At 57.7% G+C, this 57,671-nt stretch carries 48 protein-coding genes (1 of these 48 running past the window's edge); 24 read left to right on the forward strand and 24 right to left on the reverse strand.

What is annotated here, in order from left to right:
- The first annotated feature begins 352 nt into the window (after nt 1-352).
- The 3 genes from MKZ87_RS21630 to MKZ87_RS21640 all read left to right on the forward strand — a co-directional run bounded on the left by MKZ87_RS21630 (nt 353) and on the right by MKZ87_RS21640 (nt 3,112).
- The gene (locus tag MKZ87_RS21630) at nt 353-685 is read left to right on the forward strand and encodes a phage holin family protein (RefSeq protein WP_266201954.1); all 333 of its coding nucleotides are present in this window, start codon (nt 353-355) and stop codon (nt 683-685) included.
- A gap of 328 nt (nt 686-1,013) precedes the next feature.
- Entirely contained in the window at nt 1,014-1,616 is a 603-nt protein-coding gene (locus MKZ87_RS21635; protein ID WP_266201955.1) for a terminase small subunit, read from the forward strand.
- A gap of 287 nt (nt 1,617-1,903) precedes the next feature.
- The gene (locus MKZ87_RS21640; protein WP_266201956.1) at nt 1,904-3,112 is read left to right on the forward strand and encodes a hypothetical protein; all 1,209 of its coding nucleotides are present in this window, start codon (nt 1,904-1,906) and stop codon (nt 3,110-3,112) included.
- A 226-nt stretch (nt 3,113-3,338) separates the two neighbouring features.
- Here MKZ87_RS21640 and MKZ87_RS21645 read toward each other — a convergent pair whose 3' ends face one another.
- From MKZ87_RS21645 to MKZ87_RS21670, 6 genes are all read right to left on the reverse strand, one after another.
- The gene (locus MKZ87_RS21645) at nt 3,339-3,560 is read right to left on the reverse strand and encodes a hypothetical protein (RefSeq protein WP_266201957.1); all 222 of its coding nucleotides are present in this window, start codon (nt 3,558-3,560) and stop codon (nt 3,339-3,341) included.
- Between the two features lie 2 nt (nt 3,561-3,562).
- The gene (locus MKZ87_RS21650) at nt 3,563-8,437 is read right to left on the reverse strand and encodes an RHS repeat-associated core domain-containing protein (protein ID WP_266201958.1); all 4,875 of its coding nucleotides are present in this window, start codon (nt 8,435-8,437) and stop codon (nt 3,563-3,565) included.
- A complete protein-coding gene (locus MKZ87_RS21655) occupies nt 8,437-9,174 on the reverse strand; it encodes a DUF4123 domain-containing protein (protein ID WP_266201959.1) in 738 nt (245 codons plus the stop codon). Before MKZ87_RS21655 ends, MKZ87_RS21650 begins: the two co-directional genes overlap by 1 nt.
- Complete coding sequence (gene tssI, locus MKZ87_RS21660; protein WP_266201960.1) at nt 9,164-11,206, reverse strand: type VI secretion system tip protein TssI/VgrG; 2,043 nt, start codon at nt 11,204-11,206, stop codon at nt 9,164-9,166. Before tssI ends, MKZ87_RS21655 begins: the two co-directional genes overlap by 11 nt.
- 135 nt (nt 11,207-11,341) lie before the next feature.
- A complete protein-coding gene (locus tag MKZ87_RS21665) occupies nt 11,342-11,857 on the reverse strand; it encodes an Hcp family type VI secretion system effector (protein WP_003226246.1) in 516 nt (171 codons plus the stop codon).
- Nucleotides 11,858-12,269: 412 nt separating this feature from the next.
- Nucleotides 12,270-12,650: a hypothetical protein gene (locus MKZ87_RS21670; protein WP_266201961.1), complete on the reverse strand. Its 381-nt coding sequence runs from the start codon at nt 12,648-12,650 to the stop codon at nt 12,270-12,272.
- Nucleotides 12,651-12,959: 309 nt separating this feature from the next.
- Here MKZ87_RS21670 and MKZ87_RS21675 point away from each other — a divergent pair, with 309 nt between their 5' ends.
- From MKZ87_RS21675 to MKZ87_RS21720, 10 genes are all read left to right on the forward strand, one after another.
- Entirely contained in the window at nt 12,960-13,577 is a 618-nt protein-coding gene (locus MKZ87_RS21675; RefSeq protein ID WP_266201962.1) for a response regulator, read from the forward strand.
- A gap of 58 nt (nt 13,578-13,635) precedes the next feature.
- Nucleotides 13,636-16,794 (forward strand): ATP-binding protein, encoded by a 3,159-nt coding sequence (locus tag MKZ87_RS21680; RefSeq protein WP_266201963.1) that lies wholly within the window; start codon nt 13,636-13,638, stop codon nt 16,792-16,794.
- Nucleotides 16,795-16,920: 126 nt separating this feature from the next.
- Nucleotides 16,921-17,769, forward strand: a complete 849-nt coding sequence (locus tag MKZ87_RS21685) for an EAL domain-containing protein (RefSeq protein ID WP_266201964.1) — start codon at nt 16,921-16,923, stop codon at nt 17,767-17,769.
- 300 nt (nt 17,770-18,069) lie between these two features.
- The gene (locus MKZ87_RS21690) at nt 18,070-18,594 is read left to right on the forward strand and encodes a CS1 type fimbrial major subunit (protein ID WP_266201965.1); all 525 of its coding nucleotides are present in this window, start codon (nt 18,070-18,072) and stop codon (nt 18,592-18,594) included.
- A 188-nt stretch (nt 18,595-18,782) separates the two neighbouring features.
- Nucleotides 18,783-19,763 (forward strand): hypothetical protein, encoded by a 981-nt coding sequence (locus MKZ87_RS21695; protein WP_266201966.1) that lies wholly within the window; start codon nt 18,783-18,785, stop codon nt 19,761-19,763.
- A 161-nt stretch (nt 19,764-19,924) separates the two neighbouring features.
- The gene (locus MKZ87_RS21700; protein WP_266201967.1) at nt 19,925-22,249 is read left to right on the forward strand and encodes a TcfC E-set like domain-containing protein; all 2,325 of its coding nucleotides are present in this window, start codon (nt 19,925-19,927) and stop codon (nt 22,247-22,249) included.
- Nucleotides 22,250-22,274: 25 nt separating this feature from the next.
- A complete protein-coding gene (locus tag MKZ87_RS21705) occupies nt 22,275-22,952 on the forward strand; it encodes a hypothetical protein (RefSeq protein ID WP_266201968.1) in 678 nt (225 codons plus the stop codon).
- Nucleotides 22,953-23,010: 58 nt separating this feature from the next.
- Entirely contained in the window at nt 23,011-23,508 is a 498-nt protein-coding gene (locus MKZ87_RS21710; RefSeq protein WP_266201969.1) for a hypothetical protein, read from the forward strand.
- A 9-nt stretch (nt 23,509-23,517) separates the two neighbouring features.
- A complete protein-coding gene (locus MKZ87_RS21715; protein WP_266201970.1) occupies nt 23,518-24,066 on the forward strand; it encodes a hypothetical protein in 549 nt (182 codons plus the stop codon).
- A 23-nt stretch (nt 24,067-24,089) separates the two neighbouring features.
- Complete coding sequence (locus tag MKZ87_RS21720) at nt 24,090-24,740, forward strand: hypothetical protein (RefSeq protein WP_266201971.1); 651 nt, start codon at nt 24,090-24,092, stop codon at nt 24,738-24,740.
- 396 nt (nt 24,741-25,136) lie between these two features.
- On the opposite strand, the gene MKZ87_RS21725 is transcribed toward MKZ87_RS21720, so the two are convergent.
- A complete protein-coding gene (locus tag MKZ87_RS21725) occupies nt 25,137-25,610 on the reverse strand; it encodes a methyltransferase family protein (RefSeq protein ID WP_266201972.1) in 474 nt (157 codons plus the stop codon).
- 21 nt (nt 25,611-25,631) lie between these two features.
- Nucleotides 25,632-26,525, reverse strand: coding sequence for an NAD(P)/FAD-dependent oxidoreductase (locus MKZ87_RS21730; RefSeq protein ID WP_266201973.1), 894 nt, complete (start codon nt 26,523-26,525; stop codon nt 25,632-25,634).
- Between the two features lie 111 nt (nt 26,526-26,636).
- Between MKZ87_RS21730 and MKZ87_RS21735 the strand changes: the two genes are divergently transcribed.
- Nucleotides 26,637-27,281, forward strand: a complete 645-nt coding sequence (locus tag MKZ87_RS21735; RefSeq protein ID WP_266201974.1) for a TetR/AcrR family transcriptional regulator — start codon at nt 26,637-26,639, stop codon at nt 27,279-27,281.
- Nucleotides 27,282-27,802: 521 nt separating this feature from the next.
- Here the strand turns inward: MKZ87_RS21735 and MKZ87_RS21745 are convergent.
- Both MKZ87_RS21745 and MKZ87_RS21750 read right to left on the reverse strand, forming a co-directional pair.
- The gene (locus MKZ87_RS21745; RefSeq protein WP_266201975.1) at nt 27,803-29,524 is read right to left on the reverse strand and encodes an ATP-binding protein; all 1,722 of its coding nucleotides are present in this window, start codon (nt 29,522-29,524) and stop codon (nt 27,803-27,805) included.
- On the reverse strand, nt 29,521-30,825 hold the full coding sequence (locus MKZ87_RS21750) for an SIR2 family protein (protein WP_266201976.1): 1,305 nt from the start codon (nt 30,823-30,825) through the stop codon (nt 29,521-29,523). The genes MKZ87_RS21745 and MKZ87_RS21750 overlap by 4 nt, the downstream gene beginning before the upstream one ends.
- Before the next feature lie 346 nt (nt 30,826-31,171).
- On the opposite strand from MKZ87_RS21750, the gene MKZ87_RS21755 reads away from it, so the two are divergent.
- Nucleotides 31,172-31,750, forward strand: coding sequence for a hypothetical protein (locus MKZ87_RS21755; protein WP_266201977.1), 579 nt, complete (start codon nt 31,172-31,174; stop codon nt 31,748-31,750).
- Between the two features lie 203 nt (nt 31,751-31,953).
- On the opposite strand, the gene MKZ87_RS21760 is transcribed toward MKZ87_RS21755, so the two are convergent.
- Nucleotides 31,954-32,172, reverse strand: a complete 219-nt coding sequence (locus tag MKZ87_RS21760; protein WP_186534068.1) for a hypothetical protein — start codon at nt 32,170-32,172, stop codon at nt 31,954-31,956.
- A gap of 793 nt (nt 32,173-32,965) precedes the next feature.
- Here MKZ87_RS21760 and MKZ87_RS21765 point away from each other — a divergent pair.
- Nucleotides 32,966-33,325, forward strand: a complete 360-nt coding sequence (locus tag MKZ87_RS21765) for a DUF6124 family protein (RefSeq protein WP_266201978.1) — start codon at nt 32,966-32,968, stop codon at nt 33,323-33,325.
- 152 nt (nt 33,326-33,477) lie between these two features.
- Nucleotides 33,478-33,687 (forward strand): hypothetical protein, encoded by a 210-nt coding sequence (locus tag MKZ87_RS21770; protein WP_227233001.1) that lies wholly within the window; start codon nt 33,478-33,480, stop codon nt 33,685-33,687.
- A 3-nt stretch (nt 33,688-33,690) separates the two neighbouring features.
- Here the strand turns inward: MKZ87_RS21770 and MKZ87_RS21775 are convergent, their stop codons facing one another.
- The 6 genes from MKZ87_RS21775 to MKZ87_RS21800 all read right to left on the reverse strand — a co-directional run bounded on the left by MKZ87_RS21775 (nt 33,691) and on the right by MKZ87_RS21800 (nt 38,974).
- The gene (locus MKZ87_RS21775) at nt 33,691-34,482 is read right to left on the reverse strand and encodes a transporter substrate-binding domain-containing protein (RefSeq protein ID WP_176247778.1); all 792 of its coding nucleotides are present in this window, start codon (nt 34,480-34,482) and stop codon (nt 33,691-33,693) included.
- Between the two features lie 59 nt (nt 34,483-34,541).
- Nucleotides 34,542-35,405 (reverse strand): copper homeostasis membrane protein CopD, encoded by an 864-nt coding sequence (copD, locus tag MKZ87_RS21780; RefSeq protein ID WP_085705159.1) that lies wholly within the window; start codon nt 35,403-35,405, stop codon nt 34,542-34,544.
- A gap of 3 nt (nt 35,406-35,408) precedes the next feature.
- Complete coding sequence (copC, locus tag MKZ87_RS21785; RefSeq protein WP_085705161.1) at nt 35,409-35,783, reverse strand: copper homeostasis periplasmic binding protein CopC; 375 nt, start codon at nt 35,781-35,783, stop codon at nt 35,409-35,411.
- Nucleotides 35,784-35,814: 31 nt separating this feature from the next.
- Nucleotides 35,815-36,672 (reverse strand): copper resistance protein B, encoded by an 858-nt coding sequence (locus MKZ87_RS21790; RefSeq protein WP_266201979.1) that lies wholly within the window; start codon nt 36,670-36,672, stop codon nt 35,815-35,817.
- An 11-nt stretch (nt 36,673-36,683) separates the two neighbouring features.
- Nucleotides 36,684-38,396, reverse strand: a complete 1,713-nt coding sequence (locus MKZ87_RS21795; RefSeq protein ID WP_266201980.1) for a copper resistance system multicopper oxidase — start codon at nt 38,394-38,396, stop codon at nt 36,684-36,686.
- 95 nt (nt 38,397-38,491) lie between these two features.
- Entirely contained in the window at nt 38,492-38,974 is a 483-nt protein-coding gene (locus tag MKZ87_RS21800) for a hypothetical protein (RefSeq protein WP_266201981.1), read from the reverse strand.
- A 165-nt stretch (nt 38,975-39,139) separates the two neighbouring features.
- On the opposite strand from MKZ87_RS21800, the gene MKZ87_RS21805 reads away from it, so the two are divergent.
- Nucleotides 39,140-39,799: a ribonuclease T2 gene (locus MKZ87_RS21805; RefSeq protein ID WP_266201982.1), complete on the forward strand. Its 660-nt coding sequence runs from the start codon at nt 39,140-39,142 to the stop codon at nt 39,797-39,799.
- Between the two features lie 52 nt (nt 39,800-39,851).
- Here MKZ87_RS21805 and MKZ87_RS21810 read toward each other — a convergent pair whose 3' ends face one another.
- Nucleotides 39,852-40,709, reverse strand: coding sequence for a LysR substrate-binding domain-containing protein (locus MKZ87_RS21810; RefSeq protein WP_227232995.1), 858 nt, complete (start codon nt 40,707-40,709; stop codon nt 39,852-39,854).
- Nucleotides 40,710-40,819: 110 nt separating this feature from the next.
- On the opposite strand from MKZ87_RS21810, the gene MKZ87_RS21815 reads away from it, so the two are divergent.
- The 3 genes from MKZ87_RS21815 to MKZ87_RS21825 all read left to right on the forward strand — a co-directional run bounded on the left by MKZ87_RS21815 (nt 40,820) and on the right by MKZ87_RS21825 (nt 44,072).
- On the forward strand, nt 40,820-41,527 hold the full coding sequence (locus tag MKZ87_RS21815) for a haloacid dehalogenase type II (protein ID WP_266201983.1): 708 nt from the start codon (nt 40,820-40,822) through the stop codon (nt 41,525-41,527).
- 12 nt (nt 41,528-41,539) lie between these two features.
- Nucleotides 41,540-42,313: an aldolase gene (locus tag MKZ87_RS21820; protein WP_085700456.1), complete on the forward strand. Its 774-nt coding sequence runs from the start codon at nt 41,540-41,542 to the stop codon at nt 42,311-42,313.
- 187 nt (nt 42,314-42,500) lie between these two features.
- The gene (locus tag MKZ87_RS21825) at nt 42,501-44,072 is read left to right on the forward strand and encodes a GGDEF domain-containing protein (RefSeq protein ID WP_085705171.1); all 1,572 of its coding nucleotides are present in this window, start codon (nt 42,501-42,503) and stop codon (nt 44,070-44,072) included.
- Nucleotides 44,073-44,133: 61 nt separating this feature from the next.
- Here the strand turns inward: MKZ87_RS21825 and MKZ87_RS21830 are convergent, their stop codons facing one another.
- The 4 genes from MKZ87_RS21830 to MKZ87_RS21845 form a co-directional block, all read right to left on the reverse strand.
- On the reverse strand, nt 44,134-44,430 hold the full coding sequence (locus MKZ87_RS21830) for a hypothetical protein (RefSeq protein ID WP_085705173.1): 297 nt from the start codon (nt 44,428-44,430) through the stop codon (nt 44,134-44,136).
- Nucleotides 44,431-44,508: 78 nt separating this feature from the next.
- Nucleotides 44,509-46,938, reverse strand: a complete 2,430-nt coding sequence (locus tag MKZ87_RS21835) for a TonB-dependent receptor (protein WP_085705175.1) — start codon at nt 46,936-46,938, stop codon at nt 44,509-44,511.
- A gap of 99 nt (nt 46,939-47,037) precedes the next feature.
- On the reverse strand, nt 47,038-47,997 hold the full coding sequence (locus MKZ87_RS21840; protein WP_085705176.1) for a FecR domain-containing protein: 960 nt from the start codon (nt 47,995-47,997) through the stop codon (nt 47,038-47,040).
- On the reverse strand, nt 47,997-48,503 hold the full coding sequence (locus MKZ87_RS21845; RefSeq protein ID WP_085705177.1) for a sigma-70 family RNA polymerase sigma factor: 507 nt from the start codon (nt 48,501-48,503) through the stop codon (nt 47,997-47,999). The genes MKZ87_RS21840 and MKZ87_RS21845 overlap by 1 nt, the downstream gene beginning before the upstream one ends.
- Nucleotides 48,504-48,743: 240 nt before the next feature.
- On the opposite strand from MKZ87_RS21845, the gene MKZ87_RS21850 reads away from it, so the two are divergent.
- A complete protein-coding gene (locus MKZ87_RS21850; RefSeq protein ID WP_085705179.1) occupies nt 48,744-49,184 on the forward strand; it encodes a carboxymuconolactone decarboxylase family protein in 441 nt (146 codons plus the stop codon).
- Between the two features lie 4 nt (nt 49,185-49,188).
- On the opposite strand, the gene MKZ87_RS21855 is transcribed toward MKZ87_RS21850, so the two are convergent.
- Both MKZ87_RS21855 and MKZ87_RS21860 read right to left on the reverse strand, forming a co-directional pair.
- Complete coding sequence (locus tag MKZ87_RS21855) at nt 49,189-50,781, reverse strand: DHA2 family efflux MFS transporter permease subunit (RefSeq protein ID WP_085705181.1); 1,593 nt, start codon at nt 50,779-50,781, stop codon at nt 49,189-49,191.
- Entirely contained in the window at nt 50,778-51,899 is a 1,122-nt protein-coding gene (locus MKZ87_RS21860) for an HlyD family secretion protein (protein WP_085705183.1), read from the reverse strand. Before MKZ87_RS21860 ends, MKZ87_RS21855 begins: the two co-directional genes overlap by 4 nt.
- Before the next feature lie 272 nt (nt 51,900-52,171).
- Here MKZ87_RS21860 and MKZ87_RS21865 point away from each other — a divergent pair, with 272 nt between their 5' ends.
- Nucleotides 52,172-53,860 carry a ShlB/FhaC/HecB family hemolysin secretion/activation protein gene (locus MKZ87_RS21865; protein WP_266201984.1) on the forward strand — a complete coding sequence of 563 codons (1,689 nt, stop codon included), beginning with the start codon at nt 52,172-52,174 and terminating at the stop codon, nt 53,858-53,860.
- 94 nt (nt 53,861-53,954) lie between these two features.
- A protein-coding gene (locus tag MKZ87_RS21870) for a hemagglutinin repeat-containing protein (protein ID WP_266201985.1) crosses the window boundary here: on the forward strand, nt 53,955-57,671 show its 5' portion. The gene runs 753 nt beyond the window's last position; 3,717 of the gene's 4,470 nt are visible here — the first part of the coding sequence; it begins with the start codon at nt 53,955-53,957; its stop codon lies beyond the right edge, outside the window.

Genomic DNA, 57,671 nt, shown 5'->3' on the forward strand with positions numbered 1-57,671 from the left:
CGTGTTTTTAAATATTCTCTCTATACACGAGAAAGGAGAGTTAAAAGTAGGACGGTGGGGCAAAGCCCCAATCTGTGGGGCTTTCAGACGTCCCACCTTGTTTTGGAGAGGTGGGACGCGTGGGACGCCAGAAAGCAAAAGCCAGCCGGGTTGAGATATTCACCGACATTCGCCAGCCGTTCACCGGGCGTAAGCCACACATTCACCGGATGGCATTAAAACGGTCTTGCTGCCACCAGAATCGACCTGTAAAAAGGGGCCATCTTCGATGGGTGCGACCGCAAGGCGCGGCAGGCCACCCACCACCTGACCCGGCCATTGCGCCGGGTCTTTTTGTTTAAGGGGCAGGGCAATGACGAACGAGCAACAGGCACTGGCAGAGATGCCAATCTGGTTGGTGATTGCCCTGTCCCTGGTTGGCGGTGTCTCCGGCGAGATGTGGCGCGCTGACAAGGATGGGGCAAGAGGCTGGGCGTTACTGCGGCGCCTCGCACTTCGGTCCGGCGCCTGCATCGTCTGCGGCGTGTCAGCGATGATGTTGTCGTTCGGTGCGGGCCTGTCGATCTGGACGGCGGGCGCCCTGGGGTGCCTGACCGCGATGGCCGGCGCGGATGTCGCCATCGGCTTGTACGAACGCTGGGTGGCCAAACGGCTGGACCTGAGCGAGGTCGAGCCGAAGGCATGAGCCTGGCAGGCCGGGTGGAGCGCCGATTTTTACGGGTCCTCCCTGAGGGCCGCCCCCTACACGGGTTAGCGAACTCGCGGATTCTCTCTAGCTGAAACCTTCGCAGGGATGTCCGTCTTTCCAAAGGGATGGGGGCAGGGCATGGCACTCGGATGCCGGTTTGACCAGCCGGGCCGGGCAGACCCGCCGGGGACCCTGGGGATTTCCAAAGGACACGGGGTCGGAAACCCGCGGGATCGTGTTAGTGGGAGGCCCGTCAGCTTACTGAAATTTCAATCCACTGAAATCTTGAAAGGATTCATTGAAAAGCCGCTGAAAAGGAGGGCTTATGAGCACAGCTACGTACCTGTCAAAGAGCGCCTTTGCTGCGCACATCGGACGGTCGCCGAGTTATATCACCTGGCTGAAGGAAAACGGTCGACTGGTTCTGTCGCCCAACGGCAAGCAGGTGGACGTACTTGCCACTGAAGCGTTGATCCGCGAGACCGCCGACCCGAGCAAGGCTGCCGTCGCTGCTCGCCACCAACAGGAACGGCTTCAGCGTGATGTGTACAGTCACGTTGCAGCTCAATCCGAGCCGACTAACATGGCTGCGCCGCCGCCCGCTGATCCTGCGCAAGGGCAGACTCCAGACTTTCAGAAAGCAAGAGCGCATCGCGAGCATTACCTGGCGCGGATGGCCGAGATGGAGTATCGCAAAGCGCAGGGTGAGCTGGTGGAGATCAGCTTTGTGCAGAAAGCCGCTTTTGAAACGGCGCGATCGCTCAATCATTCGTTGATGAGCCTGTCGCCGCAATTGGCGCCGCAGTTGGCTGCGTTGTCAGACCCATGGGAGGTGGAGCGCCAACTTACTGCTGCACTGCGCCAGCGGCTTAACGAAGCGGCTCAAGTGTCTAGTGACGATTTTGGCTTCACATTGGGTGAGTGTTGAAAGCACCTGCTGGCAAGCATTACTCGGCTCGCAGCGAGAACGAGTGAGACCCTGCTCTTAATCAAGCGCGGTTACTAAAAGCTGTCGAAATCCGGGGGGCTCTCAAGCATGGCTTCATCTTGCAAATTGAGAAAGTTCTGAGCTACCGTCTCTACTGCGCTGGTGCGGCGCATTGAAACCTGAGAAGGACGCACTGTTGTACTGATGGCCCTTAATGAAATTCCCATTTCTATGCGGGCCGATTTTTCTGACCGTAGGGTGCCCAAGTAGGCATCAAAGGCTAAAAAATGGCGTTTTCTCTAATTCGCAGTCTTACTGCGTCCGTTGTTCGTAACGTCTCGGCGTTGAAGCGTGATGCCAAACGTCTCCAAAAAAACTCCCAGCTTGTTTTTGGTACCGAGTATCCACTAAAGGTATGTCAGCACGCCGTGGCCGTGTCTCGCGGCTTCCGCTCTCTAGCCGATGTTGAAAATATATCTCGTCGGTTGGGACTGGATAAGAACACCCCGTTCTGGACGATTCTTGGGCGGAGCGATAACCATCAAGCAGCATTGACTGCCCTGTACCAGCTTAATCTTGAGTTCTCAGAGAACGGTCCTGTGGTGTTCACTGGCAATCAACGACACTCTATTGTCCCTGCTCTTACACTGCTGTTTGAGGAGATGAGTACAAGAAAGTTACCCGGCCTGATCCTATTAGAAACCCAGGCAGAATCAATCCAAGAAACTTTGGTTTACGACGGGATAAGGGCGCTAGGGCTTGACGAGATTTTTGAAGGTTTCCGTTCACTGGATTTGCGAGAAAAAAATCTCCCGGTATCGCTGTGCACAGGGCCCAGATGCTGGGTTTCGGCAATTCTCAATACTTTTGACCTAGAGATTCAATCAAAGCTGCAACGAACTGACTGGGCAATATCTCTAGAAACGAGCGCCTTTGAAAATGCCAAGTCTAGAAGACAGGTATCCCAATCAAGGAACTTTGATGCCATTCCTTTCTACTCGGTAAAAGAGGCGGCATGTCAAATGGTCCATGGTTACGGGTGGCCTTCATGGATCGACGACAATGCCAGAGTTGGTTCCTTCCCAGACAAGCTGGATGAGGAAGCAGCCAAAGCCGTACTCGATCTGATTGGCGAGCTAGCGGAGCGCAACTTTTCACTTGGTGTGTCTTGTGAGCATGAGAGCAGTTGGCGTCCGTACGTCGTCGTCTTCTCGAGAAGCGACCCAGCTAGTGAGGTACTAGCTGGCGTTGTGCACTCCTATTACTCTTGGTGCCAACCTCGCGAAAATCCAACTTCTACACTTTACGTATCAGACGGAACATCTCCGTATGCCCCCCGATTCTTGTCGTTCGGTGGCAACACGGCTGTAGTAAATGGTCTTGACGCGATTCCTGATGGAAAGCAGCCAGGCCAGTTCTATGGCTACAAAAATGCACTCAAAGTTGTTGGCTCGCCAGAAGGTCTGACGTACATGGGGAAGCGCGTTTCTTTGTAGGGTTTCTGAGAACCAAGTAGGTCCGTTTGGGACAGTAGCGGACGCTCGTGAGCGTCCGCTACTACTCGACAGCTGCGCGTCGTCCGTTGATGCTATCGAGTAATACCAGATATCAAAAATGATGTGCAGAATGAGCCAAACGACTTGCGTTGCTTCTGCCGAGCTTTAAGAACGCTCATCAAAGGCGCCCATATTCCAACCATCCGCCCGTACCGAGTGATTTGTCTCACCCATACATGTACAAAAGGTCGTCGATCAGCTCAAGCTCCTGCTTCGTGTACTGGACCTTGTTGTATCGTCGAATGTCCTCGAGCACACCTCTGATCGGAACTTGACGCGAAGGGTCCTGAACGATTTCGACCAGGCGGTCGAAATCCGGATCCCGTCCCTTGAGGTATTTTTCAATTAGTTCTTTGAGCGCTACGCGCGCTTCTAGATCGGTCAGCACTGTTACTTCTCCGGCAAAATCGTGACTTCATCAGCTTTGATGATGGTGGTGGTACCCGGTTTTGGAATGAGTTGCCGAGCACCGCCTGTTCCGTAGTCAGGGTACGCTTTCGTGAACGGTTCCAGATTCGGACCTTTACCACCGAGCTCATACGGCACTGTAACGGTTGGCTCGCCATCCTTATAGAGTTGCAGTGTGTCGAACTTCAATCGCAGGCGACCATCACTCCACGCAGGGTCGGGATCAGCGGGAGTGACATGCTTCGGCGCTCGCATCTGCAATGCTTCTGTTGCAGCGTCTCCAGTCTCAAATTTGTCGAACCCAAAATAGGATAGTCGTGCGTCGCCGGTGTTGATCGTGTTCTGCGCGTGAGTGTTTACTGTTCCGTCAGCGTTCTTGTAACCCATGTATCGATATGCCGTCGAAGGTAATGTCGAGTCCGGTCCGGATGGGCCAACGTAAAAATCGGGCTTCGACTCGACGACCGTCGGTGGAGTGACGTCTCCAGTCTTTACGCTGGAGTCTGCAAGAGTAGGGGTAGTGTTCGGAGAAGATGATCCTCCAGGCTTGGGGCAGTTCGCAGCGGGCTTCAGTGGTGCTTTTTTCGCAACACCAGAAATCGCTTTAGTAATCGCCCTGAACATTAGGCCGAGCGGATCTACCCAGCCGGTAGGGTTCGGTGCGTACTGGTAGTTGTTGAGTCCACCTGCAAGCTTAACCGGGTCCGGAGTCAGAAACCGTCCTGTGCTCGGGTTGTAGTACCGGTGGCGGTTGTAATGAAGTCCACTCTCTGCGTCGAAATACTGGCCTTGAAACCGTAGCGGATTGTCGATCTCTGCGACATCCAGCTTAGCCAGGTTGCCGTAGGCCCGATACTGGGCTGACCACATAACCGCGCCGCTGTAATCGGTGATTTCCTGCGGTGTGCCCAGGTGATCGAGATGGTAATAGAAAGGCGCTGCCTTGAGCGGGCCTTCACCGTCGAGCATCGCCAAGGGGCGGAAACTGTCCGGCTCATAAACATAGGTGCGATATCGATTTTCACCACTCTCTACAATCAGCCTTTCGCCTTGCCAGAGGAATTCGGTGGTGTGGCCATCGACTGTTTTCTCGATACGTCGACCAAAGGCGTCGTACTTGTAGGACGCGATACTGCCGCCGGGTAGGCTGACGCCGATCAAGCGATGCTGGCAGTCATAGCGGTATTCAGTGACGAGCTTCTGCCCGGTACCTCGGCGCTCGCGAATCAGATTTCCGTAGGCGTCGTAGTCGTAGTGACGGTCGCCCTGCATGAGCAGCCGGTTGCCTTGGATGTTCGCAAAGTTCGCGGTGCCTTCGCTGTTCTGGCCCAGCAGATTGCCTGCCGGGTCGTGTGCGAAGCTCTCCGGTATTGCACCCCGAACGCTGATCAGGCGATCCAGTGGATCGTAGTGAAAGTTGCGGACACCTTTAAGGCTATCGTTGATACCTGCAAGGTTGCCTGCCGCGTCGTAGTTATATCGGCGCTGCAGCAGAACGCTATCACGCTGGCTAACTTTGTGCGCCTGCAGTCGACCCTGATCGTCGTATTGATACTGACTTAAAAGCAAGCCTTGCTGACGTTGCTGTTCACGACCAGCTTTGAACTGGTGAGATGTCAGGCGAGAACCGTTGAGGTCAATTCTGCTGAGATTGCCGCCGGACAAACGGCGATAGTCGAGCTTGCTACCGTCCGGTAGACGGCAATGCTTGAGTTGGCCTACGTTGTCGTACTCGTAGCGCAGGGTGCCCCAACCCTGGTGCTCGGTAATCAGCCGATCTTGGGAGTCGTATTCATAAGCCAGTGGCCAATGACCGTCATCAACATTGACCAAGCGACCGAGTGCGTCATAGCTGTAGTGAACTTCCTCACCATCGGCCAATTTCTTCACAAGCAAGCGGCCAGCGGAGTCACGTTGGTATTCAGTGACCAGCTCGCTACCGTCGTCGCCGTACTCAGTTCTTTTCAGCAGGTTGCCATTCAGGTCATATTCGTAGGCAGTACGGCGACCATCAAATCCCGTCTCCTGCTGTATCAGCCCGTTTGAGTAATAGTCGAGCTGATAATGTTCGCCTCGCTCATTTTCGATCTCAGTCAGCAGCAGGCGTGAGTTGTTGTAGCGATAGCGCAGCTCACTGCCGTCCGGGTTGATGCGGCGGCTGACAAGTTGCAGGTTGTCGGCGTATTCATAGCGGGTAATACGGCCCAGTTCATCGCGCTCGGCTGTGACCTTGCCGTAGGCGTTATAGGTATAAGTGCGGGTCGCACCGCTAGGCTGTGTGGTCTGCGTCAAGCGGCCAGCCGAATCCCATTGGTAATGGGTGATCGAGCCGTGTTCGTCCTGGCGGGTGATTTGACGACCCAGTGCGTCGTAGCGGTATTTACGACGACCACCATCGGGCAATGCTTCTTCGAGCAATTGACCGAGTCCATTCCAGGCGAGCTGATGCCGTCCGCCGTCTGGATGAACGATCTCCAACACACGACCTTGGGCATCGTAGCTGTAGTGTGTTTCGTTACCGTCAGGATCTGTCTGGCGGGTGATATCGCCTTGGCTATTTCGCTGGTATTTCCAGCTCGCTTTGCCGCGATGAATCTCACTCACAAAGCCATGTCGATATTCGTAGAACGTCGGCGCATCTTCAGGAGGAATAACAACGGCAAGCAGGCCGGCGTCGTTGTAGCGGTACTCAGTGATCGCGCCGAGGGGGTCCTTTTCTGCAATCAACCGGCCTTTGTCGTCATAGGCTTTCTGTGTTTGAGCGCCGTCCGCAGTGGTCTCGCTGATGAGTCGAGCATTTTCGTCATGCACATAAACTTGCTCGCTACCATCAGCGTTTGTAACGGTAACCTTGCCGGCATCGTCCCAAGCGTACTGCGAGTCCATCTGCGAAAAGCTGGCCCAGTGACGGATGCTGCGCGACGATTTGCCTTCGTTTTCCCACTCCCAGAAAAAGCTCGCACCACCGGCCAGTTGTCGTTCCAAAATGACGTGATGGTCGTTGTAACGGTAGTGTTCAGTTTCACCGGCAGCATTGGTGGCGCTGATGAGCTGGCCTTGCGCGTTGTACCGATAGGTCACCAGCGTTTGAACGGTGAACCATGGCTCCTGTCGTTGACCCTGATCCGTGTACTCAGCGCGGCGCTGCTGATAATCCACGGCAACGATATGACGGTCTTCGTGGCGGACTAAAAGGGAGCGTCCGGCGTTGTTGTCGATGCGTTGGATTCGGTCAGCGAAGTCGTAACTCAGCTGTAACTGGTTGTTGTACGCGTCACTGATGGTGATCAAGCGGCCCGCACGGAAATGATAAAAGCGCGGATTCTGCCCGGCCTGCGTCAGGATGAGTTCACCTGGTGTTGATCCCAGGTAGATGGCCGCTTTCGACAGGCTGTTGATAATGGCGGGGCGTTGCTGCGTCGGCATGGGAAAACGAGTGGTTCGGTTTTCGTTATCCGTCCACAGGAGGCCCTCATCATCCAGATCCAATCGATGAGAAAGAGCGTGGCTCCACCCAAACCCTAGGCGGCTGTCGATCTCGACCGCGCTGGTGCGATAAAGACGCGTCCACTCAAACGGTAGCAGGCCATCGAGTTGGCCATCGGTGAGAGTCAGTAATTCTTCGCCCGTGACCATCGAGACCGGGCAGCCATTGGTGCAGGTGTCTTGCGCCGGCGCCGCACTCTTGTCGTCAGGATTCTTCGATTGTTTCGAGGCGTCATCAGGGCGCTTGCCGTGTTCAACGGTCGTGTTACGTTTGCCATCAAAACGTAGTTGCGCGACTCCTTTTTCTACTCGCGTCGCTACTCCACGAGCGGCGACCGCGACGTACTTACCGACGTAACCCATGAAGCCCTTGATGATGCTGAATAACGACTTCACGAATCCGGTGACAGCCTTGACGATGATCTGGCCGTACTTCGCTAAACGTGCGGCCAGATAAAATAGCCCGGCACCTTCTGCTGCGACGGTCAGGACGACCGAAATCACGATGTCGATAAGAATTCCGATGACGGCTGCAGATGTCATCTTCGCCGTTTGGCCTGCGGCTTGTGTCGGTGGTAATGCTGAAACCCAGATTGAAGCGCAATGCACCATCAAGAACAGTGCGGCCTCGTCGCTAGCTAGCAACATGGCCTTTTTCATCACGTCTGGCGCCTCTTTGGCCAGCTTGATCAGTTCCTCTGCACCGGCCCCTAAATCCTCTGCGAACTTTTTAGGGTTTTGAAGGATGTCCAAGGCCTTCGAGATGCCATCCCAAACGCCTTTGATAGCTTCCCATCCGCCTTCGAGAATGCCGACCCCAATTGCCATCGCTTTGGCTGATGCACTCTGGTTCGACCACTGCGGTTTGAAGCCTGCCCATTCTTTGCGCAGGAATCCTTCTAGATCGGCAGCTAAGCCGTCGTAGGATTTGAACAGCGTATCGATCTGCGCAGGCGTCACCTGATCGTGGACGTGGATCTTGTAGGATTTTCCAGGCTGTCCCTGAAAACTGCCTTTACCCTGTTTATCCAAGGTAATCGTCGACTTGGCGCCTCCATCCACGGCAATGATGTCGACCTTGATATCGCCGATGGGAATGTCGAAAACCGATTCGAATTTGCTCTCAATCAGCAGCGGCCCTACAAGCGGGCACTTGGCGACGTATGAAAAATCACCATCAGTCATGCTGACAGACTTGCTGGAGTCACCGGCCTTGATCACGCGCTCCATACCAAGCAGGGAGGGCATGTCAGCTGCTCGGCTGGCTTTGTCAGCAAGCTGTGCGTACCAGCTCTTGGTTTCCTCGCGGTACAGCTTGAGGCTGTTTTTGAAGGAGTCCAATTGGGTTTCGATAGTGGCAACGCGATCCATCAGCCTTGCTCCAGAATCAGGTGGTTTAACAGTGCTTCTTTAAGGTTTTTCGGCGCATCCGGGCGGCGCACGAAACGGCTGACTTTCAGCTTCAGGTTGTTCTCTGGCCAAGCGCTGTAAATATCCGGGCGGTCTTCTTCAAGCCACTGCATCAGGTTGCTGATCAGTGTCGTCGGGTTCTCCTTGGCTAAGCCATCCAGCAACTCCTTCGGCACCTCCCACCACGGCCAATCCTTCACCTTCGGCAACACCCGCGTCCCAACCTCCAGCGTCTGCCCATTAATCAGATACCGCTCAAACACCGGCAGTACTTCCCCGGCCTTCTCCCCAAGCCCCTTCAGAATCGGGTAGATATGCCGCCCATCCCAGAACCGGAAAAACACCTCAGTCCCGTCGGGCATCTTCACCTGTGTCAGGCTGCGCAGGTGCTCGAACACCTCGTTCGGTTCGGCGCGGGAGATGGCCAGCCAGCCCCAGTCGAGGGCGTCGGTTTCGGCGATCCACGGCAGGAATGCCGAGTTCGGTTTGAGTTCGGTGACGTAAGGCATCACCGGTTGCCAGGTGGAGTAGGGCGTGCCGCCCCAGATTGGCAGGAGCTGGGCGGTGGGTTCGGTCAGGTACAGGGTTTTCAGCGCGTCGGCATCGCTCGCTGCGCTGATGATCAGGTATAGGCGCTCGCCGGTTTGCAGCGGCTGTTGTGCCAGCCAGTCCTTGGGTGTCAGTCGATCAGATGGCACAGGCACCTGCCTTGCATTTTTCGCATTCTTCGCAGAACGGCGCGTTGCGTTTGAGGGTGTTGATCTGGGCCGGTGTCAGGACCTGGCCGGCTTTGTCGGCGTCGGCCTGTTTGAGGATGCCGGGCATCAGCGGGGCGGCGCCGGTGCCGCTGCCGGGGCTGCCGCCGGAGTTGATGTTGATCGTCGGGCCGCTCAGGGTCACGCCGCCGGCGTCGATCTTGATGAAGCTGCCGCCGCCGACCAGGGTCAGCTCGGCCCCGGCTTCGAGCACGACTTTCATGCCGCTGCTGAGGTGGATTTCCTGGCCAGCGTCGATGAACTGGCCGGTGCCGATCTTGATGTGCTGGTTCACGCCCACGGTCAGGTGGTCGTTGGCGCGGGCTTCGACTTTGCGGTCGGCGTAGACGGTGTGGTGTTCTTCGGCCTTGAATTCGGTGTAGCTGTTCTGCTCGACGGTGTCGTGGCGTTCGTTACCGACGCGGATCTTCTGGTCGTGCTCGATGTTTTCGTCCCAGTCGCGCTGGGCGTGGAGGAAGATCTGCTCCTGACCTTTCTTGTCTTCGATGCGCAGTTCGTTGTAACCGCCGCCGCCCATGGAACTCAGGGTCTTGAAGGTGCTGCGGGTCTTGTTTGCCGGCAGATCATACGGGACGGTGTTTTCCTTGTGGTACAGGCAGCCGCTGATCAGCGGTTGATCGGGGTCGCCTTCAAGAAACGTGACCAGCACTTCCATGCCGATGCGCGGGATGGCGATGCCGCCGTACTGGGCGCCGGCCCAGGCGGAAGAGACGCGCAGCCAGCAACTGGTCTTGTCGTCCGCCTGGCCTTCGCGGTCCCAGTGGAATTGCACTTTGACCCGGCCGTACTGGTCGCAATGGATCTCTTCACCTTTGGGGCCGGTGACCACGGCGCTCTGGCTGCCGAGGATGCGCGGTTTCGGGTGGCGCAGCGGTGGACGGTTCGGCACGTCCCACGGGGTCGCCTGAAAGCGGTTGCGATAGCCCTGATGGAAATCATCTTTGAGGGCAGTGGTGTCGCTGGTCACCGACTCTTCCAGCACTTGCGGCTGCTTGCCTTCGTGGAGGACTTCGGTGAGCAGCCACAGGTCATTCCATTTGGCTTTCGGGTGTTCGGTCAGGGCGAGGAAATGGCCGCTGACCAGCAGCGGCTGATCGCTCTTGCCTTCGGCGAGCTGGAAGTCGCTGCGGTGGCGTTCGAGGGCGCGTTTGGCCAGGTGCTTGCCGCGCTCGCGGTCGATGAAGCGGCCCGGGTAGTCGTAGTCTTCGAGGTCGGGCAGGGCGTCACCACGGTTTTCGCTTTCCAGGGTCAGGCGCGGTTTTTCGAAATCGTAATCGCGGCGCGTGGTACGGCTGGTGCGGGTTTCCAGACGCAGGTCGAAACGCTTGATCACCGGGTTGCTGGCGACCATGCCGGAGTCTTGCTGGTAGGCCACAGGCTGGAGTTTCGGGAACACTGTCTGGTCATCGCCGAACACCAGCTTGTGCGCCGTGGCGCTGTGCTGGAAGTGGTAGTGGATACCTTCTTCCTCGCACAGACGCTGGATGAAATGCAGGTCCGATTCATCGTATTGCACGCAGTAGATGCGCTCGGGATAGATGGAACCTGTCTTGAATTCGTAGGCGTTGCTCTGGATGCCGTGCTCTTCGAGGACCATGCCGATGATTTTCGGCACCGTGAGGTTCTGGAAGATGCGTTGGTTGACGCGGTGCGCCAGGTACGACAGTTGCGGGCGCAGGGTTACCGAATAGCGCGTCAGGCGCTTGCCGGAATCGCCTTGCGCGGCGCGGTAGATCTGGCCGTGGATGCCGCTGCCATCGGGCGACAGCTGCAGAAAGGCCGGTTTGTGCAGCAGGGTTTCGAGGTCCAGCGACGGTTGCTCACTGACCAGCTCCACCTCAAAGACAAAAGGCTGGCTGATGGCTTCCCGGCCGGTCAGGGTAAATACCTGAAAATCGGCGGAGAGCCCTTCGATGGTCAGGGCAAAGTGGGTTTCATTGGCCGGCGCGAACATCCCTTGTTCCTCGTGCTGTACAGCGGCGCTCGTAGACGGCCGCAAAAAAAGCGGCTCAACGTACGCGAAATTCTGGAGGGGCGTAAACAACATCGACCAGCAGGGCTGGTCGATGCTTGTAACGATCAGCCGTAATTAAACGACTGGAGCACGCCAGTCATCGGAACCCGAAGTACCGGATACTTCGTGGGTCCAGGTGATTTTACGGTAGGTGAACTGCACTTCTTCCAGGTGGGTGAAGTGCGAGTTGCCTGGATCCTGGCAGTTGTGCATTTTGTTGTTGATGGCGACGATGATCGCGTCTTCCAGTTTGGTGGTGTAGTAGTGCTCTTGAGTACCTTGAGCAGAAGTACGGTACCACTGGATAACGATTTCGCTCATGCGCTCGCCGGAGGTCAGAGCGGCTTGCAGCAGAGGCGAAGCCTTGTCGTAGACCTTGGTGATGATCACTGGCTTGTGCACGCGCTGACCGGTTGGCTGACCGGATTGTGGGTCACGCGGGATGATCACGTCGTGGCTGAAAGCCTGAACCATGACCTGGTCTTCGTGGCCTTCCTGGTAGGTGTTGCCAACGGAGTCAGCGGTGAAAGCGCCTGCAGTGATCAGGCCTTGTTTTTCGCCGGTAACCGACATGTACGCTGGTGTTGCCATGGGAGGTGCTCCTTGCGGATAAAGTTAGGGTGCCCGGGAGGCGAAATCGCCCGGTGGGTGCCTGACTGTTATCAAGGAGCGTGCCAGGTCTTGCCACGTCCCCGGGACCCGGGGACTTCACTGTTGTGTAACGCGAGTTTGAGCGTTTTTTGATCAGCCAGATGGCTCGTAGTGCGCAAGAAGTTGCGCAGTACTGCGCAATTTCTTGCGCACTTGGCTGTAGGCCTTAAAATACATGGCCTCCAGCGGAATCGCTGAGTATTTTTACGAAACAAGTGCGCAACTTCTTGCGCAGTATGGCGTTAGGCCATGCCTAGCGAGTATTTCGTTCTACCTTCCTGAATAATGTGATGGGCGATGGCTGCTTTCGGCCAAAAGCAGTCATAGAAGGATCTAGAACGTCCGGGGCAGTTCATGGCGAATTGATCGCGCGTTTCAAATCCTCTCTACGAATCGGTAGTTGCACGACCTGCAGCATCGGTACGAAACGTTTTTTTCCCCACTCTAGGAGATGGCGGCGTTCCCGAGAGTTAACGTCTGCGGTAAGTATGATTTGGTCAATCGCCCCACAATACGCAATGGATTTCACGCTGTCGCCATCTGTGTGGATGTCGAAATTATCGAAAAAAAGCGTACCGAATCGATGACCCGCGTCCAACAGCTCCACAATTTCCTTCGCAGTATTTCGAAGTGAAATGTTGAAAAGCCCCAACCCGTTCAATAAACGCGTGAACTCCAACACTCCACTCTGTCGCTTGCTGATCACGGCGACCCTTTCCTGATGACAATTCATCGCTATGCTCCTGCGTGTATCACAGCAGCCTATGGAATTGTGGGATAGACGCACACAAGAAGAATCTGGTTCAGTGGACAGATTTTCCTCGAAAAGTCTCGCTCCCTGCAAGAAAGGATGCCTCGTCAGTGCCTCAGAGATATCATTGAGATACTACTCTGACACGATCACACTCATTTCGGAGCTAGCGAAGAAAAAACGATGCTGATCGAAAATCCAGCTATCCATGTCGATGAGCGCATCACTCGAAAGATTCAAGATTTTCCTGGTACGGGTCAGAGTGAAACGCCTTTTACATTCTGGTGATTAATGAGTAAAAAAATCCTGATCGTCGATGATCATCCTTTGATTTGCCATGCTATTCGCTCGGCGCTGGCACCGGCCGGCTTCGAAACCGTAGGGGAAACTGCCGACGGTGTCGAAGCTATGCGAATGATTGAGTCGCTTAAACCGAACGTTGTGATTCTGGATATTGGGCTGGAGAAGATCGATGGATTGACGATTCTCAAACGCATCAAAAGGGACAAGCTGGATACGCGGGTGCTGGTCTATACCTCTCAGACTAAGGAAAACTACGCTTCGCGCTGCCTACAGTCCGGTGCCAGTGGCTTCGTTAGCAAAAGTGAACCCATCAGCAAGCTGGTCAAGGCGATGGAAACCGTAGCCGATGGGTACATTTTTTTTCCAAAAGATGCTATGCCGCTACTTGGCAACGTCGAGCTGACCGCTGATGTGGAAGGTCTTACCGACAGAGAGTTACAAATTTTCAAATTGTTAGCAGAAGGTCATTCCAACGGCGATATCGCTACTCGGCTGAATCTGAGTAACAAGACGGTCAGCGGTCACAAAGTCAATATTCAAAGCAAACTGGGCGCTAACTCGTTGATCGAACTCGCAGACATTGCCCGACGGCATAACCTGATTTAGCCGTATTACCGTGAAAATTTGCCTACGCCTCCTCCGAGTCCTGTCAGTCGTGTTGCTTATGCTCTACGGTGTAACTCACTCGTCGTATGCGCAGGAACTAATACCGATTGCCCGACAGCCCCTGAATGAGCTGAAAATCCAGCTTTCCCAGTCGGAGCAGCAGTGGCTTGAGCAAAAGCGAGTACTTGTGGTTGGTGTCTTTGAAGACTCGCTACCACCTTTTCGCATCTTCGAGGAAAACCGGCAATTCGAAGGCTTGATGGCCGACTATCTGTTAGCACTGCAACGAGAATTTCACATCCCCGTTAAGCTGCAATCTTTCAAAACGCGTGAAGAAATGTTTGACGCTCTGCGTAACGGCAGTATCGACATGGCCAGCAACGTCACCCCCTTGATGGCAAAAAGCGAGGGAGTCACTCTTAGCTCACCCTATGGCATAACGGAGTTGGCGCTCTTTTCGGAAGGCGGGGATTTGCACGAATACAGTACCCACGATGGGCAAACCCGGATCGCATACTCCAATAGCAAAATGCTCGCGACATATGAGAACGCAGGTGGTCGGGGGCGCTTCCAGCATTATCCTTCAGCGCTTCTGGCAATGGCATCGGTGCTGACCGGAGATAATGACGTTTTCCTAGGTGACACACTATCCGCCCACTATTTATCCAGCCAGTTTTTCAGCAGCCAGTTAGTCATCAACCAAAGCACCAAATTGCCCGCGGTGAGAGGTGGGTTCGGCCTCAGGTTGGACGACAGGATGTTGCAGCGCATTCTTGAACGTGCGCTGGGAGGGCTGACTCGTTGCCAGATAATCAAAGCCCAATACGTGTGGGGTTATACCGAAGACTGTGATCCCAGTGAGTTTCGCAACCGACTGAGCGCTGCCGAGCTCGAATGGCTGAATCGTTCGCCCCATGTACAACTAGTCGTCAGTGAAGATCTGGCACCTTACGCCTTCTTTAACAGCCGAGGCCGTTTCAACGGAATAGCTTCGGACGTTCTGGACATCATCCGGCGCAAGACAGGCATCCGCTTCGATATCCATCGTGTCAGCTCAATCAGCGAGGCTGATAGTCTGCTCGACAGAGGCAAGGCGATTCTAAGCATCTTGCCGGAAACGTCCCCATCATCACTGCCATTCCTTCACACGCGTGCACTGACCACTGCACCGTATCTATTCGTGCAACGACAAGAGTCTGAACAGAGCAGTCCAGACGCCCAAAGCCAAACTGTCGTTGCGATCGCGAAAGGCTACGCCGATCCAAACCTTTTGCGCAGCCTTTATCCGAACCTGGTTTTGAAAGAAACCGAGACCATGGGAGAAGCCTTCAAGCTGGTAAGGGACAACAGCGCCGACATGGTTTTCGCACCTGCCAACGTGGCACGCTACTACCTCTCCTACAAATATGAAAACAGCCTGAAGATTGGCGGTGTATTCAGCGGCCCCGAGGTGCGGATCGTGTTCGCTGCACCGCAGGATCAGGCGTTATTCATATCCATACTCGACAAGGCACTCCTTGAGATCACCCCTAGGATGAACCTGCAGATCATTGGCCGATGGCGCGCAAACTCGGCGACGGATGACAAGTACTGGGAGGGTGTCACCTCCTACGTATGGCGTTCGTTTGAAGTGCTCGGCGCCCTGCTGTTAGTTGCTGGCCTACTGATTCTGGCTCAGCGTCGCCGGATTCGTCGCAAACGACAGGATTTGCAGCAGCGCCAGGAGCTGCTGGACGAGTTACAAGTTGCCAAAGAGTCCGCAGATAAAGCCAGTCGTGCCAAAAGCGTGTTTCTCGCTACCATGAGCCATGAGATTCGCACACCACTCAATGCAATCATCGGAATGCTGGAGCTGGTGCTGACGCGCAAAACCGACGCCGAACTCAATCACCAGTCAGTGCATATTGCCTACGATTCGGCCATCAGTCTGCTTGCCCTTATCGGTGACATTCTTGATATCTCGCGCGTAGAGTCAGGCAAGCTCATCCTGACGCCTGAACCCGTGCGAATGAAGGAACTGCTGGAATCCGTGGGACAGGTGTTCTCAGGACTTGCCCGACAGAAGCAACTGCGCCTGGTGCTCGACATCGACCCGCTGGCGATGGAGCAGGTTTGGGCCGACGCCGTCAAGGTCAAACAAATCGTTTCCAATCTGTTGAGCAATGCGATCAAGTTTACTGATCAAGGTACTGTAGAACTTCTCTGCTCGGTAAAAGCGGTCGAAAACTCCACCCTGAATTTTTGCATCAGCGTCAGTGATACAGGAGTGGGGATCCCCGCGACGCATCTAGATCAAGTATTCAAACCGTTTTACCTGGTCGATGGCGCAGTGGCTGATCCGAACTCCGGGGCGGGGCTTGGGCTTGCTATCAGTCAGGCGCTATGTGGGCTAATGCACAGTACGCTGAAGGTAAAAAGCGAGTTGGGCAGCGGAACTGAAATGAGCTTTTCGATCAATCTTGAAAAGGTGATTCTCGACCTAGCGGCATCACCTGGCTCGAACGCGGCCGCGGCACATGAAATTCGTGAGATGCTCACAGTTTTGATCGTTGAGGATCACTTGCCGAGTCAATACCTGCTTGTCCAGCAGATCGGCTACCTGGGCCACCGCACCCTCACCGCCAGCAACGGTCTGGAAGGACTTGGCATCTGGAGCGAGCATGAGATTGATGTTGTTGTAACTGATTACAACATGCCTGAAATGGACGGACTGGAAATGACCCGGGCCATTCGCCGCATCGAAAACCGCAGAGGGGTTAAACCCTGCCTGATTATCGGCCTGACGGCAGACGCGCAACGCGAAACGGAGCAGTCTTGCAAAAGCGCCGGAATGGATCATGTGTTGGCTAAACCAACCAATCTCGCTGCACTCAACCAGATGATTCCCAAGTTTGGACACGAACAATCGTCTGCGCAGGATGGGCCATCTTGGGCCAACGATATCCGCGCAAGAATGGCCGAGCAGGTTACCCGCAGCAACGAAGGCGAAGGGGCTGCGCTGCGTCGAGCGCTGGAAACCGGAGATCTGATGGCAATCAAGCGCATTGTTCATAAGCTCAAAGGAACAGCTTACCTGTTGAATCACAAAGGGCTACTAGAACACTGCCTGGAGATGGAGGAGCTCGCGACAGGAAAGTTCGGCAAAGCACTATACGATTCAGGCCAAGCGCTGCTTGAATCTCTGGAAAGTATCAATCAACTCCTGCGTGTGCACTGATGAGCTCGGCCGGATGCATCTCGGGATAAATCAAGATTTATCTTGGTTCTAATGCAGATGCATCTTTGCAGGGGGGATCGATCACTCACATAACCTTGGCGGATGATTTGAACCAGGGTTTCACACATGCTCACTGCATTTCGCATCGTAAATCCCAATAACGAAGCCAATCAACCTGCTGCGCAGTTAACCGATGACATTGCGCAAGACCTTGATATCCGCAGAGGACTGCGTCAAAACGAGTTCCAGGCATTTCTGCAGCCGAAATTTGATCTGGTCAGTAATGCGGTGCTTTCTGTGGAAGTCCTCGCACGTTGGCATCATCGCGAACACGGTCTCTTGGCACCTGCCGCATTCATCCAAACGATGATCCACGAAGACTTGCTTGATGATCTGCTGTGCAAACTCCTCGACCAAGGACTGTCCCATCAGACTGAACTGCACGCTAAAGGGCACAGATTGGGCTTCGCCTTTAATCTCAGCCTCGCACAGTTGTCTAGCAAAATGCTGGTCACCCACTTGATCACGCGCTTGCAAAAGCATCCACTGGCATTGTCGATGGTGACTTTCGAAATCACTGAAGACGGCCCTGCGGTCGCCAGTGACGTTTGCGTTCAGAACATCCTTCGACTGCGCCAGCTCGGTGTGAGGCTGTCATTGGATGATTATGGGACAGGCCATTCCTCGCTGTTTCGCTTGTGTCAACTACCGTTCGATGAGATCAAACTGGCGGGTGAATTCACGCGGAAGATAATTGAGTCGTCACAGCATTACAGTATTGCGAGATCGACTGTCTCATTAGCCCGAGAATTAGGTATGCAGTTGGTAGTCGAAGGAATCGAGACAGAAGACCAGCGTGTCTGCCTCTCAAATATGGGGGTAAAGATTGGGCAGGGCTACCTCTGCGCACGCCCAATGTCTTTCGACTCTCTGCTCGATTGGCTTGCGTCACAAAAAAGAGAGTTCGCAGCTTGAGTGGGTTGCTGATCAAATAGTAAGACCTTGCTGCCTTAGCATGGCGCATTCACTAGAGAAAACACTCGTAGTAACCGTTTAATTGCTGTTTCTGTCCAAGAAATATCTTGCTCGAAGACAAGAGGTTTCTCGCGAGTATCTGGGTCACTTCTTATGTACTGGCAATCGGTATGTGCTAAATAATTTCCCCATCGATCGTAGTTGTTACGTCGAGCTAGAGGTCATGGCAAGATTTTGATTTTTAGTAGGCTGATCATGACAGTCATGATCCCCAATTTATCGAGTTTTAGGAAAGTAGCGATGAAGTTAAAGCAAGTGATGTTGGCTATGGGCTTGTTTGGTGCGGCAGTCGGCGTTGCTCAGGCAGCGCCTCTTCCGGCGGATACAATCTCGAAGAAGATCACCCTTACCGCAAACATCAATGACGCGCTATTCGTTTCTAAGCCTGACGGATCGACTTGGTACGGAACCGAAGAATTGGCCGCTGACGACTATACGCAGAAGCGATTCACGGCCACCCTGCCTATTCGTGTATGGAGCAAAAATAGCGAGTTTAATGTCTCTCTGGCACAACCATTGAAAATGTCCAATGGCATGGCCCAGATGCAAAATGCGCTGGTAAAGTTCAGCCAGTCGTCTGGTCAAAACGAAGTCAAGTTTGGTTCCCCATTGAAAGTCACTCAAGTGCAGGACGGCGTGGGTGGCAAGGATGAAATTCACAATCTCGACATCAGTGTAGAAGCTCCGGAAGGCGACAACACTAATGGCAGTTACAGCGGCGATCTTGTGATGCTTTTTGAACCGGTAGTCGCACCATCGAACTAATAAGGTTCTAGCTTAAAAAGTAGAAGGCCTCGATTAGTCGAGGTCTTTCTAAAACTCGTTGCTACTCTTTAATGTTAAATTTTTGTAAGGTTTCAAGTTTTCAAAGGCTGGTAATTTGTCGTCGTTTAAAATTGCATGCTAAACAATGAGTCATAAAGGTATCAAGTGCCGAGGGGTGGAATTAAGCATTGAAAAGATTTTTAAAATCAAAAAAAGGTCTAATATTTTTGGTAACTGCTTTTTATTGTGGTTTTGGATATGCATATGAATTTCCAAGGTACGATATCAGTGAAGGATACTCCAGCTGTAGTTATGTCAATAATGGTGACGGTACTAGCACCATCTCCTTGGACATAAAGTTCAAAAAAACCCCGCAGTATATTTCTGGGGCTTATTTTATTTCTCGCGCAGTCATGCTTTTTTTGTATAACAAAGAAGGTAGGCTTACGCCATCCAGCAGTGCCGCTAAAACAGTCTCCATTAACGGATCTAATGGTTACGCTTACATTGGAACATATTACAATCTTTATAGAGGGAGTGGCGGCGATTGGAGCCGTAAAGATCCATTTGTTGCGACAGTTAAAATGGTCATCGCAAACGACGTGGTCAAAGATTGGCCAGCAGTAGGAATGGCAGCTGGCGCCTTTACTAGCGCCGCTGACTATATAGATGGCAAAGGACTTGCATACATATCGCCAGGAAATAAAAGTTGCATTGTTCTGCTCAATCCTGAGTTTCCACCACCGCCAGTAGATACCTTGATTTCTATGAAGGCGCCTGACTGGGATCTCGGTGAATTGAACCTTGGAAAAGAGACCAGCAAATTTTTTTCACAGCCTTCAGAACAGCTGTGTTTTACGTACGAAGGTAGCAATTACATAATTTATCAAAAATTTTTAATTGATGCTTCAAGCTCTAACGGAGTGACAGCCGAAGGTAATTATTTGCTCAGAAATGAAGAGCTAAGTACCAGCACCGTCCCCTACAGACTGACTCTTGATGAACTTGGGCAAAAAATCGTTCTTCCAAACACCTCAAAGAAAAAATTCAATCTCAACAAAAGCGGGAAAACATGCTTTGCGCCAACATTTAGCGCCTGGGCTGACCGAAAAGCAAAATCAGGTAATTACAGTGATATTTTGACCTTTACTATCGTTGCACAACCTTAGTGAGTCGGTTCAGAGGCTTGCAAGGTGATCAAGCGCGTAGCTGCAAAAAGGTTGCGAGTATGCACAAGTTGTTTTTAGATTTGCCCGTGTTTTACATTGGACGAGCTAATGCTTTTTCAGGGCGGCGCTAAAATATGGTGTTCGCGGCGCTGGGCGGCTAATTGAATAAGTATTTCCATGCAATATCAAGCGCGCTCCACGAAGTGCTTGTTTGTTTTTCTGGAATTTTATACGTGTCTTTTCGACTTTTTTCGCCAAGAAATTTTATTTGTATATTCTTATTTTCTGCACAGTCCGCCTTTGCAGAAGTGAAAGTATCGTATGGTGTTCCAGAAGGCTTTAGTGCAGTAGAAATGGATAACAGTGCGCGGTATGCCGCGTCTTTCAATGGTCACGCACTGCCCGGGTTAGTAAGTTACTCGATTGAACGAGGTCGTCTGGTTTTTGATCCTTTAGAATATATCGACGGCAAGCTTTCAAAGAAAGATAGGGAAACGCTGGACAAGGTACTCTCTGGCGTGGATTACAAAAAATGCGAACTCGGCTGTGATTTGCAGGTGGCAGACCATTATGTACGCCTTGATAAACAACGTAGAACTTTAAATATCGTAAGCTCTCGCGAGGACTTCGTCAGATCCGAAACCACTTGGGGAATTGTAAATAATCAGTCTTTAGATTACAGAAGCAGTTCCGATGGTTATCGCTCGATGAATATTAATGGCAATACTTGGTTTGGTCTACCAAGCCAGAGCTTTGCTTATATTAATTGGTATGCCAACCATAATCAGTCGCGCGGTGCAAACACGCATAACCAGGCCATTTCTTCATATTTTGTTCAAAAAAACTTTTCCGGCACTTATGTGCGTACAGGCAAGCAAGACGCTCTCGATTACGCCTCGGGTTCGATAAACACACTGCTCGCTCCGAGCTTCGATCAGTTCATCACCATCGGAAGCCAGGATCATTTGCTCACTCAACGTGATACAGGATCGCTGGTGCTTTATTCGATTGGGGAAGGTAGTTACGAGTTCTATCGTAACGGTCGGATGATTTTCAAGCGGCCCGCAGTGCTGGGTCGAAACGAATTCAGCTATTCCGATTTGCCAGGGGGTTATTACCCGATAGAGGTGCGACTTGTGGATCGAAATGGGAATGTTCTCAATAGTGAAACCCGTGACATCAACAATTTGAATTTTGGCGGCGGTGGTAGGCGCTCATGGCACATCACCGGCGGTAAAGAACTGGAAACCGGCGGTCAACTGCTGCAGGCCTCTGCCAGTCAAAACTTGAGCCAGTTTTACCTAAATGCTTCGGCTGTATCGGGTGAACGTTCGCGAAAAGCGGCTGAGCTGAACCTGACCCGTCCCTCTCAACTGGGTTCAATCAATGTCACACCTACGTTGGGGTTACTCAGTGGTGAAAAGGGTACCGGGGGGTATTTCGACCTATCAGCGAATGACGATTTACTGGGAAGCTTTATGTTCAGCCGGTATCAGAGTACGAACATCTCCGACTTCTATTATGGAACCCCGAGTACAGCGGTGTCCTACAGTCGAAGCTTCGGCTCGACCATGTTCAGCTACAACTACCAGAAACAGAGTCGCGGTGAAACCCACCAAGCTGAAGCTCGTTGGAACTACCACCCTAACGGTTTGTGGTCGACATTTGCTGTGGGTGTACAGAAAGGTGGATATACACAGGATAGCAAGTCGTATCAGGTTTACTTCAACATGACCTGGATGCTGGATCGATCTCAAGCGAGCTTCCGTGCGGCTCAATATGGAAGTCAAGTACAACTCAGTGGCGATTATCGCAAAGACTACGTGGACACTTTCGGTACCACGACTACTGGTTTAACGGTAAGCCACATCAATCGAGATACGAGTGTAAATGCCTACGGGAGTCGATCGGGGAGTCGAGGTGACGCATCGTTGAATCTGGGCCACAGCCAGAGCGGGAGTAACTTGGATTTCAACTATCGCGGCATGGTCGCGGCCAGTAAGGATGGTGTGGCTTTTGGGCGCTACAGCAACAGCGGCAGTGCCATGATGTTGCAAACGCCTGACATCACCGACACGCCTTATGGGTTCAGTGTCGAGGGCAGTCCGGTCGGCGGAGGAAATCAGTATGCGGTGCCATTGAATCTTTACGACGACATTCCGTTTGCTCGTGTCCGCAGCGATAGCGAGGATATGGACATGGATGTCGAAGTACTCGCGAACGTCGTCCGGGCACATCCGGGCCAGGTGTATCCCGCCAAGGCACGAGTAGACGTCAATCGTGTTTACAGCGGCATTCTTGCAGATGCAGTCGGCAACCCTGTCAGTGGACGTATTGCTGAAACCGGTGACGTGGCTTACCGAAACGGTTTGTTCTCCATTTCCAGTCACACAGCGTTGCCCTCTATAACCGTCGAGCAAGCGAATCGCCGCTATACCTGCGATCTACGTAAAACCGTTAAAGACAGTGTCTATCGCTGTAAGTGAATAAATATTCCACCGAGGAATGAGTATGAGCAATCCCTTTATCCTGCCGCTGCTTTTTGCAGCCCTCATGGCGAGTACATCTATGCTCCGTGCAGAGGGCGAGCTGATGGTGATGCCTGCGACACTCAAGGTGTACGCCGGACATGAGCATTCGGTTCGCGTGAGCAATCGCGGAGATGCACCGCTCTATCTGTCTGTCTCATTGCAAAAGGTCACCAATCCGGGCTTCACGCCCGAAGTTAAAGTGCCGATCAATGATGTCGAGAATCCGAGCCTGCTGGCAAGTCCGGATCGAATCACACTGGGCCCTGGACAAAGTCGACCGATCAGCCTCAGATCGCTGAATGAGCCGCAATCGGAGCAGCTCTATCGTCTGTACATTCTACCGGCAAGGACAATGCAGGTTCAGGAAGCGCCAAAGGACAAGATCTCTGCGCCGATGTCGGTCGCCGTTGGCTACGGCGTGCTGATACGGCACATGCCGCCTCCAGCCAAGCAGCGTGCAAGTTGGACACATCATTGTGAGCCTGGCGGCATACGGCTTGAGAACACCGGCACCATCCGAATGTTGATTGATAAATTCGGTGCAGGTGTAGCGAAAGAACACTTCGCGCTATTTCCCGGTACGCCTCGAATAGTCCCTGAAAAAAATATAACCCTAGTCATAGATGAAAAAAAACAGGATGTTGCTTGTCCCAATTGAATCGGAGTCATACATTCATTTTTTAGTTTAAATTATACTATTTGACGATAATCAATACGTGAACTTTTTAGCAAGATATCTTCGTGTGTCGATTTTTTGTGCAGTTGGTCTTTTCTTATTTTCAAGGGAAGTTTTTGCTGTTGGTGTACTGAGTTTGTCGCACAGTGAAATACGACTGGAACCAGATGGCAAAGAAGTGCAATTGTATGCAGAAAATAGCGGCGATAGCCCATTGTTTCTCGATGTCGAACAGCAATTGCTGGTCAATCCAGGACATCTGCCAGAAGAATTGCTCGCACTTCAGGAAGTGAAAAGACCTTCGTTATTGATCACTCCGAACCGCCTGACTCTGGCCCCGGGGCACCGGCACCGGATGACGTTAAAGATGCTGAGGGCCCCGTCCACATCGAAGGTGTGGAGGCTGACCTTCCGGCCCCGCCACCGTTTGATTGTAGAAACGGGTGATAGCACTGACCCGGCACCTCTGGCATTGAGCATTGGATATGGCGTCGTGATCTATCAAATCGCCGCCAAATCTCCCCCACACCATTTATAAAGGATCACCATGAACCGAATCACTGCTGTCAGCCTGGGTTTGTTCATGAGCCTGACGACGTTCGTTGCCAGTGCAAGCGAGGCGATCCTTGACGGCAAAGTCACCAGTAAGATAAGCGCATTCATCATCAGGCCGGACAACCTGTTCGTCACCGATGACAAGGGCGGCTGGTTCGATCAAGGGCTGCCGATGCAGCAAACTGGAGGCTGGGATAGTCCTTATGAAGTTGCAGTGCGTTTACGTATCACATCCTCTACCGGCATTTTCCAGGTACGCATGGACAATCCGTTGGAGATCCGTAATAGGCGCAACCCGACGCAAGTGTTCCGCGATACCAAGGTTTCACTCGCGGCCGAAGGTGACTCCTCGAAACTCCTTGCGGTGGGACGAAACACCCAATTCAACAATCCACCTCCACCTAACGAAGATACCGACTCAGTCGGTTACTTCACTCTAGGCGTATCGGCGCTCCCCCCCACAGGTAGCTTCAAGGAAACGGCGGGAGATTACAGCGGCGAGTTGGCACTAACATTCGAACCCGTGGCCCGTGAGCCTTGACGCCCGTTTTCAGGAGGTCATTCATGTGTTTTTTGAGATTTGTCTCGACTACGGCGTTATTGCTGGGTTGTGGATTCTGCGAACCAGCACTGGCAGTTATCGGTCTGCAGCCTCAGGTTGTGGAAATCAACACGGCTCCCGCCGTCGTGGAAGTGACTAACAACGGCGATAGACCCGAATATGTTTCCATCGGACTTTCACTCCTGCTCAACCCCGGAGTGGAGTACGCGGATGAACATCTTGAGACCATCACTCTAGTAAGAGAACCCGCGCTGTACGCCTACCCGTTCCGTCTCTCACTGTCTCCGGGGCAAACCAAGGCTGTTCAGATAAAGCCTTTGCGTACCGTGGATAAAGAGACGGTATATCGCCTAGAGGTCAAACCCGTCATGAATCTGCTTGGATCGCGGCAAAGCTCTCCAACCGGAAAAATCGTGGTCAATCTGGCTTTTAGTGGTCTGGTACGCCAGTTACCAGCAAACAAGGTGTCCAGCTTGACGGTGAGCTGCGAATCCTATGGCGCACGATTGACTGCGACAGGCAACGTCCGTTACCAAGTCAAAAAAGCTCAAGTGAACGGTGTAGCTATAGACCCTTTCAACGTTTATCCCGGCTCACCGATCTCATTGAACGGAAAATCAGTGTTAATTCCCGATCAGCCGCAGTGTCAATGAGCTAAACCTCCAGCAGGTCGTGATCTGCTATTTCTCACTACACAGGCGAGGGAGCAGTCGCATACTCAGGTTACCTTTAGCCTTGGAAAGAAGCCAAAGACTCTCCAGCGGTATCTGGCGCTATCAGACGTACTGCACGAAGCGTCTAGGTGTTCAAATCCGGTGGCTCCGTCAGCCTTAATCAATTCGCTTTTTGAACAGATTGAGGATGTCCGCTTTTGGCCGAAAGCGGTCTCTCATGAGCGGCTGCGATCGGCCAAAAGCAGACGTTCAGGAACGACTGGTTCCGGCCAGAAGCGGCCCTTGGTTACTTACGAAATCAGGGCCCATTCAGTAGCCGCAGCATTAAAAACGGTGTTGGTTGTATAAAATCCCGCAGGCGGGAGCTCCGGATAGTCAGAGCCAGCGGCGAACCTCGGCCTTGTAGCGTCGGTATTCGTCGCCGAACTTCGCTTCGAGATAGCGCTCCTCGCGAGCAATCACGTGCCTCTGGATCACGATCAGCACCAACGGAAGCAAAGCCAGGGCGATCGTTCCCTCGAAGCCGACCGCGATGCCGGCATAGACAAGCGCCATGCCGAGATACATCGGATTGCGGGTCCACCGATAAGGACCGGTTGTTACGATGAGGGTCGTTGGTCGCGACGGCGGAACATGGGTGCCCAGGCGCCGGAAGAGTCCCGCCGCCGCAAGCATTGTCGCCACGCCGGCAGCGAATAGCAGCGCGCCCGTCACGACCAGCCACCACCGGTCGATGCCGAAAAAGCGCAGGGCGACGAATCGCTCTGCCGCCAGCCCCAACAGCAGCGCTCCCTGATAGATGAAGGGCGGAGGGAAGCGCACACCCGCGCTGTCCGGTTCGACGACCATGTTCATCTCCTCTCTATGCGCTCAAACCAGCATCGACTGCTGGGCGAAAATGCCCGCCATCGCGCCCTGCGATGATGCCTGGGTGACCGAAGGCAATATGGGCGTGGTGAGATCGCCGGCGGCGTAGATGCCGGGCGTGCTGGTTTGGCGACGCTCGTCGACCTTGAGCACGATGCCGGTGGGCGTATCCATCGTGGCAAGGCCCAGCGATTCATGCAGGTTTGCGGACGGCTTGTTGCGCGGATGAGCAAACAGAATGTCGACCGCGACAGTGGAGCCGGTGTCGAGATTGACCGTGGCGATATGCCCCTGGTGATGGGCGATCTCGACGATCCGCCCCTCGACGACAGGTATGTTGCGGTGCGCCAGATCGGACTGGATATCAGGCGCGATGTCATGACCATTGGCAAAGACAGTCAACCTGTCGGTCCAATCGAGGAACAGCTTGACCTGGTTGTGCGATTGTGGGCCGGACCACATAAGGCCCCAATGCTGGCCGGCGGCTTCAAAGCCGTCGCAATAGGGGCAGGGAACGATGGATGTGCCCCAACTCTCGGCATAGCCGGGAACATCAGGCATCTGGTCGGCGACGCCATAGCTCAGGATCACGCGCCGGGCCCTTAGGCTTTCGTGATCGTCAGTGACAACGCAGAAATCGTCGATTACGCCAGAAATTTTCTCCGCCCGGGCAATGACCAACCTGACCGTTGGATAGCGCGCCAGCTGCTGTCTCGCCGCAGCTAATATGTCCAGCGGCGGCGTGTGATCGTGACCAAGCAGACCATGCGAATGGCCGGCAAAGCGGTTACGCGGCCGGCTGGTATCGAGAACGATGACCTTGCGACGGGCACGGCCGAGCTGCAAAGCGGCGGCGAGACCGGCAAAACTTCCGCCGATGATGATGACGTCATTCATGGTGATGGGCTCCGCTGAAGGGCCGGTTGTAACCTAGCCTTTGGATTGCAAGTTTAAGATACTGAATGGTATCGTAGACCTTAAATTAAGATACTGTAAAGTACCAATATTATGACTGAAACCATTCAGGGCCGGCGCGGCCGACCCACCAACGAGGCGCTTGCCCAAACGATACTCGACGCCGCGAGCGAGCTTTTTGTGGAATTGGGTTTTCAAGCGACGACGTTGGACAAGGTCGCCCAGCGGGCGAAGATATCCAAGCTCAGCATCTATAGGCGCTTCGAGAACAAGGAGGCGCTGTTCAGCGCAGCCATCGCGGCCGGCTGCCAGCAGTCGTTTGCGCCACAGGCCCTGCTTGAAGGTGCCGAAGGTTCGGTGGAAGACCAACTTATGACAGTGGGAACATCTCTACTGCGCACGCTGTTGAGACCAGACGTCAGCAGTATCGAAGCCATGGTTATGGCCGATAAAACTAGCCAAAACGACTTGAGCAGGCGCCACTACGAAGCCGGCGCCGCCCACGTCATCGCCGATATCGAGGCCCTATTGCGCCAGCTTCACGCGAAGGCGCTCCTCAACGTGCCCGATCCCCACCAAGCCGCCCGCTTGTTTGCCGCGCTTTTCAAAGGGTCCGATCTACTGATGATTGCCCGCTTCGATTTGACGAGAGCAGAGGACGAAATCGAATCCTATTGCCAGTCGGCCGTCGCAATGTTCATCGCCGCGCATGGTCGCAGCGACCATGCGAGGGGATAGTCTTAATCGCTCCGGGGGCAGCTTGGCCTAGTCTTGGGTTTGCGCACTAGGGGTCGCAGCGGGAACACGGGCTGCGTCTGATAACCGTCGCAGTACTGGCGCAAGTGCTCAGCATCGTGCCCATTGGCCGAAAGCTGCTGTACCAGGCAGACCGCTTTCGGCCAGAAGCGGTCAGTCATGAACGGCTGTTATCGACCCATAGCTGCCGTTCACCCTAACCGCTACCGGCCAGGAGCTACCATCAAGAGGCTACTAATTTAGGGGCGATTCAAACGACCCGAAGCGGATTCCATACCTTGCAATTTGTGGATCTTGGGTCTGTCGGCAGGAAAGCAGTTCTAACTTCCAAGCCGTGAGTTCGACGCCCTGCGCGCTTGCTCAAACTCATCCAATGCTTTGGTTAAGGCATTCATCAAGACAGAAGTAAAAGTCGTTTTGGATGGAGCACTGGGATCGATGCGCAACTTGTTCATCACCAGGTTGCTCACGCTCTGATCAGGGCATGCCCCATACGCATCAGTTCAGTGCCCCGGTGATCCCCAGCTACTCTGGAAGCTTGGCCCATCCGATATGGGAGGTTGGGTTGGTCGACTGATTTGAATCGTAACCGGGATCGGGAAATCCACACCCACCATCGCAACCTCGCCTTGCTTGAGGTTCGGCAGAAATGCTGCAGCGGAGCGATCAATCTCACCGCACGCTCGTTCAACGACTTCACGGTCACGGTCGTTCGTGAGCCGGTGGACGAGCAGGGTACCCATCTGACTGAGCACGCCTTCGGTTATGTCGCGCGGTCGCTGGGTCGCCAGGCAAATGTTCAGCCCGTATTTTCTACCCTCCTTCGCGATCAGTTCAAAGGCATCCAGATTCTGTAGGTCATCCTCGTTTCCGACGGTTTTGCCCAGAAAATTATGGGCCTCGTCTAGGATGGTGATTAACGGCCTTTTCCTGAAAACCTCACCCCGGGCTCGCTGCAGTAGAAGTCTGCCGATAACGTTGGCCACAACCTCACGGGCGTTGAACTCGTATCCAATTGAGCTCAAGCAGACCCTGAACAGTTTCTTGTCGCTGTTAATGAAGTTGTCCAGTTGATCTACGAAACTGGGAAGGCCGGCAGCGGGACTGAAGACGCAACCCAGCGACGGCGACTCCATCACGCCGAGGATGCGGGTCATCAGGGATGAGCAGTGTGAGATCTCGTTACTTGCCCCCCCAAAACGCTCTGAGTCGTTGAAAGCGGTCGGGTAGCAACACTCCTGCACCAACTGAGGTACCAGCTTGCGAGGGTTAAATGGCGTTGTTGGATTTCCTACCAGACTTGCATTGTTGCCTCTGTTCATGGCCTCGCGATAGACCTCTTTCGATTGGTCTACCTTCCAGACGATGTGCTTCGGGAACAGATCAGGTGCGAGATGTACGAGTCGGAGACTTTTGATCGCCTCCCTCAGCTTAGGGCCTTGGGTTTTGCCCGATGGCTGGAAGAGGGCTATGAAGTCGGACTCGGTGAAGCTCGTCGGCGGAATCGCGACTTCTACAGAGCCTCCAGCCAGGTGGAGAGGGCTGCCAAGGTGGCAATGAACCGTGTCATCGCCAACGAGCGATCGGTATTCGCCCGTGGCATCGATCAGCACGACTTTGGCTGAGAAGCGGCGACACTCCTCGATCAGCTTGGATGTCGTCCAGCTCTTACCTCCGCCTGTGGAACCCAAGATTGCGCAGTGCCGTCCGAATATTTTTTCGGGAGTGACGGCAATAGGAAATCCGCCATCTCCGGCAACGTGACCAAGACTCAACGCTACCTCAGGTGGCGCACCGTCTACCCCCGTTGAGGTCAACAAAGGGATCTGGGAAATAAATTCTCCGGGGGCGGAGTAGACCCGATCGCCAAGTCGTGGGTATGAGCTAACTCCTGCTGTGACTCGCAATGAATGCGGGTTTACGGAGCCCAGAAGGCGTATGAAGCCGATTGCATCGATTTGGCGGCTACCGGCAAAGTCCTGTGAAATCTCCGAGCGATCCCTGTCAGGCAGCGTCACCTCAGTTATGCGCCCTAGCAGCACTGCTTGCTGGCCTTCAACGAGCACAAGCTCGCCGACCTCACCTTTGCCGTAACGGTTGTGGCCCAAGTACTGGCCGCTCACATTCCCGGCATGCGCCAGGTTCGTCTTTACCAGGTGGGCACTCACACTCGAAACCACACCAATTTTGAGATTGCTGTCCAGAATCCCGTCGAGAGCACTCATGCGTTTTGGCTCCCCAGGCGCCTGACGGCATTCGCCAACTGCTCTGCTGGTGAAGCTGTTCTCAGGTGCGGAATGTGGATGACCAGATCGCTGAACGAACCACTGACGAAGTGGATGTCCAGGCCACGCTTGGCGAGGTCATGGAATCTGCCCCAATAGTCGCTTGAGCCATGGTGTCCCCGGTTATGCAGGTGCGTGATGCATTGGAAATCGCAGAGTATGAGTTTCAGGCTCGGGTTAGATTGGATGGCTGAGAAGATTGGCTCGGAGAGGTGATCATCGTTGAAGCCAAAGCCCGCCACGATGAGGCAACTGTTGGGCTGACGCAGAAACTCCAGGTAGCGCGACAGAAGCTCTAGGTGAGGCTGCAGGAATGCCTGCTGGTATTTGCCTTTGGCTGGGTAGATGAGGCACGCGTTCGCAGGTGTAGGCGCTGTGTCCTCATAGATGTCTTTTCCCTCTCTGCTCCAACTGACCGATCCATGCAACTTCAGTAGCTGGAACACACCTTCGGCGAACTCATGACCTTCCACCTCTCGCCTGACGATGTCGTAGCTGAAATGCTTTCCATCGAACCGCCGCCTACGGGTATAGGAAAATCCATCAATGGCCATCATCCCGAGGTCAGAGGCTGCTGTCTCGAAGCACATGTCATAGTTTGTGGTAAAGACCTTCAGGCGAGGATCTCGGACTCGTCGTCTCGCCAGCTTCTGCAGCAACTGCCTGTATGCAGAAATTTCGGCGTTCGGGGCCCGCAGGAATGCCGAGCATGCATCCAGGATGACTGCTTTGACCTCGCTGACGAACCCTTCAACGGTCACGTCTTTGTTGAAGGCGAGATAGGCGTCGCACTGAGAAAGGAAGTGCTCGATGTTTGGATTGATGATTTCTTTGTACCGCACCACATCCATCACGCGCGCTGCCGCTTCAGTGGGATCCCCTGAGCCGGGTGTGCACATGGAGCGCTTCCATAGATCCCACATGCTTGGCCCGCCCGGTGCACCAAGCGAAGTCCCACTTCCTGCCAAAAAGCCAAGATTGGGAACTTGCAGTGCCGCAGCGAGCATGTCCGACAGCGCTGTGCGGTTGGAAACGATCCTTGCAGGGTCAGGTGGTGGTGCGCCCTTGAGGACGATATAGGCTTCTTCATTCAAAGGCGCCCAATCAGATGCCCCTGGTGCCAAGTAGGCCTGAAGGCCCTTGCGGTTGGCATCAAGCTCCACAGGTTTGTCAGCAGGTGACGGGGGGGCTACGGCATCTTCAGAAGAGGTTGCGGCTGGTGGGGCGCTTTCGTTGGACATCAACACGATCCTTGAAGGTGTGGCGTATCCCGATGGCGTGCTATGGGCCAGTCGAGTGCGCGTGATGAAACCTGTGGGCAACGCAGTGTTGGCATAATGACATCGGCGCTACGACGCCGGAAGGGCATTATGTCTCGCCTTTATCAAATCCCTCTTGAGGTCGAGCATTTTCTCCTAAATAGCAACCGGCCTCGACAGCCCTAAACATTCTACCGGGCATTCTCAGGATGTGGAGGACGTCATAGATCCGCATGCTGCAGGTGTGAACATCGCGTACTGTAAAAAAGCAAGGTAGACCATCATGGGCCCCGGTCAGGGCCTTTCGGATAGGGGTTTAGGAGGTGAAATGGCTTGGAAAATCGAGCAGTGGATGCGGGATGTGTTCCCTGGTGCAGATAGAATTTACGAAGACTATCGAGGACTGCCGAGACGTGAGCTAGCTATTACTGCCGGCGCGGTTCTCGATCTCGCACTTGTCGAAATTCTATCCATGACGCTGACAGGGCCAGAGCAGGAAATACATTCGTTTCTAGGCATTAACGGCGATGGCCGTGCACCGTGTGGCTCGTTTGGTTCCAGGATCCAACTCGCGTTGCTCCTGTCGATAATCTCTGAAAGGGATGCCGCGATCCTCAGAGCGATCAAGAATATTCGAAATCAGCTCGCCCATCAGGTCAATGTAGATTTTGACTCTTCATCGGTTCTACCTCTGCTTAATAAGCTCCATGACAATTTTCAAGAGCTAGCGGAGAGCTTGAAGGCGTCAGGGAGTCTTTCAAGCGCATCCCGTTCAGCGTATTCAACCAAGCCTTTTTTAGCCACGGAAGCTGAGGCCGGTGCTGGATTGTTGCTGGTCATTTTTTGCATCTACCAGGCATACCTGCATCGCATTTATGAACGGTTGTCCGCCACTAAACAGGGCTGATTTCCTGAATGCGGTAACGTCCGTTACGGGTTGAAAGCTGCCGGCCGTACATGGATGCTTTTTTCGACCTATAGCTGCTCCTTGGGAACGACCGCTTTGGGTCGAAAGCAGCCTAACGTGAACGACTGCTCCTGGCCGAAAGCTGACGACCATGACTGACCGCTTTTGGTCGGAGTAGGACGACTGCCGCCTGCTAGGCATTCCTAGGACTGCCGTATACGCATAATTGCATCTGTAATCGCTTTTGCGTTTGTGTCTAAGGTTTCCATAGACATCACAGCGTTATCTGCAACTACCTGCACGCCATTAGCCGAAATCCACACGGCGACCTCCTCTATTGCAGCCGCCAACGCATGCTGGTTGTGCAGGAGCAATGTCAAAGCATCTGCCGTTGCGATATTGGAGGCTGAGTGATCTGCCATAAAATCGTCCTTGAGAGATGGGTTCGAAAAGCTTAGTACATGCTGCGGGATTGCATCGGCTTAACACATATGCAACAGACATCTTTAGCGCACCACAATGGTGGGACAGCCCGATATCAGATCTCACGGAACGAAGGCAAAAGAGTGTTCATTGGACCAGCATCGCTATCCCCGTTTTTGACAGTATCAGTAGTGCCCAGATCGTAGCCGAAAACGCTTGCTTTAGAATTGCTACAGAGAAGGGAAGAAATCACGGAGTCTTCGAGGAGGGGCACCTGGCTGGTACGATGCTGGTACAGGGCTTTTTAAAGCGGTCCTTTGGCCTTTATTATATGGGGCAGGGACCGACGATAGGTCCGATCCATCATCCGACCGACCGAAACTTGACGATAGGTACGGTGTGTTGCTAATTGCAAACCCGGACCGTGTTTAAACGTAAAAATTGCCACGTTTATGTTAGCTATGTCGCATTCATCCAAACCCTACACAACCTTGCGCCATCCCCTACACCTAAGACAGAATCCGCCGGCTTGTGCCTCTAGCACGCGGGTTTTATCGTTCATGGGTCACTGAAAACCAGTGATCGGGTTTGGTAGCCCGGATTCCGTCAGAAGCACAAGACTACTGTCTTGCGGAGGCTTTTAGTGCCTTCGTTTTATGGTGGTCATGCGCAGGGCATCTTCGGATGCGCCGGGGTTTCTGACGGCCGGTCTACCAACCTGCGTATGGCCTCCACCCTAGTTTGGTAGCGAAGGTGGCGGCTCCTAACCTCTTATCCGTCGGGAGTTACTCCATGTTCAAACCAACCCCCAACCCACCCGAAACCGACCCAGTCTCCCCCTACAAATTCCCCGATTCACGAACCCTGAACGAAGCCGCCGAGCGCGCCCTCGATCACTACCTCACCCCGCAGCAGCGGATCATGGGCAGTCACACCAAACACGATCCGATGTACTTCGCCAACCCGGCCTACGACACCGAATCCCTGCTCGCCAACGCCAGCGAATCCCTCGGTTCAGCCTCCGAAATGCTCAACAACTTCGCCGGCACCCTGGAACCCGCCCACCGCAAAACCGCCATTGGCATTGCGCAGTTGGTGATGTTGGGGTCTTTGGCGGTGAATCAGGCGCTGGATAACGTCGAGCCGAAGTAGATTCGGGCAACTCTCTGTCACGGAGGGTTTATCGCTGGGCGTGGGTTCAACCTGAACCCACGCTGAAACCCCCGCAAGTTTCATCTTCCCGCCACCCGCGCAGGCCTACGATCCATCCACAAGATCCCGATCCCACGCGAGCGCCACACACCATGAACAATCCACTCAAAGCGCTGTTGATCGTCGCCACTGTCGCACTTTTAAGCGCCTGCTCCGGTTCCGGTGGCTTGACCACCACCAGTTGTTTCTCCAGCGACTGTCAGTCGCCGCAGGCGCGGAACATGAATACGTTGAAGTTCGGCGGGAGCAATATCGGTAACAGTTTCAACCAGTACAGCTCCGGCCTGATGCATGACGACTGAGGGTCACTGGGCCGCGGGTACGGCGATCCATTCGCTCAGGACTTTCTGGTATTTGCCGGTGACTTTGCTCAGGTGCAGCCACTGGTCGACGTAGAGTTTCCAGCTGATGTCGTCGCGCGGCAGCAGGTAGGCTTTTTCGCCGTATTGCATGAACTGGCTCGGGTTGACGGCGCACAGGCCGGGTTTGAGTTTCTGTTGGTAGAGGGCTTCGGACGCGTCGGTGATCATCACGTCGGCCTTGTTGTCGAGCAGTTGCTCGAAGATGGTCACGTTGTCGTGCAACGCCAGTTGCGCCTTGGGCAGGAAGGCGTGGACGAAGGCTTCGTTGGTGCCGCCGGCCGGTTCGACCAGGCGCACGTTCGGCTGGTTGATCTGGTCGATGGTCTGGTATTTGGACTGGTCGGCGCAGCGCACCAGCGGGATCTTGCCGTCGACGTCGAGGGTGTTGCTGAAGAAGGCTTTTTTCTGGCGTTCCAGGGTCACCGAAATACCGCCGACGCCGATGTCGCATTTGCCGGCCTGCATGTCCGGCATCAGGGTTTTCCAGGTGGTCTGTACCCATTCGACCTTGACGCCGAGGCTGTCGGCCAGGGATTGCGCCATGGCGATGTCGATGCCTTCGAACCCGCCGTCCGGGCGTTTGAAGGTGTAGGGCTTGTAGTCGCCGGTGGTGCAGACGCGCAACTGGCCCTGTTGCTGAATGGTGTCGAGGTGCGAGGCCGGTTCTTGTGCCTGTGCGGTGCCGGCCATGGCCAGCAGGCCGCAGAAGATCATCGTGCTTTTTCGAATTGTCATGGAGATCGGGCTTGTGCAGTGGAGGTGCTGGCCAGTGTAGTGAATGCGTTTGCCGGGTGTCATCCCGGCTCCGGGCTCAACGTGCCCAGCCACGCCACCAATCCCACGATCATCAGCGCAATAACCAGCTCCAATGCCACGCTGCGGCGCAAGGCGTTTGCTGCCACTTGATGCTGCCCGGCTCGCAACGATTGCTCGAGCAACGGCCCGAGGTGGAAGCGGTTCAACGCGGCCAGCACCAGCATGCCGCAGAACAACACAACCTTGATCGCCAGCAGAATCCCATAGGTGCCAAGCAGGATTTCGCCCAGTGCCGGGCCGACGATGAACAGGTAATTCGCGACGCCGGTCACCGACAGGATCAGCACAATCGCGGCGCCGACGCTTTCGAAGCGTTTGACGGAATCCGCCAGCGAACGAATGCGCGCCTCGCTGAGCAATGCATCGAGCCGCGCCATCAAGATCAACGCGAGCATGGCGCCCAGCCACGCCCCCGCCGCGAGCAGGTGCAGGATGTCGCTGAGCAGATGCCACGCGTTATCCATCGCGCCGTGTCCGCTCCAGGCCAGGGAGGCGAGGGCGATGGCGCCGGCCATCGACGCCAGCCACAATCCGGGCCAGATCATCACGGCGATCAGCGCAATCATCCGCAGCGTCCACGCCAGCCCGACGTCGGTTTCCAGCACCATCATTTGCAGGTGCGGCCACAGCGCCGCGAATTCCGTTTCGCCACTCATGGCGCGGGTCATCAGCACCAGTCCCGCTACTGAGAGCAGTGCCCCGATCAACGCCATCCCGCGCAGCATCGGTCGAAACCGCAGCACCGCGTCAACGCTGTACAGCCCGAACAACGCCAGCCCGAACAACATCAGCAAATCCACATACAACGCCAGACGCAGGAGGATGTTGATCAGTTCAGCCATCGCTCACTTCACTTTGAACGTGACGTTGCCGGTGATCGGGTGCGTGTCCGACGATACCGCGCGCCATTCGACCTTGTAGGTGCCGGCCGGCAAGGGCGAGAGCGGGGTGACGAGCATGGTTTTCGGGTCGCTGCCGGCGCTGACTTTGGCCTTCATCGGCATGGGCGAGTGGGCCATGCCGGGCATTTCGGCCATCACCAGTTTGGCGCCGGAGAACTGAGTCAGCAGATCCTCCGAAAAACGCAGTTCGATCTTGCCGGGTGCCGCGCCGTCGGCACCTTCGGCCGGGGTCGACGACAGCAGTTTCGGATGGGCCTGGGCCAGGGTGCTCAGGAGCAAACCGCTGGCGAGGACGAGGGAGATTTTCAATGTGCGCATGCAAGACCTCGGTATTGTTTTTTGATGGGATTCAGAACCACAGCCGCACGCCGAGGACGAGTCGCGCTTCGCTGCGATCCTCGCCTTCTTCCCGGGCGTAATCGGCGGTGTTGCCGTAAGAGCGATTCCAGGTCACGCCGATGTAGGGCGCGAACTCGCGGCGGATTTCGTAGCGCAACCGCAACCCGACTTCTGGGTTCGACAGGCCCGAGCCGATCCCGCGTTGCGGGTCGTTTTTGCCGTAGACGTTGAGTTCGACGGTGGGCTGCAGGATCAGGCGGTTGGTCAACAGGATGTCGTAGTCGCCTTCGAGCCGCACCGCGCTCTGGCCGTTTTCGCCGAGAAACGCAGTGGCTTCGGCTTCGAAGTTGTACAGCGCCATGCCCTGCAGACCGAACGCGGCCCAGGTTTGCGGTGCGCCGGGCTTGAAATCCTGGCGCACGCCGCTGACCACGTCCCACCACGGCGAAATCGCGTGGCCCCACAGGGCCTGGATCTCCGCGTCTTCGGTTTTGCCGTTGCTGCGTTCGCCCTCGGAGCGCAGCCACAGCCGATCGATGTCGCCGCCGATCCAGCCGGACAAATCCCAGGCCAGGGTGCTGGCGTCGTCGGCATCCTGCCATTCGAGTTTGTCGGCGAGGAAGTAAGTGTTGATGGCGCTGTCGTGAACCTGGTGTCCGGCGTGGCTGGTGAACACGGCGGCGCGGTCGGCGTCGGTCAGCGCCGGGATCGGCGTGCGGCTTTCGGTCGGCGCGGCGGGCTGCATCATGCCGTCGTCCATGCTTTGCATATCCCCCATTTGACTGTGATCCATGCCCTGCATGTCGCTGGCGGCGAAGGCCGGGGACATCGACAGGAGTGACAAGGAAAACGCGGCGAATCGAGTCATGGTCGGCGTCCTCATTCTTCCACCCGCACTTCGCGGAACATGCCCATTTCCATGTGGTACAGGAGATGGCAGTGATAGGCCCAACGACCCAGCGCATCGGCAGTCACGCGGTAGCTGCGGCGGGTGCCGGGTGGCATGTCGATGGTGTGTTTGCGCACCTGAAAGTCACCGTTTTCGTCTTCCAGATCGCTCCACATGCCGTGCAGGTGGATGGGGTGGGTCATCATCGTGTCGTTGACCAGCACCAGGCGGATCCGCTCGCCGTATTTCAACAGCAGCGGCTCGGCGTCGGAGAACTTGATGCCGTTGAACGACCAGGCGAATTTCTCCATGTGGCCGGTGAGGTGCAACTCGATGGTGCGGCCCGGGTCGCGGCCGTCCGGGTCTTCGAACGTGCTGCGCAGGTCGGCGTAGGTCAGCACGCGGCGGCCGTTGTTGCGCAGGCCGAGGCCGGGGTCGTCGAGTTTCGGGGCGGAGGTCATGGCTTGCATGTCCACCAGCGGATTGTCCTTTTCGGTGTCAGGGTGCGACTGCATCGGGCCCATGTTCATGCCGGCGTGGTCCATGCCACTCATATCGCTCATGTCCATCGAGCCATGGTCCATGCCGCCCATGCCCATGTCGTCCATGGTCACCAGCGGGCGTGGGTCCGGTGCCGGCACCGGGGCCGACAAGCCGGCGCGGGCGGCGAGGGTGCCTCGGGCGTAGCCGGTACGGTCCATGGCCTGGGCGAACAGGGTGTAGGCCTCGGCGGCGGGCTCGACGATCACGTCATAGGTTTCCGCCACGGCGATGCGCAGCTCATCGACGCTGATCGGCTTGACGTGCAGGCCGTCGGCGGCGACCACGGTCATTTTCAAGCCGGGGATGCGCACGTCGAAGTAGCTCATGGCCGAGCCGTTGATCAGCCGCAGACGCAGCTTTTCACCGGGGCGGAACAGTCCCGTCCAGTTGTCATCGGGTGGGTGGCCATTCATCAGGAAGGTGTACGTGGCGCCGCTGACATCGGCGATGTCGGTGGGATTCATCTTCATCTGGGCCCACATCGTGCGATCGGCGACGGTGGCGCCCCAGCCTTTTTCGCTGACGTCATGGATGAAATCGCCGACTGTGCGCTTGTGGAAGTTGTAGTAATCGGACTGCTTTTTCAGGGTCTTCATCAGGCTGGCCGGGTCTTCGTCGGTCCAGTCGCTGAGCATCACCACGTAGTCGCGGTCGTACTGGAACGGCTCCGGCTCCCGGGCATCGATCACCAGCGGGCCGTAGACGCCGGCCTGTTCCTGCAACCCGGAGTGGCTGTGATACCAGTAGGTGCCGTGCTGGCGGACCTTGAATTGGTAGACGTACACGCCGCCCGGCTCGATGCCCTTGAAACTCAGGCCCGGCACGCCGTCCATGTTGGCCGGCAGCAGAATGCCGTGCCAGTGGATCGAGGTGTCGACCTTGAGTCGGTTGCGCACTCGCAACGTCACGGTGTCGCCTTCGCGCCAGCGCAATAGCGGGCCGGGCAGACTGCCATTAATGGTCAGTGCTGTGCGGGGCTGGCCAGTGAAGTTGACCGGGGTTTCGCCGATGAACAGTTCGAAGTCGGTGCCGCTCAATTCGTTCACTTGGCCGGGGCTGTTCAAGGCCGAGACCGGCGTGCGCCACAGGCCGAGGCCGCCGAGCAGACCGCTGGCGGCAAGGCCTTTGACGAAGGTACGTCTTGACGTGGTGGAAGGCATGCGCTGGAAGTCCCCGTTTGACCAATGACGAGGAGGCTAACCAGTGGCAGCTTTCAGCTGGCTGAGGGGCGGATTACAGTTTTGTCAGGTTCGGCCTACAGACCGAGCCCTTCCTGGACTACCAACAGCAGGTTGTTTTCCGTCAACGCAATCGCATCCAGTTGTTGCCCGGTCTCGATGGTCTGCAACCACCAGTGGCTTTCGCCATGTTCGTCGACGGTGCGCAGCAGCGATGCTTCGCGCCCCGGCAGGACGATCTGCACACGCCCCGAGCCGTCTTCGGTGAAACGGGCGATGGGGTCGAACGTCAGGCTGTGGTGGTTGGCTTCGATGATCAACTGGTCGATGGCGTAGTCGTGGGACTCGCCATCCGGTGAACTTTCGCAAACATGGGTAGGATTTCGCCGAATCTTCAGGCCGACTTCGGTGACCGGTTGCAACCAGCCCTCGATGCGGTGATACAAGGCATACACCTGAGCCGGCCAGCAATCGATCTCCAGTTCGGCGCAGGTGATTTCGTCAGCATGGGTGTGCCGGGTTTGTTTGAGTTTCGCGGCGAGTTCGTCTGCTTTACTCATGTCGGTTCCCTGTGGTGATTTCAACTTCATCGTAGTCCTTTCAAAGTAATGCAGGTTTTGCCCTGCGTCATGCGCTTGCAACACATGCATGACTCAATCAGCGTCTGGCCAAGTGATGGTCAGACCACAAAAACCACGGACGCACGCGTCCCAAGGAACGGGAACATGAAAAAGCTTTTTACAATTATGGCGCTGATTGCGCTGACGGTCGGTAGCATCGGCCTGAGTTCGGCACGCCAGTCGTCCGCCAGCAAAGCGGAGTCGGTGGCGGGGGTATTCGATTACTACCTGCTGACGTTGTCCTGGTCGCCGACGTTCTGCCTGACCCACAAGGACGATCCTCAATGCACCGGCAAAGGCTACGGGTTTGTCCTGCATGGCCTCTGGCCGCAATACGCCAAGGGCGGCTGGCCGGAATCCTGCCCGCCGCTGACCAACCTGTCGGCCGCCGAAACGGCCAAAGGCCTGACGCTGTTCCCGACCAAAAAACTCCTCGATCACGAATGGAGCAAGCACGGCACCTGCAGCGGCCTCGGCGCTATGGGTTATCTGGACGAAGCGGACAAAGCCGTGGCCGCGGTGAACATCCCGGAAGAGTTGCAACCGTTCAGTAGCTCTTATTACTTCGAAGCGCAGGAAATTGCCGACCTGTTCCGCAAGAGCAATCCGGGCATCCCGTCAGACGGTATCGCCGTGATCTGCAACGGCCCGGAACTCTCGGAAGTGCGCGTGTGCATGGGCAAGGACCTGCAATTCGGCGCGTGCGGCAAGGGCGTGAAAACCCAGTGCCGGGCGGGGGATATTCGAGTGCCGCCGTCGCGTTGACCGATCATAAAAACAGGCGCCTGAAAAGGCGCCTGTTTTTTTGCGATCAACCTCAAGCAAATCCCCCCGCATCCACCCCCAATTCCCCCCGCAAAAACTCCACCAGCCCCCGCTGCAATCCACTCAACACCCCCTCGCGACTGACCAGTGCCAGCTCCGTCGGCGGCAATGGCGGCAAGTCCGTGCACACCCGATGCTCCGGCAACACTGCCGAAGCCGGCAGCACCGAAACCCCAAGCCCTGAGGCCACCGCCGCCTGAATGCCGGTCAGGCTGTGGCTGCCGAAGGCCACACGCCAGGGGCGTTGCGCCACGTCGAGCAGGCGAATCGCCCGTTGTCGGTAAAGGCAGCCTTGAGGAAACAGCGCCAGAGGCAACACGCCGCTGGATGAGTCGAACTCCGCGCCCTTGACCCACACCAGTCGTTCCGGCCAGGTCGCCCAGGCGGGGCCGCTGTCGGGTTCACGTTTGATCAGGGCGATGTCGATTTCGCCGCTGTCGAGGCGTTGGCGCAGGTCGAGGCTCATGCCGCTGACGGTTTCCAGCCGCGCTTGCGGGTGGCTGCGGGTGAATCCGGCGAGGATCAGCGCCATGCGCCGGGCGTCGAAGTCTTCCGGCATGCCGATGCGCAGGATTTCCAGGTCCAGATCGCTGGCCAGGGCTTCGCTGGCCTCGGCGGACAAGGCCAGCAGGCGACGGGCATAGTGGATCAGCAGTTCGCCGTGCTCGGTGACGCTGACGTTCAGCCCGGTGCGATCACGCAACAGCAGGGCGTGGCCGACCAGTTCTTCGAGTTTGCGCACCTGTTGGCTGACCGTGGATTGAGTGCGATGCACGCGTTCGGCGGCGCGGGTGAAGCTGCCTTCATCGACCACGCAGACGAAAGTTTTCAGCAGTTCCAGATCCAGCATGGCGGCGCTCTCGATATTTGTTTGGCAACTGACGGTTGGCTATTTATTTAATTTCACACTATCACCCCGAGTTCATAAGCTGAAGCCCTCGCTTGCAGAGGAATGCCCCCATGACATTGATCCACACACCGCGCCCGCAATGGCTGACCTTCGATTGCTACGGCACCTTGATTCAATGGGACGAAGGCCTGCGCGCCGTGGCCGAGCGGATCCTGAGCGAAAAGGGTGAACACGGGGTCGACGCCGGGCGCCTGATCGAGGTCTACGACCGCCACGAACATCGCCTGGAACAGACGCCGCCGCACCGCTCGTTTCGTGAGCTGAGCACCCTCGGCCTGCAATTGGCCCTGGAGGAACTGGGCCTGGCGAGTGCCAGCGAAGACAGCCAACGCCTGGCCACCGCGATCCCGCAGATGCCGCCGTTTCCCGAAGTCGTCGACACCCTCGCGCAGCTCAAGGCCAAGGGTTTCAAGCTGTGCATCGTCTCCAATACCGATGACGACATCATCGCCGGCAACGTCGCTCAACTGGGTGGCCACATCGACCGGGTGATCACCGCGCAACAGGCCGGCGCCTACAAACCGGCGCCCCGGCTGTTCGACTACGCTCATGAACAACTGGGCGTCAGCCGCGATCAGGTGGTGCACATCTGCGCCAGCCCGATGCTCGATCACACGGCGGCTCGCGACATGCATTTTCGCTGCGTCTGGATTGACCGCGGCACCGGTCGTCAGTTGCTGCCGGACTATCGGCCCGACGTAATCCTCAACACGCTGGACGAAGTCCTTCCGTTGTTCTCATCCCTTGGCTGGTCATAAAGGAATTTCGCCATGGCCCATACCCTGACCGGCAGCGCCCGAGCTACGCGTTGCGCCCCGTTGAACCTCGACAGCGAAGCCATCATCACCGCTCGCCACGAACTGGCGGCGTGTTTTCAACTGGCGGCGCTGCACGGGCTGGAAGAGGGGATCTGCAATCACTTTTCGGCGATGTTGCCGGGGCACGCTGACCTGTTTCTGGTCAATCCTTACGGCTATGCATTTTCCGAAGTCACGGCGCACAACCTGCTGGTCTGCGACTTCGATGGCAACGTGGTGGACGGCGCGGGCCAACCGGAGGCCACTGCTTTCTATATTCATGCGCGGCTGCACCAGCGGCTGCCTCGGGTGAAGGTCGCGTTCCACACCCACATGCCGAACGCGACGGCGTTGTGCCTGCTGGAGGGGCCGCCGCTGTTGTGGCTGAGTCAAACCGCGCTGAAATTTTACGGGCGCACGGCGGTGGACGAGCATTACAACGGGCTGGCGCTGGACGCGCGTGAGGGCGACCGGATTGCCGGGGTCATGGGCGAGGCCGACATTCTGTTTCTCAAGAACCACGGGGTGATTGTCGCGGCGCCGACCATCGCCGAAGCCTGGGACGATCTGTATTACCTGGAGCGTGCCGCGCAGGTGCAACTGCTGGCGATGGCCACGCAACGGGAGCTCAAACCGGTGCCGCACGCGGTTGCGCAACGGGCGTACGAGCAGATGCGCGAGGGCGATCCGGAAAGTGCGCGGGCGCATCTGCACAGTGCGATGCGGCGGTTGTCGAGCCGGGAGTGAAGGCGAGGGAAACGGGCAGGCAAAAATAATTCGCGTCGCAGGTCATCCAATTGCCTTGCGCGCCGATAGCAACAGGGTCGGGATTGTCTCGGTGGCACTTGGTTGCCCCGCACAACCCGGTGGGCTACGCTCACAAAAAACAAGGGTTCGGGCCTTTGCCCCTGTCGTACCTGCCCAGGACACGCTTTTGCCTATCCCCATTCATGATCCGCACCAGGCCCCCGGCGGCACACTCAAGCGTTTGCCCCTGCGCAAGGCGGCGGTGTTGTTCATCGTTGCCGTGTGTCTGTGCCTGTTCGGTTTGCTGTACTTGCAGATCGAACAGTCGCGGCGCCAGGATCTGGCGAACGCGCAGATGTCTTCGGCCAACCTGACCCGGGCCATGGCGCAGCAGGCCGAGGACACCTTTCTGGCGGCGGATCTGGTGATGACCAGTCTGGTCGACTGGATTCAGGAAGACGGTTATGGCGCGGCGCAAAAGACTCGTTTGCAGAAAACCCTCGCGCGGCGGGTACAGCAACTCGAGCAGTTGCACGGCATGTTCCTGTTCGACCGCGAAGGGCAGTGGGTGATTACCTCGTTCCCGAATCTGCCGCGTGGCAATGGCGTGGCCGATCGCGAGTACTTCAAGTTTCACCAGCAGAACGTGTCGTCCGTTGCGCATATCGGCCCGGCGATCCGCAGCCGCGAGAACGGCGAGTGGATCATCCCGATTTCGAAACGGATCAACGACCGCGCCGGCAATTTCCAGGGCGTGCTGCTGGCCGGGATCAAGATGTCGTACTTCGACAAGTTCTTCAAAAGCTTCAGCCTGGACGATAACGGCACCATGTTCCTCGGCCTGACCGACGGCACCTTGCTCGCCCGCCGGCCGTTCGACGAGTCCCTGATCGGCACCTCGCTGGCCAAGGGCGAGATCTATCAGACGCTGCTGCCCAATGCCTCCGCCGGCACCGCGATGATCGACTCGGTGGTTGACGGCGTGACGCGCCTTTACGGTTACCGGCAGCTGGAAAGTTATCCGCTGGTGGTGGCCGCCTCTTCGTCGCGGGACACGATTCTTCAGGGCTGGCATGACCGGGCGTTCCAGTCCAGCGTGATCGTGGCGCTGGTGATGCTCGGCGTGGGGCTGTTCGGCTGGGTGTTCATTCATCAAGTGCGCGATGGCGAGCGGATCGAGAAAAATCTGCGCAAGGCCCAGCGGGCGCTGGAGCAGATCGCCACCCACGACAGTTTGACCGGGCTGGCCAACCGGCGCCTGTTCGAGCGTTCTCTGGATGTGGAGTTTGCCCGGGGCGCGCGGCAGTCGAGCCCGGTGAGCCTGATCATGCTCGATATCGATTTCTTCAAAAGCTACAACGATGCCTACGGCCACGTGGCCGGCGACCACTGCCTGACGCAGGTCGCGCAGGTGGTGAAAAACTGCTGCCAGCGCAAATCCGACCTGGCGGTACGCTATGGCGGCGAGGAGTTCGCGGTGTTGCTGCCGGACACCGACATCAACGGCGCACTGGCGATCGCCGGGCAGATCCGCCGCAGTGTCATGGACAAGCACATCACCCACAGCGGTTCGCCCACCGGTTATCTCACGGTGAGCCTGGGCTGCTATTCCTTCATTCCGCTGGGCAACGACAGCCCGGAACTGTTCATCCAGCGCGCGGATGCGGCGCTGTATCAGGCCAAGAACGCCGGCCGCAATCGCGCGGCCGTGTTGTCGATGGACGTCGGCGTCGGCGAGTTACTGCGCTCGGATCGCTGACAAAAAAACAATCGGGTTCAGCCACAGGCCATGGCACTTACCACGGCCTGCTCTTGTTCGTTCAGCTGCCGGTGCCACCGCCAGCTCCACCCGTACCGCCGCCGGCCGAACCGGTCCCGCCGCCAGCCCCTGAGCCTGAACCGCTGGCGCCGCCGTTGGTGCCGGTGCCTTGGCCCATGCCATCGGAAGTGCTGCCGCCCGAAGGCGCGCCCGGGGTGCTGTTCGGTGGCTGGGTCGAGCCGCTGGTGGCGCCGGATTTGGTGCCGGTGGCATCGGCGCCGTCGTTTGCAGCAAAGCTTGCGGTGGAGGCGGCCAGCGTGGCGGCCAGCAGGATTGAGGTCAATGTGCGCGTCATCATGGTGTGTCTCCAGTCAGGGGATCTACCTGATATTGGTCTGACGCGCACAAGGCTTGGTGCCGGCCGGATGACGAGCGGTCAGAAGTCCACGGTCGCCGAAACCTTCAGCGTCCGCGGCGTGCCCTGGGTCAGGTAACCGCCGTTGGCCGAAGCCCAATAGGCTTCATTGGCGACGTTCTCCAGATTGGCCCGCAGGGTGATCTGCTTTTCATCCAGTTTGAAGGCGTAGCGCGAGCCGAGGTCGAAGCGGTTCCACGCCGGAATGCTCTGGGTGTTGGCCGCGTTCAGGTACTGGCCGCCGGTGCGCAACATCCGCGCGCTGAGGGCCGCGCCTTCGAGCCCCGGAATGTCCCAGTCGGCACCGAGGTTGAACTGGAAGCGCGGCACCCCGACGGCGCGGTTGCCGTCATTCACGCCGTTGCTGCTGCCTTCCAGTTCAGTCTTCATCACGGTCGCGCCGCTGAGCAGGCGCAGGCCATCGAGCGGTTCGCCGTAGATGTTGAGTTCCACGCCTTTGTTGGTCTGCTGGCCGTCGACCCGGAAGATCCCGTCCTGGGTGTAGCTCGACGGTTGCTCGATGCGATAGACGCCGAGGTTGGCGCCGTAGCTGCCCATGTCCACGCGCACGCCGGCTTCGATCTGTTTGCTGCGCACCGGGGCGAAGGTTTCGTCGCGGTTGATTGCCGTGGTCGGCGGCGTCGGGCCCTTGGCCAGGCCTTCGATGCGGTTGGCGTAGAACGACACGTGTTCCCACGGCTTGATCACCAGGCCGTAGACCGGAGTGGTGATCGATTCTTCATAGCTGGAGGTGCGGGCGCCGGTGGCGGTGCTCCAGCCGTCGACTTTCAGTGCCTGGCGGCGCACGCCGAGGGTCAGCAGGATACGGTCATCGACGAAACCGAGGGTGTCGGAAATCGCCTCGCTGCGCAGGATGTTCTTGCCAGTGATGCGCGGGTCGTTGATGTAGCTGGCAAACGAGGTCGGCGTCGGGCGCGGTTTGTCGGTGACGTTGTACAGGTTGGTGCTGTAGCGCCCGGCCGCGCCGATGGTTTCGAACGCCGAGCGTTGCTCGCCCCAGATGCCCGCCCAGCCGAGGTTCAACTGGTGCGTGACGGGGCCGGTGTCGAAGCGGCCGTTGAGCCCGGCCATTGCGCTTTTATTGTCTTCATCGTGTGGCGAATAGAGCATGCCGCCACGGGCGTTGCCGTTGAGGTCGGTGACGGTCAGCGACGAGTACACGCCGTTTTCGCGGGTGTGCTTGGCGCCGCCGGACACGTAGGCGGTCCAATTGTCGTTGAGGTCGTATTCGGCGCGGGCCATGCCGAAGGTGTCTTCGAGTTGCGAGTAGCTCCAACTCTGGGCGTAGCTGGCGTTGGCGTGCGGCACCTTGGGGGCTTTGGTCAGGCTCGAATCGACATAGATCACCGAGCGCCCCTGATTGATCACCTGCTTCTGATAACCGAAATCGGTCGAGACCCGCAGGCGATCGCCGCGATAGTCCAGGCCGACGCTGAACAGCGACGAGCGCTGGTCTTCTTCATCGACGGCGGTGTCGCCTTCGCGCTGCATCAGGTTGACCCGCGCGCCAAAGCGGTTGTCTTCGCCGAAGCGCTGGCCCAGATCCAGATGCCCGCCGACCCGGCCGTCGGCGCTGTAGTCGAGGGTGACGCTGCGCGTTGGCGTGTCCATCGCGCGTTTAGGTTGCAGGTTGATCCCGCCACCGATGCCGCTGCCGCTCGGGGTCACGCCGTTGACGAAGGCGTTCGGGCCCTTGAATAGCTCCACTCGATCCAGCGCTTCGACGGCGATGATCTGCCGGGGCAGCACGCCATAGAGGCCGTTATAGGAAATGTCATCGGAGGCCAGCGGCAGGCCACGGATCATGAACATCTGCGAGAAGTTGCCGAAGCCGTTGGACTGGCGCACCGAGGCGTCGTTGAGCAACACATCGCCGACGGTTTGCGCCTGCTGATCGGCCATGGTCTTGGCGGTGTAACTGGTGACGCTGAAGGGCAGGTCGTTGACCTCCTGGTTGCCGAGCATGCCGATCTGCGCGCGGCGGGCGACCTGTTCGCCGCCGTAGGTGGCGCCGCTGTCGTCGCGCAGGGCGCTGACATTGGTGGCGCCCAGTTCCAGCGCGCCGTCCGCCGCGACTTTCGGGGCCACGGTGTAGCCGTTGTGGCCGGTGCTGATCAGCTCGAAACCGCTGCCTTCCAGCAACCGGGCAAAACCGCTCTGCGCGGTGTAGCTGCCTTGCAGGCCGGGGCTCTGGCGATTGCCCAGTTGCGCCGGATCGAACGACAGCGGCACGCCGACGCTGACCGCAAACTGCGCCAGCACATGGCTGAGCGGGCCGGGGCCGATGTTGACGGTACGGCTGGCGCTTTCGCTGACGCTGTCGGCGGCGTTGGCGGCAGTCGGCAACAGTGCGCTGAAGGCCAGAGCCAGGCTCAGGTTCAGGGCTTTGAGCGCAAACGTGGCGGGGCGGGGCAATGGCATTGCGGTCATTCGGTGTTCCTGTCGGGGGCGTGGAATTGAAAGGTCTATCCACTCACCGGACGAGACGCGAAAAGGTATCAGCGAATACTGAAAATATTTTCCGAGGGTTCAGACACGGGGCTCCACCGACAGCCAATAGCGGGTCAGGCTGTTGATGTTCAGCGGTAACGTGTCGCTGAGCAGGCGCAGGCTGGCGTCGGTGTCGCGCAGGGAAAACGCCCCGGACACGCGCATCGCCGCGACGTCCGGATGGCAGCGCAGCACGCCTCGGCGATAGCGGCTCAGTTCGCCGAGCAATTCGTCCAGCCGCATGTTGCTGGCCAGCAGCATGCCCTTGTCCCAGGCCAGGCTGGCGGTGTCGAAGGTTTCGGCGCTGTCGAAGCTGTTGAGCTTGAAGCGCTGGCGCTCGCCGGCCTTGAGAATCGCATTCTGCTTGAGCAATTGCGGGGTGATCTGAACCTGGCCTTCGAGCACCGACACCTGGCTGCGCGAACCTTCGGTACGCACGCAGAACCGCGTGCCGAGCGCACGGGCGAGGCCTTGTGGGGTTTCGACGATGAACGGGCGGGCGGCAGCATCGCTGGCGGTGTTGATCAGCACTTCGCCATTGAGCAGCAGCACCCGGCGCTCGGCCGGGCTGTAAGCGATGTTCACGGCGCTGTCGGTGTTGAGCAGCAATTGCGTGCCGTCCGGCAATTGCAGGTTCTTCTGCTCGCCGACGGCGGTGCGCTGGTCGGCGGTCCATTGCTCCCACGGCACATGCTGCGAGGCAATGCCCAGCGGCCCGGCCATCAACAGCAAGCCGAGGCGGGTGAGGGTCTGGCGACGGCTCAGACCCTCCTTGCGGGACGCGCGTTTCAAGGTCTGGATCGCGACGTTGGCCGGCACGCTGCGCAAATCCCCCAACAACGCTTCGGCCCGCTGCCAGGCAATGGCGTGCTCGGCGCTGCGGGTGCGCCATTGGGCGATGGCCTGATGGTCGGACGGGGTCGCGGTGCCGGAATGCAGTTGCACCAGCCAGTCGGCGGCTTCGCCGAGAATCTGCGGATTGATCATCGACGAATTCATCAGGCGACACTCAGGCAGGCAATGAACGCGGCACGCATGTGGCGTTTGACGGTGATCAGCGAAACACTCAGGCGCGTGGCGATCTGCGCGTAGGTCAGGCCTTCGATCTGCGACAGCAGGAAGGTCTCGCGAGTCTGCTCGGGCAGTTCGCGCAGCAGTGCTTCGATGCGCCACAGGGTTTCGAGAATCAGGTAGCGGGTTTCCGGCGACGGCACTTCAGCGGCGGGCAAGTGCGCGATGGTTTCCAGGTACGCGCGCTCCAGGTCCTGACGCCGCCAGCGGTCGATCACCAGCCCTTTGGCGATGTGCGTCAGCAGCGCCCGTGGCTCGCTGCCCAGCGGCTTGATCACCTGGCGAGTGAGCAGGCGCAAAAACGTGTCGTGCGCCAGGTCGGCCGCATCGCAGCGACTGCCCAACTTGCGCTGCAGCCAGCCCTGCAGCCACCCGTGGTGTTCGCTGTAGAGCGTCTGGACTTGCTGATTCAACGGCTGATCGAGTGACGACATGAAGGGCAGATACTCGTTTCGGGCGTCCGTTGCCAGAGATGCAATCGAGAGTGCGATTAGGGTGCAATTAAGAATTGATCGCATTCTAGTGGCGCAGAACGAGTGCTGGCAATTGCCCTTTCACACTTTCTTTTCCGACGCCAAACGAGTGGCCTACCCGACTTCCGGGAGATTGGCTATTTGCCTGGCCCAACCCCGGGACTACCGTAGCCACACATTCATTTGCCCCGGAGAGTCGCCATGAAACCTCGTATCGATTTCTACACCGCGTCCCCAGATGCCCTGAAAGCGATGATCGCCCTGGAAACCGCTGTCTCCAAACTACCGTTGGAAAAGACCCTGATCGAACTGGTCAAGCTGCGTGCTTCGCAGATCAACGGCTGCGCGTTCTGCATCGACATGCACACCGCCGACGCGATCAAGGGTGGCGAAACCCCGCGCCGGTTGTTCGCCGTGACCGCATGGCGTGAAGCGCCGTTCTTCAGCGAACGTGAACGCGCCGCGCTGCTGTGGACCGAAACCCTGACCCAGTTGAGCCTGACCCACGCCCCGGACGAAGACTATGAAGTGGTCGCCGCCCAGTTCTCGCCCAAAGAAATGGTCGATCTGAGCGTCGCGATCAGCACCATCAACAGCTGGAACCGTCTGGCCGTGGGCTTCCGTAAGACCCCGCAAGCCTGATCGATCAATGTGCATCGGCACTCGGCGCGGCCGGTGGCTGCACCTTGCGCATCAAGGGCACCATCGCCGTGGCGATGCCGAAGCACACCATGATCATCAGGAACGTGTCGCCGTAGGTTTGCGTCTGCGCTTCACGGTAAGTCAGCAGCCATAACTGACGCAGGCTGGCGGTGAGGCCGACGTCGCCGCTCTGACCCAGCGCGGCAAAGTTGCCGCCGACCTGGGCCAGCCACTGATTCACCGCTTCGTTGCTGCTGTTCAGATGCTCCGCCAACCGCGTGAAGTGCAGGTTGGTGCGGTCGTTGAGAATGGTCGCGCACGCGGCAATCCCGATTGCACCGCCCAGGTTGCGCATCAGGTTGAACAGGCCCGACGCATGCTTCAGCCGCGCCGGTGCCAGACCACCCAACGTCAACGTCACCGCCGGCGGCACCGCCAGTTGCTGGGCAATCCCGCGCAGGGCTTGCGGCAGCATCAATTCTGCGGCGCCCCAGTCGTGGGTGATCGGACTGAATTCCCACATCGACAAAGCGAACAACGCCAGGCCCGCCATCATGATCCAGCGCAGATCGACGCGATTGGCCAGAAAGGCGTACAGCGGAATCGCCATGATCTGGAACACCCCGGTGGAGAAAACCGCCAGACCAATGTCCAGCGCGCCGTAGCCGCGCACCCGGCCGAGAAACAGCGGCGTCAGGTAAATCGTCGCGAACAGGCCAATCCCGGTGACGAAGGAAAAAAAGCAGCCGAGGGCGAAATTGCGATCCTTGAGCGCGCGCAGATCGACGATCGGATTGGCCACATGCAACGTGCGGCCGATGAAGGCCAGCCCGGCCAGGCCACTGATCCACGCGGTAGTCAGAATCGTCTGGTCACTGAACCAGTTCCAGCGCGGGCCTTCTTCGAGGGTGTATTCCAGACAACCGAGAAACAGCGCCAGAAACGCCATGCTCAAATAGTCCGCGCCCTTGAGCAACGAGAGTTCCGGCCGGTCGATCTTCACCAGCATCGGCACGGCCACGGCGACGAAAATACCCGGCACCAGATTGATGTAGAACAGCCAGTGCCAGGACGAAACGTCGGTGATCCAGCCACCGATCACCGGGCCCAGCGTCGGTGCCAGCGAAGCCACGGCGCCGATGGTTGCGGCGGCAATCACTCGCTGTTTGCCGGTAAAGAAAAAGAACGCCGTTGTGAACACCAGCGGAATCATCGATCCGCCGAGAAACCCTTGCAACGCGCGGAAGGCGATCATGCTCTGGATGTTCCAGGCGATGCCGCAGAGCAGGCTGGCCAGGGTGAAACCGACCGCTGATGCGCAGAACAGCCAACGTGTGGAGAACACACGCGACAGCCAGCCCGACAGCGGAATCACGATGATTTCGGCGATCAGGTAACTGGTCTGCACCCACGCCGTTTCATCGGTGCCGGCAGACAACCCGCCGCCGATATCACGCAGCGAGGCCGAGACGATCTGGATGTCCAGCAGCGCGATGAACATGCCGATGCACATCGTGGCGAAGGCGAACACCTTGGTCGCCGTCGCCATTTCGGTGGCATTGAATGGCTGCGCGGAGGCGGTGAGGGCGGTGCTCATGGCGCGCTGGCCACGGCGGTGGTTTCAGGTTGGGGGCGGGTGTCGACTTCAGCCGTCACCGACAGGCCCGGACGCAGGTGGCCGAGCACGCCGTCCGCCGGGTCGAGCAGGATCCGCACCGGTACTCGCTGGACGATTTTGGTGAAGTTGCCGGTGGCGTTTTCCGGCGGCAACACGCTGAACTGCGAACCGGTGGCCGGGGCGAGGCTGTCGAGGCGGCCGTGGAATTGCTGGCCGGACAACACGTCGGCGCGGATGCTCACGCGCTGGCCGGGCTTCATCCGCGCCAATTGGTCTTCCTTGAAATTGGCATCGACCCAAAGACCGCTGGCCGGCACCACCGACAACTGTTGCGAACCGGCCTGGGCATAAGCGCCGACCCGTGCGCGACGGTTGCCGATCACGCCGTCGACCGGGGCGCGCAGTTCGGTGTAGCCGAGGTTGAGTTGCGCCAGATCACGCTCGGCCCGGGCTTGCTGGAGGGCGGCGCGGGCCTGTTGTTTCCGGGTTTCGATCACGGTGAGCTGGCGTTGCGCGGCCAGCAGTTCGGCCTGGGCTTTGGCGCTCAAGGCTTGCGCGGTCTTGAAGGTGGCGTCGGCCCGTTGTGCGCTTTCCACCGACACTGCATTGGTGGTCACCAGGCGTTTGTAGCGTGCGTTGTCATCCCGCGAACGGGCGGTTTCGGCGCTGGCGGCATCAATGCCGGCACGGGCCTGACCGATCACCGCTTGTTGCAATTGTTCGGTGGCGTCGAGGTTGGCCAGCAGCGCTTCCTCGGCGGCGACCGCGCCTTCGGCCTTCGCCAGATTGGCGCGGTAGTCGCGGGCGTCGAGGCGGATCAGCACGTCGCCGGCCTTTACTTTCTGGTTGTCGCTGACCAGCACTTCCTCGATGTAACCGGCGACTTTCGGCCCGATCACCGTGACGTCGCCGCCAATGTAGGCATCATCGGTCTCTTCGAGAAATCGCCCGGCGCCCCACCAATGCACGGCGTACAACCCGGCGAATACCAGCGCGGCCATGCCGGCAGTAGGCAGCAGCAAGCGTTTGAGCAGGGGCGGTTTGGGAGTGCTGACCGGAACGGCGAGGTCGGGTTCTACGGTGGGCATGCTGGTCATGGCGTAATACCTGGGAAAACGGAGTGGTTATTACGTCCGTAATATGACGCGAGTAATATTTTGTGGCAATTGATTTTTATCGCCGGTCGTCAGATGGAGGCGTTTAAAAAAGCTGATCATTTGTTTAAGAAATGTAAGCGCTGTAGGAAGCGTCTTGCATTTGCGTAGGAAGGCTCTGACTATCACCGCTATTGATGGGGTGGCATTAAGCCAGTTGATTGCAAGGATGTTGAGTGACGTATTTGCTTTGCGCTGTTTCTCGTAGTCGTTCCATGCCTCGCCCGCTGTTTTCGGCCTTGTTGTTGAGCGTGTGTGCGCCCAGCGTTCTCGCCGCCGAAGCTCCAGTCCCTGGCCAGGAGGTGCTGCGCCAGCAGCAACAGCAACAGCGCGACTTGCAACAACTGCAACTCGAACAGCGCAAGCGGCAACTGGAGCGCGGCGCGTTCGGTCCGACGCCTGCCACCCCGGCCATTCCTGAATCGATCAACCCCGACGAACGCTGCTGGCCCCTGAGCGGTACGCGCATCGGCGGCGTCACGCTGATCGATAAAGACAAGCTCAACGCTCGCGTCAAACCGCTGCTGGCGCCGTGCATGGGCGTCGGCCAGATCAACCATTTGCTGGCGACCATCACCGCGCTGTACGTGGAGAAGGGCTATATCGCCAGCCGTCCGTACCTGAGCAGCGCGCCGGCGGCGGGGCAGTCGCTGGATATTCTGGTCGACGAAGGCTACATCGAGTCCATCGAGCTGGCCGACCAGAGCCTGCCGGTGTCCCTCGGCGGTGCATTCCCCGGCATGCTCGGCAAGCCGCTGAACCTGCGGGATCTCGAGCAGGGGCTGGATCAATTGAACCGTCTGCGCTCGCTCGATCTGACCGCCGACATCGCTCCCGGCAGCCAGCCCGGTGCGTCAAAAATCATCCTGCGTTCACGTACTTCCGGGCAGTCACGCTGGGCCCTTGGTGCCGGTTTCGACAACCTCGGCAGCGCCAGCACCGGCCGTGATCGCGACACGCTGAGCCTGACCCTCGACAGTCCGCTCGAACTCAACGACCTGTTGAGTCTTAGTGCCAGCGACACCCTCAATCAGGGCGACCGCTACAGCCGCAACGCCAGCCTCTATTACGCGATCCCCTACGGCTACTGGACGTTCAGCACCTTCGCCAGCCACGCCGAATATCGCGCGCCGTTCAAGCTCAGCACGCTGACTTTCCACAGCACTGGCATCACCGATCAGCTCAGCCTGCGCGCCGACCGCGTGTTGTGGCGCGACCAGAGCCATCAGCTCAGCGCCAACCTGCAACTGGCGCACAAGGACGTCGACAGTTATCTGGAAAACGTCCGCCTCGGCATTCAGAGCCCGACCCTGACCGTGGCCGAGGCCGGGCTCAATCTGTTCTGGCTCGATCGCGCGGTGTGGAACCTCGACGTCAATTACGCCCAGGGTTTAAGCGGGTTCGGTGCCGACGACGATGCCGATCGCCAGGTCAAAAACCTGCCCAAGGCACAGTTTCGCAAGTACCGCGCCGGCCTCAGCCAGTGGCGCAACGGCCAGCTCGGTGCGCAAGCCTGGCAATGGCAGAGCCAGCTCAATTTGCAGTACAGCCCGGATCCGTTGCCGGCGATCGAACAACTGCTCGGTACCGACGATTCCGCCGTGCGCGGTTACCGGGTCAGCAGCGCGTCCGGCGCCAGTGGCGCGATCTGGCGCAACACTCTGCGCCTGCCGCTACGCACCGATTTGCCGGTGCAGCTCACCCCGCGCGTCGGCCTCGACCACGGCTGGATCAAGGCCGATCACGGCGCGTCGGTTCAACGCCTGAGCGGTGCCAGCATCGGCCTCAACCTGGGCTGGAAAAACCTGCAAGTGGATGTCGATTACCAACGCAGTCTGACCACCCCGACCGGACTGCACCGCGAGCCTGAAACCTGGCTGATGCGGGTCGGATTGCAGATATGAACATCAGTGAACAACAGCCATCGGACCTGAGCGCGACAGCCGTGGCCTGTAACTCAACGCGCAACGTGATGCCGCACTACACGGAGAGTTTTTTATGCCAATGAACACCTTTGCGTTTCATCTTTCCCCACGGGGCAAACTGCGCTGGGCCATCGCCAGCCTGTTCCTGGTCGCTCATCTGCCGGGCGCCATGGCCGGCGGTGTGGTGGTCGCGCCCGGCCCCGGCGGCACCGCGCAATTGCAGACCCAGCGCGGCGTGCCGATCGTCAACATCGTCGCGCCGAACGGATCGGGCCTGTCGCACAACCAGTTCCTCGACTACAACGTCGACCGCCAGGGCCTCGTCCTGAACAACGCCTTGCAGGCCGGGCAATCGCAGCTCGCCGGGCAACTGGCGGCCAACCCGCAATTGCAGGGTCAGGCCGCGAGCGTGATCCTCAACGAAGTGATCAGCCGCAACCCGTCGGCCATCAACGGCGCCCAGGAAATCTTCGGTCGCGCTGCCGACTACGTGCTCGCCAACCCGAACGGCATTTCGGTGAACGGCGGCAGCTTCATCAACACGCCGAACGCCAATCTGGTGGTCGGCCGTCCCGAGCTGAACGACGGCAAACTGCAAGCGCTGAGCACCCGCGCCGCCACCGGCCAGTTGCAGATTCAGAGCGGCGGCCTGCGCAATGGCGAAGGCTCGATCAACCTGATCGCACCGCGCATCGACAGCCAGGGTGCGATTGCTGCGCGTGACCAACTGAACCTCACGGTCGGGCGCAATCAGATCGACTACGCCAGCGGCCAGGTGAAAGCCGTGGACCCGGCGGGCAACACTACCGATCAACGCATCGACGCCAGCCTGTTCGGCGCGATGCAGGCCGGGCGCATCAACATCGTCAGCACCGCCGAAGGCGCTGGCGTGAAGGTCGGCGCTGTGCAAGTCGCCGGGCGTGACGGTGTGCAGATTCGTTCGGCGGGCGACTTGAGCGTCAGCGGTCAGGCGACCCCGGACAGCCTCGACGCGACCCGTGCCGGCATTCGCAGCGGCCAGGGCGACGTCGGCCTGCACAGCGGCAAGGACCTGAGCCTGGCCGCCACTGATGTCAGCGGTCGCGACGTGAAGGTCGAGGCCAAACGCAACCTGACCTTGACCACTGTCGAAAGCCGCAAGCTCCAGGAACAGCGCGAAAACTGGAACAACAGCACCATCGGCATCACCTGGGAAACCTACGAGCGCAGCAAAACCGACAGCGATTCGCGCCAGCACGGCAGCCAGATCATCGCCAGCCGCGATGCGCAACTGTCGTCCGGCAAAGACACCGAACTGAAAGCCGCCAAGGTCGACGCGAAGAACAACCTCAGCGTGCAAAGCGGCGGTGACCTGCGCCTGACCGCCGCCACTGAAAGCCACATCCGGACCGATCAGGGCAAGCACCGCAAACACCTGTGGAAAGCCGATTGGGACAGCAGCAGCGAAGAGCAGCGCAGCGTCACCAGCCAATTGAAGGCCGGCAACATCGCCCTGCAAACCGCCGCACTGTTGCGCTCCGAAGGCGCCGAAGTCGACAGCGCCGGTGATCTGCAACTGGCCGGCAAACAGGTGGAAATCACCACCGCGACCCACACCCATCGCAGCAGCGACAATCGCTATTCCGGTGACCTGGTCGGCGGCGGTTTCTTCGGCAAGACCGGCGACGCTGACAAGGGCCAGACCCAGCATCAGGGCAGCACGATCAACGCGACCGGCAAACTGCTGGTCAAGGCTGACGACGTGCGCATCAGCGGCAGCCAGGTGCGTGGCGCCAGGGACGCCAGCGTGATCAGCGACAACGGTTCGCTGACCATCGATGGTGTGCAGGACACCTCGCACAGCAACAACCACGACAAGGACAGCAAGTTCTTCGGCATCACCAAGAACGAGTCGCGTCAGAACAGCAGCGACAGCACCACGGTGCGCAGCGAGCTGGCGTCTGACAGCAATCTCAAGCTCAAAAGCGCCAGGGACATCGAAGTCGCCGGCTCCACGGTCAAGGCTGGCGGCGCGCTGACAGCGGATGCGGCCGGTGACGTGAATGTGCATTCGACGCAGAACACCCGTGACAGCAGCAACAGCACGCAAACCCGTGGCTTTGACGCCTACGCCAGGGAGCAGACGGCGGAGCAATATCGCGCCGGCGTGCATTACGAAGACAAGGCGCAAACCGTCACCACCAACGACGTCACCCAGCAAGGTTCCAGCCTCAGCGGCGGCAGCGTGCAAGTGACGGCGGGTGGTGACGTGACGCTCAAGGGCGCCGAGGTCAAATCCACCGGCGGCGACACTACCCTGAGCGGCAAGAACGTCTCGTTGCTGGCCGAGCAGGACAGCCACGGCACCTCGACCGAAACCCGCAGCATCGGCGGCGGTTTCTATTACACCGGCGGCCTCGACCGCGCGGGCAGCGGTGTGGATTTCTCGCACAGCACCTCGCAAGACACCACCGGCAAAACCACCGCGCAAACCACCGGCGTGCAGAGCAGCGGCAGCCTGAACATCATCGCTGACAAACTCGTCACCGAAGGTGCGCAACTGAAGGCCGGCAACGGTCTGAACGTCGCCGCCAACGAAGTCGACAACCGCGCCGCCCACAACACCGAGAGCAGCACCCACAAAGAGAGCAACTGGTCGGCGGACATCGGCGCCAACGTCGAGTACAAAGACATCGCCCGGCCGATTGCCGGCGCCGTGAAAGAAGTGCTCGACGGCAAGGTGCCGGACAAGGATGCATTGGCCAATCTCGGTCAGCCGAACGTCGGTATCGACCTGGCAATCGGTCACGCCAGCGCCGATAAAACCGGGCAGAGCAGCAACGCCGTGGTCAGCCGGTTCGACGGCCAGACCGTGGATGTGAAGGTCGGCGGCACGCTGCACGACCAGGGCTCGCAGTACAACGCCAGCGCCGGCAAAGTAAACATCAGCGCCGACAAACTGGTGGCCGACGCGGCCAGCAACACCCGCAGCAGCACCGACAACGAGGTGGATGCCAAGGTCGATGTGCGCGTCTACACCAAGACCGGTGAAGACGTGAACGTGGCCGGCAGCGGTGCGGGTGGCAGCAGCCAGTCGAGCAAGAACAGCACCACCGCAGTAGTCGGCGGTTACGCTGGCAATCAGGGTGTGCACATCAATGTCGGCGGCGATGCACAGTTCGAAGGCAGTCGTTTCGATGGCGGGCAGGGTGGTGTCAGCGTCAAGACCGGCGGTGATCTGGCCCTGAATCAGGCCAACGACCGTCAGAGCAGCGACAGCGCCAGCCTGCGTGGCAATGGCTCGCTGACCGTCGGCACCTTGCCGGGCACCGACGGCACCAACGTCGATCTCGGCGCCGGGTTCCAGCTCGATCACCAAGGCAACCAGACCACCGACAGCCAGGCGCACGTCGCCAGCCTCAGCGGCAACGGCCCGGTGCAATTGAGCAGCGGCGGCAATCAGGTTCAGCAAGGCACGAAAGTCGACAGCGCTGGCGCTATCGACCTTAAGGCCGGCGGCAAGCTCGACCTGCAAGCGGCCACCGACACCCACGTCGCCAACGGCAGCAATCTTGGCGGTGGGCTGAAGGCGGGCGGCAGCAAGAGCAGCAGCGAGAAGAGCCACGATCAGGGCGGCAACCTCAGCGGCAACTTCAACATCGGTCGGGTCAATGAGAACACGCAAACCCTCACCGGTGGCCAGCTCAACAGCCAGAACGGCATCGCGCTGAGCGGTGATTCGGTGCATCTGCAAGGCACTCAGGTCAGCGCCCTAAACGTCAGCATCGACGCGCAGAAGGGCGGCTTCGTT

The organism is Pseudomonas sp. MCal1 (genome assembly GCF_026341415.1).
GTDB lineage: Bacteria > Pseudomonadota > Gammaproteobacteria > Pseudomonadales > Pseudomonadaceae > Aquipseudomonas.

Coding starts and splice junctions, on each gene's coding strand:
- MKZ87_RS21630 (WP_266201954.1), top strand. CDS start 353: ATGACGAACGAGCAACAGGCACTGGCAGAGATGCCAATCTGGTTGGTG.
- MKZ87_RS21635 (WP_266201955.1), top strand. CDS start 1,014: ATGAGCACAGCTACGTACCTGTCAAAGAGCGCCTTTGCTGCGCACATC.
- MKZ87_RS21640 (WP_266201956.1), top strand. CDS start 1,904: ATGGCGTTTTCTCTAATTCGCAGTCTTACTGCGTCCGTTGTTCGTAAC.
- MKZ87_RS21650 (WP_266201958.1), bottom strand. CDS start 8,437: ATGGATCGCGTTGCCACTATCGAAACCCAATTGGACTCCTTCAAAAAC.
- tssI (WP_266201960.1), bottom strand. CDS start 11,206: ATGTTCGCGCCGGCCAATGAAACCCACTTTGCCCTGACCATCGAAGGG.
- MKZ87_RS21665 (WP_003226246.1), bottom strand. CDS start 11,857: ATGGCAACACCAGCGTACATGTCGGTTACCGGCGAAAAACAAGGCCTG.
- MKZ87_RS21670 (WP_266201961.1), bottom strand. CDS start 12,650: ATGAATTGTCATCAGGAAAGGGTCGCCGTGATCAGCAAGCGACAGAGT.
- MKZ87_RS21675 (WP_266201962.1), top strand. CDS start 12,960: ATGAGTAAAAAAATCCTGATCGTCGATGATCATCCTTTGATTTGCCAT.
- MKZ87_RS21680 (WP_266201963.1), top strand. CDS start 13,636: ATGCTCTACGGTGTAACTCACTCGTCGTATGCGCAGGAACTAATACCG.
- MKZ87_RS21685 (WP_266201964.1), top strand. CDS start 16,921: ATGCTCACTGCATTTCGCATCGTAAATCCCAATAACGAAGCCAATCAA.
- MKZ87_RS21690 (WP_266201965.1), top strand. CDS start 18,070: ATGAAGTTAAAGCAAGTGATGTTGGCTATGGGCTTGTTTGGTGCGGCA.
- MKZ87_RS21705 (WP_266201968.1), top strand. CDS start 22,275: ATGAGCAATCCCTTTATCCTGCCGCTGCTTTTTGCAGCCCTCATGGCG.
- MKZ87_RS21715 (WP_266201970.1), top strand. CDS start 23,518: ATGAACCGAATCACTGCTGTCAGCCTGGGTTTGTTCATGAGCCTGACG.
- MKZ87_RS21720 (WP_266201971.1), top strand. CDS start 24,090: ATGTGTTTTTTGAGATTTGTCTCGACTACGGCGTTATTGCTGGGTTGT.
- MKZ87_RS21725 (WP_266201972.1), bottom strand. CDS start 25,610: ATGGTCGTCGAACCGGACAGCGCGGGTGTGCGCTTCCCTCCGCCCTTC.
- MKZ87_RS21730 (WP_266201973.1), bottom strand. CDS start 26,525: ATGAATGACGTCATCATCATCGGCGGAAGTTTTGCCGGTCTCGCCGCC.
- MKZ87_RS21735 (WP_266201974.1), top strand. CDS start 26,637: ATGACTGAAACCATTCAGGGCCGGCGCGGCCGACCCACCAACGAGGCG.
- MKZ87_RS21745 (WP_266201975.1), bottom strand. CDS start 29,524: ATGAGTGCTCTCGACGGGATTCTGGACAGCAATCTCAAAATTGGTGTG.
- MKZ87_RS21750 (WP_266201976.1), bottom strand. CDS start 30,825: ATGTCCAACGAAAGCGCCCCACCAGCCGCAACCTCTTCTGAAGATGCC.
- MKZ87_RS21755 (WP_266201977.1), top strand. CDS start 31,172: ATGGCTTGGAAAATCGAGCAGTGGATGCGGGATGTGTTCCCTGGTGCA.
- MKZ87_RS21760 (WP_186534068.1), bottom strand. CDS start 32,172: ATGGCAGATCACTCAGCCTCCAATATCGCAACGGCAGATGCTTTGACA.
- MKZ87_RS21765 (WP_266201978.1), top strand. CDS start 32,966: ATGTTCAAACCAACCCCCAACCCACCCGAAACCGACCCAGTCTCCCCC.
- MKZ87_RS21770 (WP_227233001.1), top strand. CDS start 33,478: ATGAACAATCCACTCAAAGCGCTGTTGATCGTCGCCACTGTCGCACTT.
- MKZ87_RS21775 (WP_176247778.1), bottom strand. CDS start 34,482: ATGACAATTCGAAAAAGCACGATGATCTTCTGCGGCCTGCTGGCCATG.
- copD (WP_085705159.1), bottom strand. CDS start 35,405: ATGGCTGAACTGATCAACATCCTCCTGCGTCTGGCGTTGTATGTGGAT.
- copC (WP_085705161.1), bottom strand. CDS start 35,783: ATGCGCACATTGAAAATCTCCCTCGTCCTCGCCAGCGGTTTGCTCCTG.
- MKZ87_RS21790 (WP_266201979.1), bottom strand. CDS start 36,672: ATGACTCGATTCGCCGCGTTTTCCTTGTCACTCCTGTCGATGTCCCCG.
- MKZ87_RS21795 (WP_266201980.1), bottom strand. CDS start 38,396: ATGCCTTCCACCACGTCAAGACGTACCTTCGTCAAAGGCCTTGCCGCC.
- MKZ87_RS21800 (WP_266201981.1), bottom strand. CDS start 38,974: ATGAGTAAAGCAGACGAACTCGCCGCGAAACTCAAACAAACCCGGCAC.
- MKZ87_RS21805 (WP_266201982.1), top strand. CDS start 39,140: ATGAAAAAGCTTTTTACAATTATGGCGCTGATTGCGCTGACGGTCGGT.
- MKZ87_RS21810 (WP_227232995.1), bottom strand. CDS start 40,709: ATGCTGGATCTGGAACTGCTGAAAACTTTCGTCTGCGTGGTCGATGAA.
- MKZ87_RS21815 (WP_266201983.1), top strand. CDS start 40,820: ATGACATTGATCCACACACCGCGCCCGCAATGGCTGACCTTCGATTGC.
- MKZ87_RS21820 (WP_085700456.1), top strand. CDS start 41,540: ATGGCCCATACCCTGACCGGCAGCGCCCGAGCTACGCGTTGCGCCCCG.
- MKZ87_RS21830 (WP_085705173.1), bottom strand. CDS start 44,430: ATGATGACGCGCACATTGACCTCAATCCTGCTGGCCGCCACGCTGGCC.
- MKZ87_RS21835 (WP_085705175.1), bottom strand. CDS start 46,938: ATGACCGCAATGCCATTGCCCCGCCCCGCCACGTTTGCGCTCAAAGCC.
- MKZ87_RS21840 (WP_085705176.1), bottom strand. CDS start 47,997: ATGAATTCGTCGATGATCAATCCGCAGATTCTCGGCGAAGCCGCCGAC.
- MKZ87_RS21845 (WP_085705177.1), bottom strand. CDS start 48,503: ATGTCGTCACTCGATCAGCCGTTGAATCAGCAAGTCCAGACGCTCTAC.
- MKZ87_RS21850 (WP_085705179.1), top strand. CDS start 48,744: ATGAAACCTCGTATCGATTTCTACACCGCGTCCCCAGATGCCCTGAAA.
- MKZ87_RS21855 (WP_085705181.1), bottom strand. CDS start 50,781: ATGAGCACCGCCCTCACCGCCTCCGCGCAGCCATTCAATGCCACCGAA.
- MKZ87_RS21860 (WP_085705183.1), bottom strand. CDS start 51,899: ATGACCAGCATGCCCACCGTAGAACCCGACCTCGCCGTTCCGGTCAGC.
- MKZ87_RS21865 (WP_266201984.1), top strand. CDS start 52,172: ATGCCTCGCCCGCTGTTTTCGGCCTTGTTGTTGAGCGTGTGTGCGCCC.